Source organism: Micromonospora sp. SD19, assembly GCF_054462275.1.
This window is the reverse complement of record NZ_JBTLMN010000003.1, coordinates 461372-519042: the sequence shown is the minus strand read 5'-3', so window position 1 is coordinate 519042 and position 57671 is coordinate 461372. Positions and strand designations below refer to the sequence as shown.

Here is a 57671-nt window from a genome sequence, read left to right as displayed (position 1 = left end):
CCGTCCGAGCTGCGGGTGAAGTTTCCGTAGAACGCCCAGTTGTTCCAGCCGCCGTCGCCCATGTTGTGGAACGTGCCTGTCTTGAACACGTGAACGTCGTAGCGGCCTCGACTCGCTACCCCGGATGGCCGTCCAACCTCGGTCGAGTCTTTCGCGTCGTAGTCCTGCATGCTGAACGCACTCGCGAACACCTGCGACGTCGGCGGGGACAACCATTCGTGGGATTGCTCGTCGTGCATCACCATGACGTTGTAGTCCGGGAAGCAGGTACGCACATCGTTGAGCAGTGCCCGTACGTGTCCGACCTGTGCGTCGTTGCTCAACCCGTTGTAAAGACTGTAGTACATGTTGCGATCCACCCGGTCGCGGGTCGTCACCTCACACTGCGGACCAGAAGACCATCCCGAGCGCCGCTCGGGAAGCGGCGGCGTCGTGAAGGTCACGGTCCGTCCATCGTCGCTCTTGGTCCAGTATCCCTCGTAGCCCCAGTTCTTGTAGCCGAGGTCACCGGCCTGATAGAAGGTGCCGGATTTGAAGACGTACACCCGATACTTCGTGTCACTCAATTCGATCGTGGTGACGAAGTACGCCTCCGTCATGTGTTGCGTGCTGCCGTTGTGGGGCTGGGCGATCACAACGTTGTAGCCGGGGAAGCAGTACGCCACCCGCCGAACGGCCTCCTTGACCTTGTCCGCCTTCTCGTTCTCCGAGGTGATTATGTAGGAAATCACCGACGCGAGACCCAGGAACATGTTGCCCATCACGAATTTCGGCTCCGCCCACACGATCGCCGGGGCCTGCGCCTTCGGGTCAGCATCAAGGCAGGCCGACGGCAGCGCTCCGGGCGTCAGCGCCGCTGCGTTCGCCTCGGGCACGGCGGCGGCCTTGGTCACGCCAACGTTGGTGGAGCCGGCCACAACCAGCACCAACGCAAGGAAGAACGCCATGAGACGGGTGCCGTGCCGCCTATTTTTGTGCAGCCATGATCGACTATGGGAATGAGACATGGAGGACTTCTCTCTGTCCGATCATGGCGCGCAGGGTGGAATCGGGAAGTCGACTCCGACAGATCATGGCGCCGGACTTCCAGGCCCACCCGCTGCCTGACCTGGGACAAGTAGGGGATCCGACGCTCGCCTCGACGTACACCGTCGATGGTCCGTCGTCAGTTGTCGGTCGTCAGTTCTTTACATCGATGATCTTTGTGTAAAATTCATAGATCTACAAGTCTCGAATCGATTACAGTCATTGGTCTCCCCGGCCCAGCCACCCCACGCAGCGCAAGCCGAGGTGGGCCCACCGACGGGTCCGGCCAGAGCGGACCACGTCCCCGACGGCCTTCACGCAGCGCCGATCCGACCCCGTCGACGCACCGACGCGACTACCCTCGGTCAGGGAAGAGGTGGCGGCGCGGGGAGGTGGGGCCGTTCGCGGACCGCCTCCACCGCGCCAGGCGGGACACACGTCCGCACCAGCGGGGACCAACGGCCCTGCCCCATCCTCTCGGCGGCGACGAAGCTGGACGTGGCCGGGAAAACCCGGGACACCGGATGCGACGTCCCCGATTTCGCGAGAGGCTTACGCAGCATGGACTCCGCTGTTGACCTGCACAGCCCTCTGACCGAAGACGAACTGCGTCGGCTGGACGCCTACTGGCGCGCCGCGAACTACCTCACCGTCGGGCAGATCTACCTGCTGGACAACCCGCTGCTGCGGGAGCCGTTGACAGTCGACGACATCAAGCCGCGACTGCTCGGCCACTGGGGCACCAGCCCCGGCCTCAACCTGATCTACGCCCACCTCAACCGGGTGATCGTTGCCCGCGACCTGAACGCCATGCTGGTCACCGGCCCCGGCCACGGCGGCCCGGCCATCGTGGCCAACACCTGGCTGGAGGGCACCTGGTCGGAGCGCTACCACGACGTGGCGCGCGACGAGGCCGGGATGTCCAAGCTGTTCCGCCAGTTCTCCTTCCCCGGCGGCATCCCCAGCCATGTGGCGGCGGACGTGCCGGGCTCGATCCACGAGGGCGGTGAGCTGGGGTACGCGCTGAGCCACGCCTACGGCGCCGCGTTCGACCACCCGGACCTCGTGGTGGCCTGCGTCATTGGCGACGGTGAGGCGGAGACCGGGCCACTGGCCGGCAGTTGGCTCTCCAACGTGTTCCTCAACCCGGCGCGCGACGGGGCGGTGCTGCCCATCCTGCACCTCAACGGCTACAAGATCGCCAACCCGACCGTGCTGTCCCGGATCCCCGAGGCCGACCTGCTCGACCTGATGCGCGGATCGGGCTACCAGCCGTACGTGGTGGCCGGCGACGACCCGGCGCAGGTGCATGGCACGCTCGCCGCGACGATGGACCGGGCACTGGACGAGATCGCCGAGATCCAGCGGCGGGCCCGCTCCGGCGGCGTCGTCGAACGCCCCCGCTGGCCGATGATCATCCTGCGGACGCCGAAGGGCTGGACCGGTCCCGCCGAGGTCGACGGCATCCAGGTGGAGGGCACCTACCGTGCCCACCAGGTGCCGCTGTCGGGCGTACGCGACAACCCGGCGCACCTGGCCGAGCTGGAGCAGTGGCTGCGCAGCTACCGACCGGAGGAGCTGTTCGACGCCACCGGCGCGCCGGTGGACGAGCTGCGGACGCTGCCGCCGCGCGGTGACCGGCGGATGAGCGCCAACCCGGTCACCAACGGCGGCGTGGTGCTGCGGGACCTGACCCTGCCGGACTTCCGCGACTACGGCGTGGAGGTCCCCGAGCCGGGCACGCCGATGGCCGGCGCGACCGGTGTGCTCGGTCCGTGGATCCGCGACGTGATCAGCGCCAACCCGGAGACGTTCCGACTGTTCGGCCCGGACGAGGTCGCCTCCAATCGGCTGGGTGCCGCCTTCGAGGTGACCGACCGGGCGTGGGTGGCCGCGACGGTGCCCGGCGACGAGCACCTCTCCCCCGACGGGCGGGTCATGGAGGTGCTCTCCGAGCACCTGTGCCAGGGCTGGCTGGAGGGTTACCTGCTGACCGGCCGGCACGGCGTGTTCACCAGCTACGAGGCGTTCATCCACATCGTCGACTCGATGCTCAACCAGCACGCCAAGTGGCTGAAGGTGACCCGGGCCATCCCCTGGCGTCAGCCGATCGCCTCGCTGAACTACCTGCTGTCCAGCCACGTCTGGCGGCAGGACCACAACGGCTTCTCCCACCAGGATCCGGGCTTCATCGACCACGTCGTCAACAAGAAGGCCGAGGTGGTGCGGGTCTACCTCCCGCCGGACGCGAACACGCTGCTCGCCACGATGGACCACTGCCTGCGCAGCCGGCACTACATCAACGTGGTGGTGGCCGGTAAGCAGGCCGCGCCGAACTGGCTGACGATGACGGAGGCGATCCAGCACACGCGGCGTGGCCTGGGCATCTGGGAGTGGGCCAGCAACGACGGCGGCACCGAACCGGACGTGGTGCTCGCCTGCTGCGGAGACGTGCCCACCCTGGAGACGCTGGCCGCCGTCGAGCTGCTGCGCCAGCACCTCCCGGAGTTGAAGGTGCGCCTGGTCAACGTGGTCGACCTGATGCGGCTCCAGCCGGACACCGAGCATCCGCACGGTCTGACCGACAGAGAGTTCGACACCATCTTCACCGAGGACCGGCCCATCATCTTCGCGTACCACGGCTACCCGTGGCTGATCCACCGCCTCACCTACCGGCGGATCAACCACGAGAACCTGCACGTGCGCGGTTACAAGGAGGAGGGCACCACCACCACCCCGTTCGACATGGTGATGCTCAACGACCTGGACCGCTTCCACCTGGTCATCGACGTCATCGACCGGGTGCCCGGGCTGGCCGCCAGCGCCGCGCACCTGCGTCAACGGATGGTCGACGCCCGGCAGGCGGCCCGCGACTACACCCGCCGGTACGGCGAGGACGACCCCGAGGTCGCCGAGTGGCGCTGGATCCGCGAAACCGACCCGACCACCCCCTGAAGCTGGATCCGCGAAACCGACCCGACCACCCCCTGAAGGAGGACGACGTGCGCGACGCGGAGATCCTGGTTGGCTACGACGGCTCCACCGACGCCTCGCTGGCCCTGAACTGGGCCGTGCAGGAGGCGCGGCACAGCGGCCAGCCGGTGCGGCTGGCGTACGTCTTCGAATGGCTGACGGTGGCCAGTTGGGTCGGCCCGGGGGTGGCGCCCGGCGTGTGGCCCGACGACACCGCCCGCCGGCAGGTCGACGAGCTGGTCCGCAAGGCCGCGGCGGACGCCGCCGCGGCCAACCCCGGGCTGAAGATCACCGGTGAGGTGTACGACGGGCCGCCCACCTTGGTGCTCCAGGAGCGCTCGGCCGAGGCCGGGCTGCTGGTGCTCGGCAGCCGGGGCCACGGCGGATTCGGCGGCCTGCTGGTCGGGTCGACGGCGGTGTCCGTCGCCGCGCACGCCCACTGCCCGGTCGTGGTGGTCCGCGACGGGGTCGGCAGCGCCGCCACCGACACGTCGAGCCGCCCGGTGGCGGTCGGCGTGGACGGCTCGGAACCCTCGCTGGTGGCGCTCGGCTTCGCGGCTGAGCGGGCGGTGCAGCGGCAGGTGCCGTTGCGCGTCCTGCACGCCTGGACACCGGGCCCCGGCGGAGCGGCCGGGGTGCCCGACGAGCGGGCCGCCGTGGACGAGGCGCTGGAGCCGTGGCGACGGACCTACCCCGAGCTGCCGATGACCGTCGACCTGGTGTCGACCAGCCCGGCGGCGATGCTGATCGAGGCGAGTCGGGACGCACTGCTGGTGGTGGTCGGTAGCCGGGGCCGGGGCGGGCTGGCCGGCATGCTGCTCGGCTCGGTCAGCCAGCAGCTCATCCAACACGCCCGCTGCCCCGTCGCGGTGGTCCGCGAACGCTGAGCACCGCGGGCGTAACGACCCGGCGGGGACGGGACCTGTGGCCCTGCGGAGACACCACCGGGTGTCGCAGGATGAGGCGGCAACCCCGGCGCGGCGGCGCGCCGTGCGGCACGATGAGCAGAGACGGAAAGGTCGTGACCATGAGTCAGGAAAGCCAGCTGACCACCGCGCTGGCGGAGGCCGCCGCCACCGCCGGCCACGCCCCCTCGGTGCACAACACCCAGCCGTGGCGCTGGCGGGTGCTGCCCGACGCGTTGGAGCTGCGCTCCGTCGCCGACCGGCAGCTCGCCGCCAGCGACCCCGACGGGCGACTGCTCGCCATCAGCTGCGGCACCGCCCTGCACCACGCCCGACTGGCGCTGGCCGCCGAGGGGTGGCGCGCCGTGGTGGAACGGCTGCCCGACCCGGCCGACACCGAGCTGCTGGCCCGGCTGACCGACCTCAGCCACACCACGGCCGACCCGGACGCCATGCGCATGGTGCAGTGCATGCAGGTGCGGCACACCGATCGCCGGCCGGTCAGCGACGAGCCGGTGCCGCCCACGGCGATCCAGGAGATCACCCGGGCGGTCAGCGCGGAAGGCTGCCGGTTGCAGATCCTCGACCGCGACCAGGTGCTGGAGCTGGCCGCCACCGCCGGGCACGCCGACACTGTCGAGGCCGAGGACACGGAGATGCGTACCGAGCTGGCGTACTGGACCAGCCGGGCCGGCTCGGGCACCGGTCTGCCGGCGGAGGTGCTGCCCGAGCAGCCCGCGCAGACCACCGTCCCGGGGCGTGACTTCGGTCGGCCCGGCAGCCTGCCGGTGGGTCCCGGGCACGACCAGATGGCGGTGTACGCGATGCTGCACGGCGACGAGGACGAACGGGACAGCTGGCTGCGCGCCGGCGAGGCGCTCTCCGCCGGTTGGTTGACCGCCACCCGGCTCGGCGTGTCGGTGGTGCCGCTCAGCGCGGTGGTGGAGGTGCCGGGCACCCGGCAGACCCTGCGTCAGCTGCTCTCCGGCATCGGCTTCCCGTACCTGGTGCTGCGGTTGGGCATCGCCGATCCGACCCGGTCCGGCCCGCCGCACACGCCACGGTTGACCACCGCCCAGGTGGTCGACACCTCGGCCGTGCGCTGACGGCCCCTGACGACGGGCGACGCCAGCGCTACCATCCCCCGATGACCAGCAGCACCCCCTCGCCCCGGCAGGAACCGTCCACGACACCGTCGCTCGGGCTGAGCCCGCTGTCGCGGGTCCGTCTCGACGAGCTGCTGCAGGAGATGCTGGTCCGCGTCGGTGAGGTGGTGACCAGCCGGGAGCGGCTGCGGGCCCTGCTGGACGCGGTGGTCGGCATCGGCACCAACCTGGATCTGCGTACCACCCTGCAACGCATCGTGCAGGCGGCCTGCGAGCTGGTCGGCGCCCGGTACGGCGCGCTCGGCGTGGTCGGCCCGGACCGGCTGCTGCACGACTTCATCGTCCACGGCATCACCCCCGAGCAGCATGAGCGGATCGGTGACCTGCCGCACGGGCGGGGCGTGCTCGGTCTGCTCATCGACGACCCCCGCCCGCTGCGGATGCCCGACATCACCCAGCACCCCCGCTCCTACGGCTTCCCGGCCAACCACCCGCCCATGCACAGCTTCCTGGGGGTGCCGGTCCTCATCCGCGACCAGGTCTTCGGCAACCTCTACCTGGCGGAGAAGCAGGGCGGCGCGCAGTTCACCGAGGACGACGAGGAGATCGTCGTCGCGCTCGCCGCCGCCGCCGGCGTGGCCATCGAGAACGCCCGCCTGTACGCCGTGGCGCACCGGCGGCAACGCTGGCTCGCCGCCACCGCCGAGATCACCACGGTGCTGCTCGGCGAGGTACGCCGTACCGACGCGTTGGCGCTGGTCGCCCGCCGGGCCCGCGAGGTCGCCGAGGCCGAGCTGGCGTTGGTGCTGCTCTACGACAGCGACACCGAGCACTTCTCGGTGGAGGTTGTCGACGGCGCCGACGCGCAGGCCCATCCGCTGGTCGGCGCGGTGCTGCCCGCCGCCGACACCAGTTTCGGCGCGGCCGTCGCCGAGGGCCGGCACGACCAGGTCGACGATCTGGCGCACGCCGCGCCGTGGCCGGCGCTGCTGCACACCGGCCCGGCGATGATCTCACCGCTCGCCACCGCCGAAACCCTGCACGGCGTGCTGATCGTGGCGCACCGGCCGGAGCGCGGCGGGGGTGCCAGCGAGGAGGACGTGGCGCTGCTGGGCAGCTTCGCGGGGCAGGCGGCGCTGGCCATGGAACGGGCCCGGGGCCAGGAGGAGCGGGAACTGCTGGTGGTCCTGGAGGACCGGGAGCGCATCGCCCGTGACCTGCACGACGTCGTGATCCAACGGCTCTTCGCCACCGGCCTGCAACTGCAGAGCGCCGCACCGATGGGCCGCCCGGAGGTGGCCAAGCGGATCAACGCCGCCGTCGACGATCTCGACGCCACCATCCGGGACATCCGCCGGACCATCTTCGAGCTGCGTACGCCGATGACCTCGGAGCTGCGCACCGAGATCCGGACGGCGATCGAGGCGGCCGCCGAGTCCCTGGGTTTCAAGCCGCATCTGGAGCTGGCCGGGCCAGTGGACAGCGCCGTGCCCGACGCCATCCGTCCGGACCTGACCGCGGTGCTGCGCGAGGCGCTGTCCAACGTCGTCCGCCACGCCCAGTGCACCCGCGTCGACGTGGCCGTACGCGTCGACGCCGGTCACGTCACTGTGACGGTCAGCGACAACGGGGTGGGCTGTGACCCGGCCGCCGCCCGGGGTGGTCTGGTCAACCTGCGCGAACGTGCCAGCCGTCTCGCCGGCACCTTCACGATCCTCGGCGTCGAACCGCACGGCACCGAGCTGCGCTGGACCGTGCCGCTGCGCGACTGACCTCCGCGACCCCGGTCAGGGTGTCTTGCCGAGGAGGCGGGTGGCCAGAACGGCGGCCTGGGTGCGGCGCTCCAGACCCAACTTGGCCAGCACGCTGGAGACGTAGTTCTTCACGGTCTTCTCCGCGAGGAACATCCGACCGGCGATCTCCCGGTTGGTCAGCCCCTCCGCCACGTACTCCAGGATCCGCCGCTCCTGCTCGGTGAGCGACTTCAGCTCGCGCGGCTGCTCAACGCCGTTGCGGATGCGTTCCAACACCCGGGTGGTGATCGCCGGGTCGAGCAGCGACTGCCCGGCGGCGACCCGGCGGACCGCGTCGACCAGGTCGGTGCCCCGGATCTGCTTGAGCACATACCCGGCGGCACCAGCCATGATCGCCGCGAACAGCGCCTCGTCGTCCTCGTACGAGGTGAGGATCAGGCCCTTGATGGACGAGTCGACGGCCCGGACGTCCCGGCACACGTCGATGCCGTTGCCGTCGGGCAGTCGCGCGTCGAGGATCGCCACGTCGGGTCGCAACGCCGGGATGCGACGGGCCGCCTCCTGCGCCGAGCCGGACTCGCCCACCACCTCGATGTCACCGCTGCTCTGCAGCAGGTCGGCCAGGCCACGACGGACGACCTCATGGTCGTCGAGGAGGAACACACGGATCATCAGTCGTTTCTACCCGCTGCCCGGGGCCCGGCGCACGGGCCGAAGGTCCCGACCAGTGGGCCGCGAGCGGGCGCTCGGTCCCGACCGGTCGGGACGTCCGGCCCTGCTCGGCGACCGCCGAAGAGTGGACCGTGAAGGTACGGCCACCCGGCACCACCCGCCGCCGGCCGCACCGGGAGAGGAGCACCGCCATGGAGATCGGCTACACCGCGACCCAGCTGCGGACCGCCGCCGTGGACGCGGTCCGGGCACCGTCGTTGCACAACACCCAACCGTGGCGGCTACGGCTGCGCGACGGCGGCATCGAGGTGCTGGCCGACCCGGGCCGCCGGCTGCCGGCGACCGACCCGAGCGGGTGGGGCGTCCGGGTCGCCTGCGGCGCGGCGCTGTTCAACCTGCGGATCGCCCTGGCCGTCGCCGGCACCCCGGCCCGGGTGCGGCTGCGCCCCGACCCGGCCCAACCGGACCTGCTGGCCCGGCTGGTGCCGGACGTCCCGCGCCGGCCCACCCCCGCCGAGCAGAGCCTGTACGCGGCCATCCCCCGCCGGTTCAGCAACCGACTGCCGTTCTGGCCCGACCCGGTGCCCGCCGACGCCCGGTGGCGCCTCGGCGAGGCGGCCCGCGCCGAACAGTGCTGGTTGGAACTACTGATCGGGGTGAGCGCGGTCTCCGCGTTCGGCGAGATCGCGCGCGGCGCGCACCGGGTGCTGGAACGCGACCCCGCGTACCGGGCCGAGCGTGAACGGTGGCTGCGTCGCGAGTTCGCCCCGGACGGCGTACCCAGCTCGGCCGGTGGCCCGCAGGGCGAGCCGCAGGATGTCCTGCCGGCCCGCGGCTACGGTGGGCGCGACCGTGCCCCCGGCCGGGACTTCGAACCGGAACCTCTGGTGGGGGTGCTGGGCTCGGCGGGCAACACCGCGGTGGACCAGGTGATCGCCGGGCAGGCCCTGCAACGGCTGCTGCTCACCGCCACGGACGCCGGGCTCAGCGTGTCGATGCTCTCCCAGCCGATCGAGGTGCCGTCGGCGCGGGAGCAACTGCGGCTGTCGCTGGGCCGCTTCGGCACCCCCCAGATGGTGCTGCGGATCGGGTACGGCCAACCGGGCCGACCGACCCCCCGACGTGAGGTCGACGAGGTGCTGGAGCTGCCGGTGGTGCCCGCCTGACCCGCCGGGGCACGCTCAGCCGGCGAGGACGGCGGCCTCCCGGGCCGGGTCCAGCCCGACCGGGCCGCGCTGCGGTCGCCCGGCGCGCGGCGGAACCGCGCCGACCTCACGCAGCCAACGCCAGGTGTCCTCGACGGTCTCGGTCACCGGCCGGCAGGTCAGCCCGGCGGCCAGCGCGCGGGTCACGTCCTGCTCCAGCAACCCCCGGTACGGGTGGCCGCGCGGCATCCAGATCGGCAGGTCGCTCCACGGCTCCACGCCGGCGGCGAGGATGGTCGTCGGTTCGGTCCAGCGCAGCCGGGCGGCGGCACCGGTGGCGGCCACGCACGCGTCGAGCAGCTCCCCCATCGTGGTCTGCGTCGGCCGGCCGACCGCGTTGACAGTGCCGCCCACCCCTCGGGCCCCCGCGTCCAGCATCCACCCCGCCAGGTCGCGAACGTCGACGTACTGCACCGGCAGGTCGGCCGGCCCGGGGGCGAGCACGTCCCCGCCACGCTCGATGCGCCGCAGCCACCAGGGCAGCCGGCCGATGTCCTCCCCCGGGCCCAGGATCAGACCGGCCCGGGCGATCAGCGCACGCGTGCCGAACACCCCCCGCACGGCACCCTCGGCGCCGGCCTTGAGCTGCGGGTAGTCGCCGTCGACGGCGTCCGGGTCGGCGTCCACCACCGGGGAGTCCTCATGCAACCCGGTGGCGGCGTGGTCGGTGTAGACGGACCCGCTGGACACGTACACGTAGTGGCCGACCGAGGCGAGCAGGGCGCGGGCGGCGGCGCCGGCAGCCCGCGGGGCACCGTCCCAGGTGTCCACCGCCACGTCCCACTCGCCGCCGGCCAGGGCCGCCAGGCCGTCGGGCGCGGTGCGGTCACCCCGCAACCGGTGTACGCCGGGCGGCACCACGCCGTGCAACCCCCGGTTGAACACCGTCACCGACCAGCCGCGGCGCACCGCCTCGGTGACAGTCGCCCCGCCCACAAAGCCCGTACCGCCCAGCACCAGCAATCTCATGCGCTCCACAGTGCCGACCCGGGGCGGCGCGGCACACCCCTGTTCACCAGCAGCGGATCTGCCCGTGGCAGAACCAGCGGGGCGCGGTCACTCACCCGCCCTCGCCGGGCGCGGCCAGCGCGGTGCGGCGGCGTAGCAGCGCCGCCCTCGCCCGGCGGGCCGCCCGCAGGTGCGCGCCCGCCAGGACGCCGAGCACCAGCACCATCCCCAGCAGCACCGGCTCGAACTCGTGCCGCACCACGCTGATGACCAGCGCACCGACGCTGAAGGCCAGCCAGGCGCCGACGCCGAGCCAACCGGCGACCACCCGGTCCCGGGCGAACAGGGGGGTCCGTCGGGTCACGGCCCAGCCGCCGAACGCCGCCCAACACAGGCCGATCGCCACCAGCGCGGCGAAGGCCACGCTGGTGCGTGTCGGTAGCTCGGGCTCGGTCGCCCAGAGCAGACCGATCAGGCCGCTCCCGGTGAGACCGGTGAAGCCCACGGCCAGGTATCCGACCCGCCTGCGCAACGACAACGGCGCGTCCAGTCGCGCCAGTACCTCTTCCGGAGTCATGCTTCGTACCCCTTCCGCACCAGCTCACGGCGTAACAACGTGCGGGCCCGGTTGAGCCGCGACTTGACGGTGCCGACGGGGACGGCGCAGATCTGCGCGCAGGCGTCCAGCGGCAGATCCTCCAGGTAGAACAGCAGAAGCACCTCCCGTTCCCGGGCGGGTAGCTCCGCCAGCGCGCCGGCGAGGGTCTCCCGGTTGACGACCCCCTCGGCCTCGTCGTCGCCCGGCAGGTCGTCGATCGGTTCGGGTTCCGGGCGGGCGTACGCGTCCCGCAGCCGGTTCATCACCGCCCGGCGGGCGATGGTGAAGAGCCACGGCGTGAACCGGTCCGGCTGCCGCAGCCTCGGCAGCCCCCTGAGGACCGCCAACCAGATCTCCTGCACCACATCGTCGTCGGACCCACCGAGCATCCGCCCGACGTACCGTTCGACCGCCGGATGCCAGCCCTGCACCAGTTGGGCGAACGCCTCCCGTTCGCCCAACTGGCAGCGGACCACCAGCAACTCATCGCTCATCGATCCTCCTTCGCCTGTTCAGTCGGTGCGGGCGTCCGGCAGGTTCACGACGCGCGCCACAGCGGGGACCGGCGTCGGCGGGTGGCGGGGTGCGGCAGTGGTCGCAGAGCTGGTCCAGGATGCAGGAAAGCCACGCAGGGGCATGGTCAACGGAGCCGCCGATTGCGAAACTGCTTCAATCTGCGTCAGCACGGGCAATCGAGGCCCTTGACGCAATTGGTGACCACGCGTGCCGCCCAGGTGACATCACGTGCCGGACCGGTGGGCCTGACCGCTACCCGAGGCCGGTTCGACGTCGGCACAACCCGGATGGAGGGGAATGTCAGGCACGCCGCTGTCCCTGCCGCAGCCGTCCGCGCGGGCCCCCGAGTTCGGCGGGAACGCGCTCATCGTCTGCGAGAACCTGGTGCGGATCTACCAGACCGGTTCGATCGAGGTGCAGGCACTGCAGGGTCTGGACCTGGCCGTGGAGAGCGGTGAGCTGGTCGCCGTGGTCGGTGCCTCCGGGTCGGGCAAGTCGACGCTGCTCTCCATCCTCGCCGGCATCGACGCGCCCACCGCCGGGCGGGTCCGGGTCGACCGGTGGAACCTGCTGGCGATGTCCCGCGCGGACCGGGTGGACTACCGGCGGCGCACCGTCGGGTTCGTACGGCAGCAGACGGCGAGCAACCTGATCCCCTACCTGACCGCACGCGAGATGGTGGACCTGCCGATGACGGCGGCCCGCACCGCGAAGGAGGAACGTCGGGAGCGCGCGGCCGAACTGCTGGACAGCCTCGGTGTCGCCGACTGCGCCGATCGCCGCCCGGGCCAACTCTCCGGAGGGCAGCAGATGCGGGTCGCGATCGCGGTGGCGCTGGCCAACCAGCCGCGCGTCCTGCTCGCCGACGAGCCGACCGGCGAGCTGGACGCGGCCACGTCCGCGGAGGTCTTCGGCGTGCTGCGCGACGTCAACCGGCGCTACGGCGTCACCGTCGTCGTGGTGACCCACGACCCGGCGGTCAGCGGCCAGGTCGAACGAACGGTCGCGATCCGGGACGGGCGCACCAGCAGCGAGGTGCTGCGCCGCACCACCACCGACGCGGCGGGCGACACCCACATGATCGCCGAGGAGTACGCGGTGATGGACCGGGCCGGGCGGGTCCAGGTGCCCCGCGACTTCCGCCAGGCGCTGGCGCTGACCCGACGGGTCCGGCTGGCCCTGGAACCCGACCACATCACGATCCGCCCCGATTCGGAGACCCGCGCATGAGTGCCGAGCCGCTGCTGCGCGTGCGCGACGTACACCGGAGCTTCCGCACCGGGCCGACCGTCGTGCACGCCCTGCGCGGCGTGTCGTTCGACGTGGCGGCCGGTGCCATGGTGGCGCTCGTCGGCCGGTCCGGTTCGGGCAAGACCACACTGCTCAACGTCATCGGGGGCCTGGACCGCCCGGACGCCGGCACCGTGCACGTCAACGGCACCGACGTCGCCGCGCTCGACGAGGACGGTCTGTCCCGGCTGCGGCGCGAGACGGTGTCGTACGTCTTCCAGAGCTTCGGGTTGATCCCGGTGCTGTCGGCGGCGGAGAACGTCGCCGCCCCGCTGCGGCTGGCCCGCGTCGCCCCGGCCGAGCGCGAGCGGCGAGTCGGGTTGCTGCTGGAGCTGGTCGGCCTGGCCGACCACGCCCGGCAGCGGCCGGCCGAGCTGTCCGGCGGCCAACAGCAGCGGGTGGCGATCGCCCGCGCGCTGGCCGCCTCGCCCCGGCTGCTGCTCGCCGACGAGCCCACCGGGCAACTGGACGCCGAGACGGGCCTGTCGGTGATGGCCCTGCTGCGCGGGATCGTGGAATCCGAAGGCGTCACCGTCCTGGTGTCCACGCACGACGCGGTGATGATGGCCCTGGCCGACCGGGTGATCCGCATCCACGACGGGCACCTCGACGAACAGGCGGCCGGCCAGCCGTACGAGCCCGTGCCGGACGCCAGGTGACGCGTCGATGCTGAGGCTGGTCAGCCGGCGCGCCCGCGCGCAGTGGCCGTTGCTGGCGGCCCTCCTCGGGGTCGTCACCATCGGCGCGACACTGCTGGGCACCTGCACCCTGCTGGTCACCCGCACCGCCGAGCGGGCGCTGGAGATCGCCATGGCCGACGCCGCCCCCGCCGCCGTCGACGTGACCGTCTACACCGGCACCGTCGAGGGCCCGGACGCGCGCTCCGTCGCCGCCGACACCCGCGCCGTGGTGACCTCCGCGCTCGCACCGTTCCCCGTGACGACCACCGCGCGGGCGTCGACGGTGCTACGGGCGCTGCCGCCCGCGCTCGCCCCGGGCACCACAGTGCCGGCCCAGGCGTACCTGTCGGGGCTGGACGACCTGCCGGCCCGAGCCGAGCTGATCACCGGACGCTGGCCGCGGCACCCGGGCGACGCGGTGCTGCTGGAGTCCACCGCCCAACTGCTCGGCCTCACCCCCGGTCGCCAGGTGCGCCTCGGCGCCGAACTGGCCCACGCCCCCGTCCCGGCCGTCGATGTGACAGTCGTCGGCGTGGTTCGCCCGCTGCCGGGGCGCGGCTGGGACCGCGACCCGTTGGCCGCGGCCGGCTCGGCCATCGGCTACCGCGACGGTCGCTTCATGCAGCCGGTCAACGCCTACGGCCCGTTCCTCGTCGACCTCGCCGACCTGGTCAGCACCGGCGCCACAGTGGATCGGATGGAGGTCACCGCCCACCCGGACCTGTCCAACCCCAACCGTCGCGACCTGGAGACCGTGGCCGGGGCCATCCGCAGCGCCGACCGCCGGCTGGCCGGCACCCTCGGTGACCGCGTCCAGCTCGCCCGGGTCTCCTCCGACCTGTCGTCGACAGTGCGGGCAGCCGACGACCAGCAGCACGTCACCGCCGCCGTCGTGCTCGCCATCGCCGTCCTCGGCGGTGTCCTGGCCGCGACGGCACTCGTCCTCGCCGGCCGGCTGGCCGCCGACCTGCGCGCCGACGAGACCGCCCTACGGTCCGCCCTGGGCACCAGCCGCCGCCAACTCGCCGCCACCGCGACACTCGAGGCCGGGCTCGTCGCCGCCGTCGCCGCCGCGCTCGCGACACCGGCCTCGTCGGTGGTGCACGCCGGCCTGACCCACCTGCCGCCACTGGACCGCGCCGGCCTGACCGTCGGGCCGGGCGTCACCGGCGCCCAGGTCCTCGCGGTCGTCGGCGGCGCGCTGGCGCTCGCCGCCGCACTCACCGTCCTGGCGGTCCGGCCCGCCCCGGCGGCCGGCGACCGGCGTACCCGCCGGGAACTGCTGGCCCGCTCCGGCGCCGACCTGGTGCTCGCGGTGTTCGCCGCCGCCGGCTGGTGGCAGCTGTACGCGCAGCCCACCGCCGCCAGCCCCCGCGCCGACGCGGTCCGGGTGCTCGCGCCGGCGCTGTTGCTCACCGCCGGCGCCGCACTGGCGCTCCGGGTGGTGCTACCCGCCCTGCGCGGCGCCGACCGGCTGGCGTACCGCGCCCGCGGGCTGGCGCTTCCGCTGGCGCTCTCCGAGGCCGCCCGCCGGCCGCAGGCGGTCGCCGCCGGGCTGCTCGTCGGGCTGGCCTGCGCGGCCGGAACGTTCGGCGTCGCCTTCGACAGCACGTGGCACCAGTCGCAGCGCGACCAGGGGGCGCTGTCCGTCGGCACCGACCTGGCACTGACCCTCAGCACGGCACCGGTGCCCGGAGACGGCGCGGTCGTCAGCGCGGCCACCGCCGGGGCGGTGAGCCCGGTCCTGCACCGTGGCACCGCCGTCGGTCAGTGGCTCGGCACCGCCGGCGATCCGGCACGCCTGGTCGCCGTGGACACCACCCGCGCCGACGCGCTGCTGCGCGGGCGACTGGACGGCGACCGCGGCTGGGCGGAGCTGGGTGCCACGCTGGCCCCACCCACCCGCGTCACCGGCCTCGCCGTCGCGGCCAACGCCCCGCTCGTCCTGAGCGGAACCGCTGCCGGCGACACCCCGCTCGCCGTGACGCCCCGGCTGCTGCTGCAGGACGCCACCGGCCTCCGCACGTCCTGCACCGGTCCCGCCCTCCCGCTCGACGGCCGGGAGTTGCGGCTGCCCAGCTGCGCGACCGCTGCCGGGCTGCGCCTCGTCGCGGTCGCCCTGCCGGTCGTCGCCGACCCGGCCGGCGGCACCGTCGCCGTGGCCGTCACGCTCACCGTGCCGCCCGCCGGGTCGACCGAGACACCCACTGACGGATCGGACTGGACCGCGACGTCCGCGCCGCCGGTGCCGAACAAGGTGACCGACCCGAGCGTCACGCTGTCCGCCACACCGGCCGGAACCGCGCTGCGGATGGCCGCGACCGTCGAGCTCGACGGCGCCCCGGACGCCGCCCGGACCCTCGTCGCCACCGCCTTCCCGGACCCCGGCCCGGTGCCCGTCGCCGTCTCCGCCCGCTTCGCCAGCGAGGTGGGTGCGCACCCGGGCAGCACGCTCAGCGTCACCGTCGGCATCACGCCCGTTCCGGTCATCGTCACCGAGGTCGTGCCGACGGTGCCGTCCGCCCCGGGCGCCGTCGCCGTCCTGGCCGACCTGGACATGCTGTCGCGCGCCCGCGCCGTCACCGGCGACCTGACGTTCCCGGTCGACGCCTGGTGGGTCGGTCACCCCACCGGCCCCGGTGCCGTCGAGCGGGCCACCGCCCTGCACCTGGGCACCGTCGCGACCCGTGAGTCGGAGACCGCCCGCCTCATCGGCGGTCCGCTGCGCGCCGGGGTGCCGGGCGCGCTCCGGCTCATCGTCCCGGCCGCGGCCCTGCTGCTGCTCGCCGGCGTCGTCCTGCACGTCACCTGCGACCTGCAGGTCCGCGCCGTCGAGGTGGCGCGGCTGCGCGGCCTGGGAATGTCCCGGCGCGGCATCCGGGCCGTGCTGCTCGGCCAGCACGCCGGCGTGCTGCTGCCCCTGCTCGCGGCGGGCGCGGCCGTCGGCGCGCTCGCCACCGGGGTCGTCGCTCCCCTGCTCGTACGCTCCGACACCGGCGCCGCGCCCATCCCGGCCGCCCAGCCACACTGGCCGTGGCCAGCCGAGGCCGCACTGCTCGCCGTACTGCTGGCCGGCTGCCTGCTGGCGGTCGCCGTCGTGGTCACCGTCCAGGTCCGCCGGGCCGACGCCGCGCACCTGCGGGTGGCACCGTGAACCGGTGGCTGACCCGCCGGTGGCCGGCGCCGCACTGGCCGAGCATCCGTGGCCGGGCCCGTGCCGACGCCGGTCCGCTGCTGCTCACCGCCGCCGTCATCGCGGCCGTCGCACTGCTCGCCGGGGCCGTGCCGGCGCTGCTGCGCGCCGCCGCCGACGACGCCGTCCAGGACGCGGTCCGCCGCGCCGGCAACGACGCGAACGTCCTCGTACACGCCGACTGGGAACGCGACGACGGCCCGAACGGCGGGCGGATCCGGACCGCCGGTCTCGCCGACGACGTCGAGGACTTCCGCGCCCGGGCGACATACGCGCTCGGGGCCGACCTGGACGCCGCGCTGCTCCCGCCCGTCGCCGTCGTCAGCGGCCCGATCCTCAGCATCACCGAGGGCAGCGTGCCGCGTACCTTCCAGTTCACCTACCTGGCCGACGACCGCGACGGCCCGGCGGTGACCTGGATCGCCGGTAGTGCGCCCGGTTCGCCCTTCCCCGACGAGCCCGTCGAAGCCCCCTACGACGGGCCGCCCTGGCCGGTGCAGGTCGGCCTCGCCGAGACGGCCGCCGCCGCACTCAACCTCGGCCCCGGCGATCGGCTCCCGGTCAAGGACGGCCAGGGACGCGACAGGGACGTGCGGATCAGCGGGATCTACCGACCCGTGGACAGCACCGACAGCACCTGGCGACTCGCCCCGGCGCTCCTGGGCCCCCTGCCCGGCGCTGACGGTGTGGGGATCACCCGGTTCGCCGGCCTGCTGTCACGCGAGTCGCTACCGGACGCCCGGCTCGCCGTCGACGAGGACCAACTGCGGCGCACCGTCCACTTCGCCCCCGAACCCGGCGCGCTCACCTGGGACACCACGGCGACGCTCGCCAACCAGGTGGTCGCGCTCAAGGCGGCCTCCGGCTCATCAGGCGCCCGCGACGGGTCCCTGCGCTGGGAATCGCAGCTCGACACCACACTGCGCGACGCCCGTACGCGCGGCAACGCCGCTTCCGCGCAGGCCGCCGTCCTGCTCACCGGGATCCTGACCGTCACGGTGCTGGTCCTGCTGCTCGCCGCCGCGCTACTGGTCCACCGCCGCACCCCGGCGTTGGGCGCCGCCCGGCAGCGCGGGGCGGCGTTACCCGACCTGGCCGCGGAGCTGACCATCGAGTCCACAGTGGTGTCGGTGTCGGCCGCCGCCGTCGGGCTCGCGCTCGCCCGCGCGGTCACTCCGGGCGTCTCCTGGACCTGGGCCGTTCCCGTGGTCCTGGCCGGCGCGGTCGCCGGGCCGGCGTTCGGCACCCTCGCCGCCGCCCGCGCCAGCCGCGACCGACGCCAGCCCGCCAACCCGGCCGCTCGGCGCTGGATCCGGGTCACCGGTCAGCTGCGCCGCGCCGCCGTGGAGGCGGCTGTCCTGATCGCCGCGGTCGCCGGGTTCGTCACACTGCACCAGCGTGGGCTCCTGCCCGACGCCGCCGACGGCGACACCGGTGAGCTGACCGGCGACCTGGTCCTGCCGGTCAGCGCCCTCGCTCTGGGCGGGCTCGTCGGCGCGCTGGTCCTGCTCCGGCTGCTGCCCCTCGGGGTGCGGTTCGCGCTCCGCCAGGCGCTGCGCTCGCGTCGCCCGCTGGCCGTGTTCAGTGCCGCCCGGGCGGCCACCACGGCCGGGCGCGCGTTGCCGCTGCTGGTTCTGGTCAGCGCCACGGCGCTCGCGTCGTTCGCGCTCATCCTCGGCAGCACCGTCGCCCGGGGTCTGGCCGACGGCGCGTGGAGCACCGTCGGCGCCGACGCCCGCCTCGACCTCGGCACCGACGCGCAGGCGGCGACGCCCGCACTGGCCGATCGCGTCGCCGCCGCACCCGGGGTGCAGCAGGTCGTCGTCGCGCAGGTGACCGAATCGGCGCGCGTCTTCGCCGAATCGACGCTGTTCACGCCCCGCCTGGTCGTCGTGGACGCCGCCGCGTTCCAGCGCCTGCTGGCCACCACCCCGTTGCCCGACGCGCCGGCGCTGGCCCGGCTCTCCGCACCGGCTCCCGCCCCCGGGGACGTACCGGCGTTGGTCCTGTCGAACGACAGCGAACTGCGGACCGGCGCCCGGCTGCAGCTACCCCGCGACGACGCTCCGGCGATCCGTCTCGCCGCGGTCGGTACCGCGCCCGCCGTCGGCGGCGCCGGCGACGTCGTCGTCGTGGACGCCACGGCCCTCGCCGCCGCCGGCCTGCCCGCCGTGGCGAACACCGTCTGGGTGACCGGTCCCGGCGCGGCGCGGGCCGTGTCGAACAGCGGCGTCGCCGCCGACGTCGTGCTGCGCGCGGACGTCCTGCGCGCGCAGCGGGTGGCTCCGCTGACCGCGGGGCTGCTGCGGCTGGCGTGGACGGCCGCCGCGGTGCTGGTGACGCTGGGGCTGCTCGGCCTCCTGCTGGCTGCCGCCGCCGGTACGTCGGAGCGCTGGCACACACTGGTCCGGCTGCGCACCCTCGGCCTGCGGCCCCGCGACGCCCGCTGGGTCGCCGCCGGAGAGCTGCTGCCGCCGGTCGTGGTCACCGCCGGGTACGGCCCACTACTCGGGGCACTGCTGGCCCGCCTGACGCTCGGCCCGCTCGACCTGCGGGTGCTCACCGGCCAGCCCGGCGACCCGGCGACGGTCCTGCCGTGGTGGCTGCTCGGCCTGGTGGGCGTGGTGCTGCTGGCGGTGGCCGCCACTGTCGTCCCGGTCGAGTCGGCGCTGCGGCGACGCGACCGGCTCAGTGAGGTGCTCCGCGCCGGCGAGTGAACAGACGCCCCCGGTGGTGCGGGCCGGAACGCCGAGGCCCGTCACCGGATGTCCGGTAACGGGCCAGTCGATGTGCCGGTGGAGATGGTGGGCGATACTGGGTTTGAACCAGTGACCTCTTCCGTGTCAAGGAAGCGCGCTCCCACTGCGCCAATCGCCCGTGGTGGCCCCCCGTGGGGGGCGGATCGCGAGCGGACGACGGGATTCGAACCCGCGACCCTCACCTTGGCAAGGTGATGCGCTACCAGCTGCGCTACGTCCGCACGTCCCCGACTCGCGTCGGCGACAGGTGAACTCTACCCGATGCCAAGATCGCTTGGCACGGCACCCTGGCCGGTCGGCGGTTGCGCTGGTCGCCACCGGGGTACTGAAGGGCTCGACAGCGCACCACACCCCCTTAAGGAGGCTGTCGTGGGTATCGGCACCAGCATCTTCCTGATCGCGCTCGGCGCGATCCTCACCTTCGCACTGGACGCGAGCGTCGGCGGCATCAACCTCGACGTGGTCGGCTGGATCCTGATGGGCGCCGGACTGCTCGGCCTGATCATGACCACGCTGATCTGGGGTCGCCGCCGTCAGGTGGTCACCACCACCGAACAGCCGGTGGAGTACCGCCAGGTCGAGGAGCGGCGGGACATCGCGCCGCCGCTGTGACCCGGCCCCCCGGCGCCGCTGACGGCGCCGCCCGGATCACCGTGACGCCGAGCCGGTCGCCCCGCTGAGGGACGGCCGGCTCGTCGCACGACGACCTTGGATACGCCGGACAGCGCGCGGCGCAGCCACACCGCTCAGCGCATCAACGCGTTGAGGGTGCCGTAGTCGAGGGCGTCCGCCAGCGCGCCGTACGTGCCCGCGCCGAGCGCCTCATCCGCCGCGCGGCGGGCGACCGTGTACGCGGCCTCCGCGACCGAGGAGCCGAGGCTCACCCGGGCCACCCCCAGCCGGGCCAACTCCGGCACTGTCGGCGCACCGGGCCCGGCCAGCACGTTCAGCGGCGCCGGCACCGGTCGCACCAGCTCTCGGATGGTCGCCAGGTCGACCACCCCCGGCACGAAGATGCCGTCCGCGCCGGCCGCAGGTAGGCATACGCTCGGGTCAGCGTCTCGTCGACGCCCCCGGCGCCGCTGAGGAACGTGTCGATCCGGGCGTTGACGAAGAGCGGCCGGCCTGGTGGTGACCCACCGAAGGGGCCGGTCGTTGCTCAGCGCCCGCACCGACCTCGCCGAGGTCCGGGTTACCGGGCGGCCCGCTGGTGGGCGGTCAGTCCAGGCAGGTGAGCGCGACCTCGGCGTACCGCGTCAGCGCCGCCCGGTCCGGGGTGATGGCGCCCATCACGCGCAGACCCTGGAGGCTGGTCACCAGGAAGCCGGCCAGGTCGGTGGCGCTGCGGTCGGTGGTGATCTGACCTCGCAACTGGGCCTCGGCGAGCAGGTCGTAGAGCGCCAACTCCAGGGACTGGGTGGTCGAGCGGAGCCGCTCGGCGACCCGCACGTCCTGGTGCGCGCGTTCCATCGAGGCGCCGACGATGAGGCAGGAGAGGTGCCGGCCGTCGCCGGTGATGTCGTCCACCGCGCCGATGAAGACCTCCCGGATGACCGCTCGCGCGTCGTTGCCGGAGCGCAGCAGATCGACCATCGGGGCGGCGTAGCGCTGCCGGTACAGGTCGAGCACCGCCAGGTAGAGGCCGTCCTTACTGCCGAACGCGGCGTAGATCGAGCCGCTGCCCAGGCCGGTCGCCTCGGAGAGGTCACGCATGGAGGTGCCCTCGTAACCCTTTCTCCGGAACACGTCCATGGCAGCGTTGACCGCGGCGTCGAGGTCGAACTCCCGGGTACGTGCCATGACCGAACCCTACCCACTATCTGGAACGATCGACAAAGTACCGCCGGTCACAGCCGCCGGGCCGGCCGTTTCCCCTGCTCGGGGCAGGTGCCGGCCACCGCGTTACGATCCAGATCATGGAGCCTCTCGACACGGTGCTGGCCGCGCACCGGGCGTACCTGCTCGGGTGGAACATCGGCGTCACCGGAGGCCCGGACCTCCCGACCTACCGCAGTGACGTGCCGCACGCGCCGCTCAACGGCGTGCTGCGGGTGGCCGGGCGCACCCCGCACGACGCGCTCACCGAGGCCCGGCAACGCCTGCACGGCGTACCCCGGATCTGGTGGGTCGGCCCGGACAGCGACGCCGGCAGCGCGGACGCCCTGATCTCCCTCGGCGCGGTGGAGGTCGCCCGTATGCCGATCATGACGGTGGAGATCGGGGAGGCGGCCGATGTGCCGACGCCCGCCGGCGTGCACATCGCCGAGACCGCCGACCTCGCCGCGTTCGTCCCGGCCTATGCCCGGGTGTCCGGAATTCCGGCGGACGGTGTGGCGGCGACGATCGAACGGGAGAAGGCGTTCACCGGCGACGGCACGCTGCTCCGGCTGGCCGGCCACCGCGATGACGGTCGGGTCGTCGCGACGGCCGTCGCCTGGATCAGCCACGGCCTGGTCACGCTCTACTTCGTCGGCACCCAGCCGGAGCAGCGCCGCCGGGGCATCGGTGCGGCCATGACCAGGGCCGCCCTGGATCTGGCCGCCGAGCGGGGCGTCCGCACCGCCGCCCTCACCTCGTCGGCGGTCGGTGAGTCGGTCTACCGCAGCCTCGGTTTCCGGCCGGTGGGCGAGTTCCGCCTGCTGACCTTCTGACGACGAGCGGGCGCCGGCCGGCGCAAACCATTGACTACGCGGTTCAGACAGCGTTGTCTTTTACTGTCGCCTGGGGAGGTACGACAGTGATCGACGATGTGTCCCTCGTGTTCTGCGTGACCGCTGACGTGTCGGTGCGCGAACGGATGGTTCGGCGCCTCAACGGCCTGGGCACCCTGGTGATCTGCGCCGACCTCGCGGAGTTGCAGGCGATGATCGGCGGACCGGTGATCAGCGGTCCGGCCCGGGTCGCCACCTCCACCGCCGCGCCCACGCCCGCCCTCGTCGCAGCCGGCGCACCTGTCGGCGCGGCCGGTCAGATCAGCCTCGGCGACCTCACCATCGACCCGCTTGAGCACCGGGTGACGTGGCGCGGAGAACCGCTGGCCCTGACCCGACTCGAACGCAACCTGCTCACCCAGCTCGCCACCGCCCCGGTCGGCGTCTGGACGTACGAGCGGCTCTTCGAATCGGTCTGGGGCTGCGCGTTCCTCGGCGACACGTCGACCCTGCACTCGGCGGTGAAGCGGCTACGTCGCAAACTGCGCGCCGCCGACGACGCCCTGCGCGTGCACACCGTGCGGGGGATCGGCTACCGGCTCAGCGTCGACTGACGACCGACGGACCACAAGCGAAACGGCTCGTCACCGGGTCTTCCGGTGACGAGCCGTTCTCCTCTGGTCATGTCCATCCATCAAGTGCTCGCCGAGGTCTTTCGTGATCGTCCCTCGTAGGTCGGTCGCGGACCCTCAACCGAGGTGGGTCGAGGGTCCGCGACCGATTCGGCTCACGAGCGGGCCGTGTGCATTTCAGGGCGAGCGTCGGTGGCCCCGGGAGTCGTTCGGCTCAGCAGGTCCGTGATCCAGGTGCGGACACGGGCCGTGCGAATCCGAGCGTTGGCCCGGGTTGGGGGCGGGTGGACGAATCAGGACGTGGGCGGGTTGATCCGCAAACCGATGCCAGGTCGGAGCACCGGTTGGCGGTAGACGTACTGGAGTGCGCGGGTGCCTTCGGCGTTCTCGATGCCGATGACAGCGCCGCCGCCCCTTTCCTGGAACGTGCCGTCGAGATCGGCATAGACGAACGAATATCCGCCGGTCTCGTGGATTATCAGTTGGAAGGAGACCCGGGTCAGATCGTCGACGTGGGACAGGACGTTGTGCCATTCGATGACGTACTGGCGGTTTGACCCGGTGCCGCGGATCTCCGCACGCACGGCAGCGTCGTCGTCCACTATCCAGTCGTGCCAGAACGGATAGATGGCCGCGTCGGGCCCGTAGTAGCCGTCCGGCTCCGCAAGACGGTCGGGGTACGAGTGGGACTCGCCCGGATCGACGAAGCTCAGATAGCCGTTGATGTCCAGCCAGCCATTGGCGTACCCCTGTCCGTACAGGGTGGTCGGGAATGGCAGGGTGATCGGGATATAGACGTCGTCGCCCGTCAGCGGTAGCGCCGGTCCGGTGACCGGGGTGAGCACCATCGGCTGCTCGGCGATGGTGTATCCGGCACCGGCCGGGGTCGTCGTGGTCGGGAAGTCCACCGTTCTTTGGGTGTTCGAGCCGACGTCGACAGACTCGACGGAGGAGCCCTTGCAGGCACCCGCGTGCAGCGTGGCGGTGATCGCGTGCGTGCCAGCTGGCACGTCCTCGATCTGGTATGTGCCGTTGGGTGCCGTCGTCGCGGCCAGGCCCGCCGTGGTGACGGTCGCGCCCGGTACCGCGGCGCCCTGGCAGCTGACGATGCCGGAGACGACACCGGTGCCCGGAGGGCTGGGCCGGAACACCACACCCTGACCGGATGTGAGCAGGGTGTCGTGGTGCAGGTACTGGAAGCCGATGGTGCCGGCACCGTTCTGGATCCCGACGGTGGCGCTGCCTCCCCGCTCGATGATGTTGGCTGGATCGATATCGGCGTAGGCGAAGGTCATGGTGCCGTCTTCGTCGAAGATCACTTCGAAGGACGCGCGCACCGTCGGGTCGCTGGAGTGGTGCACATTGCGCCACTCCACCACCCACTGCCGGTTCGGAGCCGTGCCCCGTGCGGCGGTGGCGATGGCGGCCGACTCGTCGACCACCCAGTCGTCCCACAGGACCGCTACCACGGGTTCCGGCTCATCATTGGGCCCCGGGGTCGGTATCGGTTGGCTTTGACGGAGGTCGCCGGGGTGCCGGAAGACGACGGCACCGCTCCAGGTGAGCCACACCGAGTTGTACGACTCACCGTAGATCTTGACGGGGAACGGCGCGTTCACCTGCCAGTGGTCCTCATCCTCCTCGGGAGCTACCTCGATCTGGGTGCCGGGGATGAAGGTCTGTGGTCTGGTCTCGCAGGTGTAGCCGAACTCGTCCCCGTCGACCATCACCGAGAGGTCAACATCCGAGGTGCCACCGGCATGGTTGACCACCTGCCTGGCGGACTGGCCGACGCAGCGGTTGTCGCTGGTCGAGGAGATCAGGACGTACTCGCCGACCGGCACGTTGGTGAACTGGTAGCCGCCGTCCGCGCCGGTGGTGACGGTCGTTCCGGTCGTGCTCATGGTCACGGTCGCCCCGGCGACAGGCGTGGAGGTCACCGCTGTGGTCAACGTGCCGGTGATCGTCCCCGACGCCGCAGGCGTGTACGTGATCGACGAGTGGGACGTCAGCGACGGTTCATGGGCGGAGAAGACCGCCGCGACGGTGCCGGAACCGTTCTCAAGGCCGATCACGGCCGCATCGCCACGTTGTCTCGGCGATGTCATCTCGCCGTAGTGGAAGACGATCCGCCCGTCCTCGTGGAGCACCAACTCGAACGTCGTCCGGTCAGATCCGTCGTAGAAGGCCATGTTGCGCCACTCCACGGCGAACGACCTGTTCGGCGCGACACCAGTGAGTTGGCTACGGATACTGGAGGACTCGTCGGCTACCAGGTCCTCCCAGAACGGGGCCACCACGGCGTTCGGCGCGTCGCCGTCTGGCAGGAACCCGTACCAGCCGAACGGATCGTCCTGTGGTTGGAAGCTCAGCAGTCCGTTGGTGTACACGGCAGCCGTGGAGTAGGTCCCGCCGTGGTATCGCATCGGGAACGGCAGGGTGACGGAGGTGGACTCGTCGTCGCCGGTCAGTGGGATGACCGTTGACGCCGCGACGTAGCCGGAGGCGCCGACCGTGCAGGCGTAGCCGAGGCCGCCGTAGTCCGGGCCGAGTTGCAGATTGCGGACGAGGTTGGCGTTCAACTCCACCTGGACCCGGGCCCTGCTCCCGCATCTGGTGTCCGGCACCGTGGAGACGGCGTAGCTGTCAGCGACCAGGTCGTCGAACGCCCACGCCCCACCCGCGCCGGTGACGGTCGACATACCGGACGGGTCCAGGGTCACCCTCGCCCCGACCACCGCGGCGCCGGCCGCGTTGACCAGCGTGCCGGACAGGTCGTGCAACGCCAGCGGACTGGCGGTCTCCGGGCGGCCGAACACGATCGCCCGGCCGCTGGCCAGGACCGCCTCGGCTGTGGAGTAGCGCAGCCCGTCCGCACCGGCCGGGGCCTCGATCCCGACCGCCGCCTGCGCTCCCTGCTCGACCGCGCCGTCAAGACTGTCGTAGTTGGTGGTCACCGTGCCGTCCGGCGCCAGGATCACCTCGAACGACACCCGCTGCGCGGTCGACGCTTTCCGGTGCACGTTGCGCCATTCGACCACGAACCGTTCGTTCGCTCCGGTACCCGTGGTCGCGGTCCGCACACTCGCCGAGGCGTCCACCACCAGGTCGTCCCAGAACGGTGCCACCACCGCGTTCGGCTCGGCAGGCGCCGGCAACGACCCACCTGTGTACGGATGCGAACCACCGGGGTCCGTGAAGGACAACAGCCCGTTCGTATCCAGCCACGCCGACCGGTACGCCTGACCGTAGAACGGGAAAGCGAACGGCAACCCGACCGCGGTCACCGCGTTGTCCCCCGACAACCCGACCACTGTGTCATTCGCCGCTGTGAAACTGTTCGCCTGCTCCGCGCAGGTGTACCCCGAATCGTCTGAGTACGGGAACAGGTACAGGTCCAGCCACACACCCTGTCCATCGACCAGCAACTGCTGGCTGCCCGACAACCCGCACCGGCCACCCTTGACACCCGACACCGTGTACGTGCCGGGGGCGAAGCCGGAGAACGAGTATCCGCCGTCGCTGCCGGTGACCACCTGGAGGCCACCGGGTTCCAGCCTGACCGTGGCTCCGACGACCGGCATGAACGTCATGACGTCGATCGCCACGCCGGACAGGATCGTGGCGGGCTTCACGACGAAGCTTCCCTGCGTCCTGCCACTGACCCGGTTGCCGTCATCGACCGCGACCACGTACAACGGGCGTTCACCAGTGATCGCGCCTACCGGCACCGACACGGTCGCCGTTCCGCCGGGCGCCGACGCGATCACCTCGTTGGCCAGCGACGTGTTGTCGGCACTCCACCGGAATTTCGTCACGTTGGTGTCACCACCGGCGCTGAACGTCACTGACATCTGCGCTCCAGCGGTGGCATTCGTGCCGTTCGGGAACGTCAGCACCGGTTGCAACGGCACCGCCAGCTCCGCGATCCTCGCCGCCGTCTCGACGAAGTTGTACATCCGCACGTCATCGATGTCACCGGGCCAGTTGTGCCCCAACATCCCCGCATACATCATCGCCCCGATGCGTAAGGGCCCCGTGGCATTGAAACCTGCGGTGACCGTCCCCGTGCCCGGCTGCAGCACACCATCGACGTAGAGACGGAAGGTCTTCGTACCTCCGTCGTACACACCGGCCAGGTGGGTCCATTTACCGATGACCGGAGCAGCGGTCGATGTGATGTTCTGCCCGCCCGACTGGTCCGCATCGGCCTCGTTCATCTGGAAGCCCCACCGGTTGGCCCCCATGATGTACCCCAACCAGAACGGCGCGGTCCGTGCGCCATCAGCAGCGACCGCCGCCTTGTGCCAGTTCGGAATAGCAGGCAGTCGCACCCGGGCGGTCACCGTGAAGCTGCTGTCCGTACGAACCGGGGTGATCACCCCGGTATCCGGGTGCGGATACTGCACCGGCCCCCCGGTCGAGGCATTGCCCTGGGCGCCATCCAGCACCAGCGCCTTGCCGACACCGGCCCGCCCGGTCACGCGGTCCGCCCCGGACCCGGACAGCGACACGGTGTTACCGTGCCCGGTCACGTCGGTGGCCGTACCAGTCGCCTCGTCGAACTCCCACTGCGCCGCAGGACCACTGCCCGCGCGCACCGAGAACGTGTACGCGGCCGGCGTCGCCGAGAATCGGCCAGCGTGATCCTTCGCCCACACCCACAACACGTTCACACCATCGTGACGCGGGAAAAGCGTCACCGACGCCCCGTAGTCCGTGGTTCGCGCCGGCACCGTTGCGGCTGCGGTCAACACACCCGAATCAAGTGTGTACGCGTACTCCTTCACCTCATAGGCACGCGTCGACGGCGGCGCGATGTTGAACGTCCCGGCGAACGAGACCCCACCCCGGGGCGCACCATCCGCCGGATACTGGGACGACGTCACCGGCCCCGGTGTCGGCGGCGGCGTGGCGTCGACAGTGAACTCGCACGTCCCCGACCAGTCCCCATAATGCGACCCGTCATACGTACGCGACTGCCACACGTACGTCCCACCATCGGTCAGCTTCCCTGCCGGAATCGCCTTCGACACCGACGACGGGTTACCCGACGCCTGCGACACCTTGTCCGTGTCATTACGCGCCCCGCCCAACGGCCACCAGTGGAACCAGGTCGTCAACGACTGCTGCGACGAATCCGGATCCGAATGCCTGACTGCCAGGATCGGCGTCTGTGTCAACACATACGGCCGATTCGCACCGGTGCCACACGCCTTACCGTCCGACAACCGATCGGAGGGCGCGCCCGGCTTGGTGTTGTACGTGATCGCCAGCTTCGGCGACGAGTGGTTGAACCGCTTCCACTGGTTCAACGTCCCCTCGCTCACCGCACGCAACCCCATGGTCAAACGCGACGAGTTGGCACCCGCCGCATGTGCCACCATCGCGGTGGCGTTGAACTCGACAGTGCCCGGCCCGGCGCAGCCGTGGACCGCGCCGTTCTTCCGGTTCGCTGCGGTCTGCGCGGTGTAGTTGCCGTCCCAGACCGGCTGCTTGTCCCACGTCGTACCCGACGAGATCGGCCCCGTCATCCACAACTTGGCGTTGGATGCCGGGCTACACGTCCAGGAGTGCCGCTGCTCGATCCGGAACTTCGCGTCGAGAATGTACTTCCCGCGCACCGCGCTGGTGTCCATCTGGAAAATCGATCGGATGATGTGGTCGGCGCAGCCGGAGCAGTCCTCGGTCCGGCCCGCGCCCGCGGAACCGTTCGTCCCGCCGTTGGTCAGGGCGGTCGAGTTCTTCCAGAACGAACTGGTCGGATGCTTGCTCCACACCGACGTCCACTCGCCGCCGGCGATGCCGCCCGTCCAGGACGGGTCGATGAAGATTGGATACTTGGTGCCCGGATCGGTGAGCAGCTTCCGGTCCGGCACCACCGTCAACTCACCGCCGGTCACCTTCACCGGCATCACCGCCTGCCGCGCCCCCTGCGGCGCGGTTCCGGCCGGTGACGAGGGGGTCTTCGGCGCGGTGCCTGGCGCTGAGGACGGCTTGCCTGCCCCATCAGGGCCGACCCGTGCCGCGTCCGACTTCTTCGTCGGCGTCTGATCCGGTCCCGGTGACGTGGCCGCCTCCGGCAGCGGCGTGGAATCCCACATCAACGGAGCCGGCGCCTCGAAGACCTTCTTACCGCTGCCATCCCGGGCGGCGAGCCCGCCACCCTCAGCCGCGGTGACCGTCACACCCTTCGTCGACAGACCGAAGCGCACCGCCGCCAACTTCGGATGCGCCGCCGCCGCCGGCGTACGCACCACCAACACCTCGGAGAAACCCGACACCAAGGCCGTCACCCGCAGGTCCACATCCGGCAGCACGTTTCGATACACCGCCGAATCGCCCTCCACCACCGGCGCCGGCAATTTCCCCGGCCAGGACATACCCAACTCACGCTCACCATCGCGAACCCGAGCCAGCACCCCGTCACCACCCGGCGAGAACACCACCGGCAACACCGTCGCCCGCGGCACCACACCCTCCGCGGTCACCTTCAACGCCGTGTCCACGGGCACCCACGACGAACCCTTCCGCACCCGAACCGGCTCGATTCCCTCCTCCAACGTCCGCGACCCGTCAACGTTCAAGAACGTCTGCGAGTACTCCGTACGCTCAGCGAGAATCTCCACTCGACGACCACAGGTATCGACCATCTTCCTGGCCGCTGACGCATCAGTGGAAACATCCACACAGGACGCGCGAGCTGGTGGGGCGGGTCGCGCCGACGCCGGGGACACCGGCAGCGCAACCGACGTGGCCACCACCACAAACGCGAGCAGCGCACATCCAGCGGCCCGAGGAGCCGTACGACGGGCACGCAGGAACCAGCGACCGCGACCGAACATTGAAGCCCCCGTGTGTCAGACCGCTACGGCTTGATCATTTTAAGTAGCGCCGTTATCGCCGTCAATACCGAAGGTTGTCAATTATTCACAGTTAGTGCTGGCCTCTTCCATTGGCCACCGGGTCCCATCTCAGTCGCCTCGAGAGGCATGGGCCCAAGCGCCTAATATGAGAGCTTTTAACGCATTAGCAAACTGCCTGCCGCACACCCAGCAAGCGGGAGCACTTCCGACCGTGAAAGAGGGCCGGACAACAACATGCGCCCAGCGGTGCCCACCTACTTTTTGAAGGGCCAGGGCTCCGCGTCGCTCCCACGTCAGGAGCATCACAAACGAAACGGCTCGTCACCGGGTCTTCCGGTGACGAGCCGTTCTCCTCTGGTGGGCGATACTGGGTTTGAACCAGTGACCTCTTCCGTGTCAAGGAAGCGCGCTCCCACTGCGCCAATCGCCCGTGCTTGTTGCCGAGGTGGGGACGGGATTTGAACCCGCGTACACGGCTTTGCAGGCCGTTGCCTCGCCTCTCGGCCACCCCACCGAGGTTGCCCCCGTCATACGTGGCGGCAGCTCCGAGCGGACGACGGGATTCGAACCCGCGACCCTCACCTTGGCAAGGTGATGCGCTACCAGCTGCGCTACGTCCGCACGCCCCCGGACGTTCCCGGGTGACGGATGAGAACTTTAGCCGAGTAGGTGTTTGACTGCCAACTCGGGGTCGCCTCGGCGCGTCCCGGGTGGTCGGGGCTGGAGCCGAGTCACCCCCGACCAGCTTCCTAGGTGGCTGGCCTGGTGTCTGAATCCAGCACCGACCGTCACACTCCGACATTCCTCGGCAATGATCGTCACCATCGCGTCGCATACCTGACCATCGACGTCTCGACGGCCCGGCACTGGGCAGCGGACCTCGGTGAACACTCTCCGTGGAACGACCGACGACACCCAAAAGAAGTGTCCGGCTTCCGACTGCCACGGTGTGGATCGGCGCGTGGTGGTAACTGTTCGTGTTCAGTCGGATGGGCTACGGTAACGGTCGTGACGAGACGTGCGGCCGAGATCCGCCTGGATGCCCTGCTGCGCACCGCCTGCGACGTGATCGTGGAGCGCGGTCTGGCCAACACCCGGACAGCGGACGTGGCGAATGCCGCGGGCGTGAGTCAGGCGTTGGTTTTCTACCACTTCGCCACCAAGGAGCGGCTGCTCGCGCAGGCCTTCGCGTACGCGGTCGAACAGGACCTGGCCCGGCTGGACGCGGTGACCCGCTCCTCCGCCCCGCCACTGACCAAGCTCCGCCGGATCCTCAAGCTCTACACCCCGGCCGGGAGGGCGACCTCCTGGTCCATGTGGATCGACGGCTGGTCGGAATCCCTGCGTACCCCGGAGTTGGAGAAGGTCTCCCGCCGCCTCGACCTGCGCTGGCGACAGGACCTGGCCGCGGTGATCACCGCCGGGGTGGCCGACGGCACCTTCCAGTGCGCCGACGCCGACGGGGCCGCGTGGCGGATCAGCGCGGTGATGGACGGCCTCGCCGTCCAACTCGCCGTGCACGACCGGGTGATCTCCCGCCGCCAGTTCGGCGAGTGGGTCCGGCTGGTCACCGCCCGAGAGCTCGGCCTGGACCCGGCCGACCTCGACTGAGCACCGGTCCCCGCACCGAGCCGGGCAAAACGGACTCAGTCCGCCCCGTCGACCGGAACAATCGGCGGCATGGACCTCTTGGAGGCGTACCGCCGGAGCCTGGCCGAATTCATCGACCGGGTGGACCAGATCCAGCCCGGCCAGTGGTCCGACCCGACACCGTGTTCGGACTGGGACGTCCGCACGCTGGTCAATCACGTGGTGACCGAGGACCGGTGGAGCGTTCCACTGCTCGCCGGGCGGACCATCGAGGAGGTCGGCGACCGCCTCGACGGTGACCAACTCGGCGCCGACCCGATCGCCACCGCGCGGGAGGCCGCCGCGCAGGCCGAGATCGCCGCCACCCACCCCGGCACGATCGACCGCACCGTGCACCTCTCCAGCGGCGACACACCGGCCGCCGAATACCTCCAGCAACTCCTCGCCGAGCACCTCGTGCACGGCTGGGACGTGGCGGTGGCGATCGGCGCGCAGCCGCAGCTCGACCCGGACGTGGTGCACGCCGCCGCCCGGTGGTTCGCCGGCCAGATCGACGCCTACCAGCGCAACAACCTGGTGCACACCGGCGTACGGGTGCCCGACGACGCCGACGAGCAGGACCACCTGCTGGCCGCGTTCGGCCGCGACCCCGACTGGGCGCCGAGCGCCTGAGCGAATCTCGATCTGTTGGTGTGACAGCGGCTGCGGACCTTGCCGTGACCTCGGGAGACTGATATCCACAGATGCGCATGCGTCACCGCGCATCTGTGGTCGGCGGCTCGCCGGCCATCCCGCTCCCACGAGGAGGTCCCGTGCCACAACCGGAGTGGTCACCCCCGATGAGCCGGCGTCGACGCCGGCTCATCGCCATCCTGGCGACGACGGCGACGGTCGCCGCGCTGCTCCCCACCGGCGTGAGCACCGCGGCCCCCACCGGCGGCGCGACATCCGCCGAGCGCCGGTCCGGGCCGTTCGCCGAGGGGCACACCCCCGCCGACGCCGACAACCGCGCCGGTACGGCGGCACCTGACGCCCGCCAACGCGGCCTGGCCCGCGTCGTCGACCCCGACGTCCGGTGGAACCGGCTCGGCACCCCACAGGCGCTCGGCCCCGGCCGCACCCCGCTGGCCAGCGGGCTGCCCGCCGACCCGGAGGCCGCCGCCCGCGCGTACCTGGCCGCCAACCAGGACCTGTTCGGCATGGACGCCGCCACGGTGGCCAGCATGGAACGGGTGCTGGTCCGACCGATCGGCAGCGGCACCGTCGTCACCCTCCGGCAACGCTTCGGCGACCTGCCCGCAGGGCCGGACGGCCTGGTCACCCTCGCGGTCGCCGACGGCGCGGTGCTCTCGGTCAGCTCCTCGCTGGCCCGCGACACCGGCACGCCGGCCCCGGCAACCCGCACACCCGAGCAGGCGTACGCCGCCGCGCTCGCCGACGCCAAGCTGACCGCCGACGCGGTGGCCAGCCACACCATCCGCCAGGTGGCAGTGCCCACCCCGCTGGACGGGCCACGGGCCGCCTACGAGGTGACCATGATCGGGGCGGACACCGAGCATCCGGCCGCGTTCACCAGCTACGTGGACGGCAGCACCGGGCAGGTGCTGGTTCGCGAGGACCTGGTCGACTACGACTCCGACAACCCGAGCTGGGCGGTCTTCCCGGCCACCCCGCCCCGTGACCTGGGCCCCGGGCAGGATCCCCGGGTGCGCTGGTGCGGCGACCCGACCCCCGGCTGCCAGGCCGCCTGGCGCGACCCGGCCACCGGCCAACCGTGGGACGTCGACGCGGCCACCGGCACGCCGACCTTCACCTCGCGCGGCAACTCGGCCAACACGGTGCTGTCCTGGGGCGCCAACACCCCGGTCGTGCCGGCCCCCACCAGCCCGGAACGCCGCTACGAGTACCCCTTCACCGACCAGTGGCACCAGGCGAAGTGCAACCCGGAGGTGTTCACCTCCGCCCAGCGCAACGACGCGGACGCGTCGATCGCCAACCTCTTCGCCATGCACAACCGGATGCACGACTGGTCGTACCAGCTGGGCTTCACCGAGTCGGCGTGGAACCTCCAGGCGGTCAACCTCACCCCGTCCGGGCTGGGCGGTGACGCCGAGCAGGGCCGTGCCCAGCAGGGCGCGTTGAGCGGCAACCGGAACAACGCCAACCAGGGCACCCCGCGCGACGGGCTGCCGCCGACCACCAACATGTACCTCTGGCAGCCGCAGGCCGGCGGGCCGTACCCGCCGTGCGTGGACGGCGACTACGACATGACGGTGATCGGCCACGAGTACACCCACGCGATCACCAACCGGATGATCGCCGGCCCGGACAGCGGGATCAGCGGCCACCAGGGCGGGTCGATGGGTGAGTCGTGGGGCGACCTGCTCGCCGCCGAGTACCTCTTCCAGCACGGGCTGCGCGCACCCGGCGAGACGCCCTTCATCACCGGTGGCTACGTCACCGGCAACCTGGTCAGCGGCATCCGCAACTACGACCTGAGCCGCAGCCCGCTCAACTACTCCGACATCGGTTACAACACCGCCGGCCCGGCCGTGCACGCCGACGGGGAGATCTGGGGCGCCACCAACTTCCGGGTCCGCTCCGCCCTGGTCAAACGGTACGGCCTCGGCACCCCGCAACGGCAGCTCGACTGCGCACTGGGGAAGGTCGCGGCGGATCAGTGCCCGGGCAACCGACGCTGGTCGCAGCTGGTCTTCGACTCGTTCCTGTTGCAGGCCGCCAGCCAGGTCAGCATGCTCGACATGCGGGACAACATGCTCACCGCCGACCTGCTCCGCTTCGGCGGCGCGAACCAGGACCTGATCTGGGCCGAGTTCGCCCGCTCCGGGATGGGCCGCGACGCCGCCACCAACGGTGCCGGCGACACCGACCCGACGCCGAGTTTCGCCTCGCCGCGCGGCGGCAACGCGACGCTCACCCTGCGCCCACGGGGAGACAGCGCCGACGCGCCGATCCGGGTGTACGTGGGGGCGTACGAGGCGCGGGCCGTACCGGTGGCCGACACCGACCCGGCGACGCCGATCCCGGACACCGTGGAGATGGTGGCCGGCACCTACGACCTGCTCGCCGTGGCCCCCGGCTTCGGGCACCAGCGGCTCAGCGTGGTCGCCAAGGCCGGCCAGGACGGGTACGTCGACCTGCGGATGAGCCGCAACCTCGCCTCCGCCGCGTCCGGCGCCACCATCAGCGGTGACGGGGTCAACCTGGACCGGGTCGTCGACGACACCGAGGCGACGAACTGGGCGTCCCTGGACGGGGTCGCCAACCGGCAGCTCACCGTGGCGCTGCCCGGCGGCACCCCGCAGACGGTCAAGCGGGTGAACGTCAGCGCGATGCTGCGCCCGGCGATCACCGGCGACGCCGACACCGGCGCGCAGAACGCGCTCACCGCGCTGCGTTCGTTCGCGGTGTCCGCCTGCAACGCGACGACCACCGACTGCGCGGATCCGGCGCGCTGGCAGCGCATCTACACCAGTGCGGCGGACGCGTTCCCCGGTGGGGCGTACCGGGCGTACAGCCGGGACATCAACCTCCGGACGTTCGCGGTACCCACCACCCTCGCCACCCACCTGCGACTCGAGGTGCTGGCGAGCCAGTGCACCGGTGGCCCGCACTACGCGGGTGAGCAGGACGACGACCCGGCCACGACGACGGACTGCGCGACCGCCAGCCCGGCCCGGAGCCAGGTCAGGATCGCCGAGTTCCAGGCGTTCTCGAAGTGACGTTCCAGGCGTTCTGGAAGTGACCCAGTGGGGCCGGCGGTACTCCGCCGGCCCCACTGCCTCCGATCAGCGGTGCGCCCGGCGCCAAGGGCCAGACACCGCCGGACGGCTCCCCACGCCGGCCGCGATCAGCGGTGCGCCCGGCGCCAAGGGCCAGACACCGCCGGACGGCTCCCCACGCCGGCCGCGATCAGCGGTGCGCCCGGCGCCAAGGGCCAGACACCGCCGGACGGCTCCCCACGCCGGCCGCGATCAGCGGTGCGCCCGGCGCCAGGGGTCGGCGACGGCCGGGCGCTCCCAGCGCCGGTCCACCGGGGGGTCGTCGGCGTCGCCGGTCTCCCCGGCGGCGGCCCGGGTCAGCTGCCGCAACCGCAGCAGCAGCCCCACCCCGAGGAAGAGCAGCAGCCCGCCGAGCAGGAACGCGACCTGTACCACGCCGAACGCGCTGGACTGCGACACCGGGCGGTCGGCCGACGGTGGTACGGCGTCGGCCGGGTAGTCGGCGGCCGGCTCCTCCGTTGCCGCGCTCTCGTCGTCGGTCGGCGCGCTCGCGGATTCGGTGGGCTCCGGCGGGCTCTTCGTCGGCTTCGGCTTGCTGGTCGGGACGCCACCCACCCCCACCACCGAACGGGTGGCGGTCTGCCGGGCCAGCAGGCGCAGGTTGGCGTCGTACGCCTCGGCGGCGAGGGTGACCCGCCCCTGGGTGACGTCCTCGTCAAACGCCATCCGGTAGCGGGCGGTGACCGTGCGCCCCGGGCAGAGCGTGCCCGGGTCGAGCTGCCGGTCGGTCAACCGGGCCACGTCACCCTCGGTACGGATCTCCAGCGGAAAGTCGCCGGTCTCCTCCACCCGGTCCATCTTCACCTGGTCGAGTCGGAGGCCCTGCACGGTGAGCACCATCGACCAGCGCACCTTGGCGCACCCGCCGCGCCGGTCCGTCTGGGAGACCACCGCGGAGATCGTCCGCACCTGCTCACCGGCGGTGAACCGGCCCGGCAGGCCGCTCATCTCGGTGGTGAAGGCCGCCTGTGCCGGGGCGGCCGCCGCCAGCTCCACCCCGCTCAGACAGGCCAGCACCACCCCTGCCCGCAGCGCGTACCGCCACACCGTCACCACCGCCGTCCTCCGTTCGGTCGCCTCCACCTGGCAACGCTAGAAGCGGGACGACGGCCGGACCAGACGGGTGTGTTCGCACCGGACGGCAAGGACGGGGTGGGTTTTCACCGACAGTGGTGAACCGGTCACCACTCCCCCGCGACACGCCGGCAGTCGGGCCGCTGGGAGAATCACGCGGTGTCCGAGCTCTCCAGCACCTTCGTCCGGCTGCACGCGCGGCTGGCCCCGGTCCCCTTCGTGCCCGAGGTGCTGTTGCACCAGGCGGATGAGCCGATCGGGCTGTGGGAGCTGACCGAGGGCGAGTTCTCCAGTGACCGGCCGCCGCCGTTCTGGGCGTTCGCGTGGGCCGGCGGGCAGGCCCTCGCCCGCTACCTGACCGACCATCCGGAGCTGGTCGCCGGCCGCCGGGTGCTCGACCTCGCCTCCGGCTCCGGCCTGGTGGCCATCGCCGCCGCCCGCGCGGGCGCGGCGTCGGTGCGCGCGGTGGAGGTGGACGAGCTGGCGGTGGCGGCGGTCGCCCTCAACGCCGAGGCCAACGGGGTACGCGTCGACGCCGAGTTCGGCGACATCCTCGACGGCGACGCCGGGGACGCCGAGGTGGTGCTCGCCGGTGACGTCTTCTACAGCGAGGCGATGGCCCGTCGGGTGCTGCGGTTCCTGCTGCGCGCCGCGCGGGCCGGCGCGCCGGCGCTGGTCGGTGACCCCGGCCGGGCGTTCCTGCCCCGGGACCGGTTCGACGAGCTGGCCGCGTACGACGTGCCGGTGCCGGAGGCGTTGGAGAGCGTGCGGGTGAAGCGCACCACCGTCTGGCGGCTGCGGACCGGGCTGCCGGGGGCCTCCGGCTAGCGTGTCCGGGTGCTGTTCCGCAGCTGGGCGCAGGTGGCCGACGCCGCATGGCCGGACGTGGCCCGGGTGCCGGACCACGTCGGCGGCACCCACCTGGTCGTGACCCGGCACGCGCTGGTCCGCCAGGTCCTCGCCGACCCGGTCACCTACCGGCCGGACAACGCCCTGGACGCGGTGACGCCGATGCCGGTGACCGCGCTGCGGGTGCTCGCCGGGCACCGGTTCCGGCTGCCGCCGACCCTGGCGAACAACTCGGGCGTCAGCCACCCGCAGATCCGGGCGATCGTCGCGGCGGCGTTGCATCCCACCCGGGTCGCCGCGCAGCGGCAGTGGCTGACCACGCTGGTCCGGGACCGGGTCGCCCGGATCGGCGCCGCGCTCGACGCCGGCGCGCCGGTCGACCTGTACGCGGACCTGGCCGCCGACCTGCCGCTGCTGGTGCTGGCCCGGCTGGTCGAGTTGCCGGACGCGCCGGTGGCGGCGGTCAAGGAGTTCGCCCGCGCCGCGCTGGAGTTGTTCTGGGCACCGCTGGACGCCGACCGGCAGGTGGCGCTCGCCGAAGAGGTGGGCCGGTTCCACCACGTACTGCGGGACTTCGCGGCCGTCGGTGGCGGTTTGGCCGCCGAGCTGCGCGCGGCCGGGCACCCGCCGGACGTGGTGGTCGGCGCGCTGTTCTTCCTGTTGGTCGCCGGGCAGGAGACCACCTCGCAGTTCCTCACCCTGCTGCTGCACCGGCTGGCCGGCGAGCCGGCGGTACGGGCCGGGCTGCGCACCGGTGCGGTGGCGGTGGCCGACGTGGTGGAGGAGGGCCTGCGGCTGGAACCACCGATCGTCACCTGGCGACGGGTGGCCGCTACGGAGAGCACGCTGGGCGCGACGGTGGTGCCGGCGGGCAGCAGCCTGGTGTTGTGGCTGGGCCGCGCCGGTCGGGACCCGGCGGTGGTGGAGTCGCCCGACGAGTTCCGTCCGGGCCAGCGGGGGTCACGCCGGCACCTGGCGTTCGGGGCGGGCGCGCACCGCTGCGTCGGGGACGTGCTGGCGCGGATGGAGGCGGCGGTGGTGGTGGCCGAGGCGGCGCCGCTGCTGGACGGGGTGACGGTGCTGCGTCCGCCCTGGTGCCCGGACAATCTCACCTTCCGGATGCCGGACGCGTTCGTGGTCCGCCGCCGCGGCACTGTCACCGGGCTGACCGGATCCTGACACCAGCTCGGTATGTTTCCGGGCGTGTCAGCCACCCCCACCCGTCGGATCCCTGCTGTCGTAACGCTTCTGGCCCTGCTGGCGTTGACCGGCTGCGCGGTCGGCCCCGGCCACCCGGCCCACGCCCGGCAGGTCACCGCCGCCGAGGCGACAGCGTCCGCGTCCGCCGCGACCCCGTCGGTGTCGCCGTCGGTGACGGCGAAACCCGCGTTCAAGAGCCTGGCCTGGTACGTGTCCCAGGTGCCGACCTTTCCCGAGGCGCCGCTGCCGCAGCCGGTGCCGCTGCCGGCGACCGGTTCGGCCCCGTTCTGGCACCGTCTGCCGACCGACCAGAAGGTCGCCTTCATCACCATCGACGACGGTGGGTTGGCCCGCCCGCCCGAGGTGATCGACTTCATCTGGGAGGCGCGCATCCCGGTCACCATGTTCCTCAACTCACCGGCGGCGGCCGAGCACACCGACTACTTCCGGCAGATCGAGGCGGTGGGCGGGGTGGTGGAGAACCACACCATCGCGCACAACTCGCTGGCCGGCCGGTCGTACGACTACCAGCGGCAGGAGATCTGCGGTGCCGCCGACCGGCTGGAGGGGCTGTTCGGCAAGCGGCCCACCCTGTTCCGGCCACCGTTCGGCGAGCATGACAGCACCACGCTGAAGGCCGCGCACGACTGCGGCGCGAAGGCCGTCTTCCACTGGACCGAGACCGTCCACGAGGGAAAGGTGCGCTACCAGACCCCGGAGAAGGTGGTCCAACCCGGCGACGTGCTGCTGATGCACTTCCGGCCGGCGCTGATGGACGACCTGCTCGCGGCGTTGAAGGCGATCCACCGGGCCGGGCTCACCCCGGCGCTGTTGGAGCAGTACGTACGGTGATCAGCCCGCCGACGACCTGACGAAAGTCGGGGGTGGGTGGTGCCGTTCGGGCGCGGTGCGGCGGCAGCCCGCTCGCCTAGCGTCAGCGCATGATCACATTACGTGGGTTGACGAAACGGTTCGGGTCGACGGTCGCTGTCGACGCGCTGACCGTCGACATCGCACCCGGCCGGGTCACCGGCTTCCTCGGCCCCAACGGCGCCGGCAAGTCCACCACCATGCGGATGGTCCTCGGGCTGGACCGTCCCACCGCCGGGCAGGCCCTGGTCGGCGGGCGCGCGTACCGCGAGTTGCGCCGGCCGCTGCACGAGGTGGGCGCGCTGCTCGACGCCCGGGCCATCCACCCGGCCCGGTCCGGCCGGGCGCACCTGCGGGCCATGGCGCACAGCAACGGCATCCCGATCCGCCGGGTCGACGAGGTGTTGGACACCGTCGGGCTGGACGGACGGGCCGCCGGCAAGCCGGGTCGGACGCTCTCCCTCGGCATGGGCCAACGGCTCGGCATCGCCGGCGCGCTGCTCGGCGACCCGCCGGTGCTGATGTTCGACGAGCCGGTGAACGGCCTCGACCCGGACGGGGTGCGCTGGGTGCGGCACCTGATGCGGTCACTCGCCGACGAGGGGCGCACCGTCTTCGTCTCCAGCCACCTGATGAGCGAGATGCAGCTCACCGCCGACCAACTCGTGGTGATCGGCCGGGGACGGCTGCTCGCCGACGCGCCGATCGGCGACGTGATCGCCCGCGGCACCGTTGCGGTCCGGGTGCGCAGCCCGCACCCGGACGGGCTGGCCGCCCTCGCCGCGCGCCTCACCGCCGCCGGAGCGAACGTCGAGGCGGCCGACCGCAACGAGCTGACCGTCACCGGCGTCACCGCGGACCAGGTCGGGGACCTGGCCCACGAGCTGGGGGTACGCCTGCACGAGCTGAGCGCGCAGGCCGCGTCGCTGGAGCAGGCGTTCATGGAGCTGACCGCCGACAGCGTCGAGTACGCCGGAGGTGCGGCGCGATGAGCACCCTCAGCCGGCACGGCGTCGTGGCCGCCGAGTGGACCAAGCTCTCCTCCGTCCGAAGCACCTGGTGGACCGCGCTGGCCGGGCTGCTGGTGATGGCGGCCAGCGCCGGTCAACTGGCCATCTACGCGGCGAACGACAACACCAACGACGACCCGACCGACGACCGGGGGATCGTCACCGTCGGCAGCGTGCTGATCGACTCGGTCGAGCTGACCCAGTACGTGGTGCTGGCGCTGGGTCTGCTCGCGATCACCGCGGAGTTCACCAGTGGCACCATCCGGACGACGTTGCAGTGCACCCCGTCCCGCGGTCGGGTACTGCTGGCCAAGGCCGCTGTCGCCGGCGCCGTCACCTTCGCGCTCGGGCTGCTGCTCGGCGGCGTCGGCGCGCTGGTCGCCCGGCCGGTGCTCGGCGAGTGGGGCAGCGCCCCGGCCGCCGACACGATCGGCGACATCGTGGCGGTGGCGGCCTACCTGGCGCTCATCGGCGTCCTCGCCCTGGGCCTCGGCGCGGCGCTGCGCAGCGCGGTGCTCACCCTCACCGTGCTCCTCGCCACCCTGATGATCGTGCCGCTGTCGCTGCAGGAGCCGGACATCGACGTGCTGAACCGGATCGCCGACGGGTTCCCCGGCGTGGCCGGCGGGCACTTCCTGGCCGGCGACACCGAGCCGTACCCACCGGTGGTCGGGCTGCTCGTGCTCGCCGGGTGGGCCGGCGCCGCGCTGCTGCTGGGCCGGGCCGCGCTGCGCCGCCGCGACGCCTGAGACCCGCGCGCTGAGCGGGGGCCGACCGGCCCCCGCTCAGCCGTCGACCAACCCCGCCTCGTACGCGAGGATCGCCGCCTGCACCCGGTTGCGCACGTCCAGTCGGGTGAAGATGCTGGTCAGGTAGCTCTTCACGGTGCCCTCCACGAGGTGCAGCCGGCGCGCGATCTCGGCGTTGGACAGGCCCGCCCCGACCAGGGCCAGCACCTCCCGTTCCCGCTCGGTCAGCCCGGCCGTACGGTCCCGGGCCGCCGGCCGGCGGGCCAACCGCCCGGCCCCCAGCTCGATCACCCGGCGGGCCACGGCCGGCGACAGGTACGCCCCGCCGTCGGCGACGGCGTGCACACCGGCGATCAGCTCACGCGGGTCGCCGGCCTTGAGCAGGAACCCGCTGGCACCGTGCCCGAGCGCCCGTGCCACGTGGTCGTCCTCGCCGAACGTGGTCAGCATGATCGTCGACGTGTCCGGCACGACCCGGCGGATCTCGGCGGCGGCGGCCAACCCGTCCAGTCGCGGCATCCGGATGTCCAGCAGCGCGACCCGGGGCCGGTGTGCCCGGACCAGCTCCACCGCCGCGTGCCCGTCGCCGGCCTCGGCGACCACCTCGATGCCGGGGTCACTCGCGAGGATGGCCCGGACACCGGCCCGGATCATCGCCTCGTCGTCGGCGAGCACGACCCGGATCGGCGGCGCCCCCGTCGTGTCGGTGTCCACTACGCGATCCACTCCTTGCTGACCAGCCGGTCATCGGTGAAGCAGAGTCGCCAGGTGGGCTCCGCGAGGGGGAAGTTGCCGTCGGTGTAGTACTCGCAGCCGGCCCGGTCGGCGGCGGCGGGGCGTTCCAACTGCCGCCGGGGCAGCCCGACCAGCTCCGACCGGGGCGCGCCGACGCGCAGCTGGTCGAAGGTGGCCCGGTCCAGCACCGTGCCGGCGGTCGCCACCGGGTAGTAGACGAGCGAGAGCACCAGGGCGAACCCGACCGGTGCGACGAGGGCCACCAGCAGACTGCGCCGGACCCGCCGCCGGGCGTCGTGTAGCCGCCGCTCGGCGTCCACCGGCCCCTCCGCCGGACCCTGTCGCTCGTCGGAGGACGCCGTCGGCCCGACCTCCACGGCCGACCCGATCGCCTCCGGCGTCGGCGCGGTGGCCGGCAGCACCGCCCGTACCGCGAAACCACCCTCGGCCCGGTGGCCGGCCGCAAGCGTTCCGCCGGCGAGACGGACCCGCTCGGCGAGGGCGAGCAGCCCACTGCCCTGCGACGGCGGGGCGGGCAGCGGGCCGGCCGCCGGGGCGTCGTTGACCACTGTCACCTCGACCCGGTCACCGTCGCGGGTGAGGCGTACGTCGACCGGCGCGCCGGGCGCGTACCGGGCCGCGTTGGTCAGCGCCTCACGGACGATCCGGTGCGCCGCGTGACCGGTCATCGCCGGCAGCTGCGCCACCGCCGGGGCGGCGTCCAGCCGTACCGCCATGCCGGCCTCCCGGGCACCCTCGACCAGGTCGGCGACGGTCTCCCCACTCGGACGCAGCGACGCGCCACCCTCCTCGCGGAGCACGCCGATGATCTCGTGCAGTCGCTCGGTGGCCGCGGAGACGCTGGCCCGCAACTCGCTCGCCGCGGTCCGGTGCTTGTCGTCCAGGTCGGCGGCGACCTCCAGGGCGGCGGCGCGCAACGCGATCAGGCTGAGGTCGTGACCGAGCGAGTCGTGCATCTCCCCGGCGATCCGAGCCCGTTCCCGCAGCCGGATCCGCTCGGCGGCACCGCGCTGCTCGCGGGTCAGCGCGTCGACGTGCCGGCGACCCGCCTCCGCGAGCTCCTGCTGCTGGCGGCGATACCGGCCCACCAGCCAGGGGAACACGGCGGCGAAGAGCAGCACCGAGGCGAGCAGGAACCAGGTGGCGGCGCCGGCACCGAGCAGTCCCAGGTTGAGCACCGTGCCACCGGCCGTGATCAGTACGAAGACCATGATCGACGGACCGGCGGTGGCGCTGCGCCGCCCAGCGAGATAGCTGAAGACCGGAATGGCGAACAGGAAGTTGCCGTCGACCAACGACCCGAGCACCACCAGCACCAGGGAGACCAACGGCTGACGTCGACTCGCCACCACCGCCGCGGTGAGCACCAGCAGGTTGCCGACCAGCAGCGGCAACGCGTACCGCGAATAGGGCGGGCTGATCCCGGCGTAGCCGACCGGGGCGGCCACCACCGCCCAGAGCAGCACGTCCAGCAGCAGGCGACGCCGCCGGTGCGGCCAACCCGGCGGCGCGGAGTGGAGGATCCGCACGGCGGCCAGGCTACCCACGCGCACCAGGCCCGGACACCGACGAAAGTCAGGTGTTCGGCAGCTCTCCCCGGCCGCGACCTGCCAGTCGTCGACCCACCTTTGGATGAGCGAGCTAATCTAAACGGTGCGGGTTCGCCCGACGGACAGCACGGAAGGAGACGCTCGATGGGTAGATCGTCACGTGCCGACGCGGCGAAGCATCGCGAAGAGGTGGTGGCCGCGACGTCCCGGCTGCTGCGGGAGCGCGGCGCGGCCGGGGTGAGCGTGCAGGACCTCATGGCGGCGGCAGGGCTCACCCACGGCGGCTTCTACAAGCACTTCAGCTCCAAGGAAGAGCTGGTGGGCATCGCCACCGGGACCGCGCACCACGAGATCCAGAGCTTGCTGGACAAGCTCCTCGGCGAGTTCCCGGACCGGACGGAGGCCCGCGCCGAACTCCTCGCCCAGTACCTCGCCGCCACCCACCGCGACTCGCCGGGCGACGGGTGCTCCATCACGGCGCTGGCCTCGGACGCCGCCCGAGGGCCGGCCGAAGGCCCGCTGCGGAAGGCGTACGTGGCCGGGCTGGAGTCCATTCTCGGCCAGGTTGCCGAGTACCAGGACGCGGAGGGCGAGGAGGCCCGCCGCCGGGCGATCGTCGATCTGACGTCGATGGTCGGGGCACTCACCCTGGCCCGGGCGACGAGTGGGACACCACTGTCGGACGAGATCCTCGACGTCGTCCGCGACGCCCTCACGCGGTAGCTCAACCCCGCTCGATCCAGAGCCCGGCCGGCGACCACCGCCCCGAGGCTCGGTTGCCGCGCGCCCCCGCCGCTTCGCACACCCCCTGCGTGCCACCCCTCGATGGCCGCCTGCGCTGGTCACCTGCCGCATCGCCCGCACAGCTGAGATTTAGATTACGTAGCCAATCTTACTGGCGGTGATAGATTATGTCCGTCATCTAAAGAACCGGTCGGGGTCCGCCGGATGGCGAGCGCCCCGGAAAGCGCCGAACCCGGCGACCACCGACCTCAGCTGGATCAGATCCGAACGGGAGAAGGACCATGTCAATGCTCACCGCGCCCAACCAGACCGTGCAGGCCGACAGCGGGACGACCTACACATACCGGCGATTCGGCAGGGCAGGCGGCACGCCGGTGGTCTTCCTGCAGTGCTTCCGGGGCAACATCGACATCTGGGACCCGGCACTGGTGGACGACATCGCCGCCGAGCGCGAGGTCATCCTCTTCGACGCCAGCGGGGTCGGCGGATCGACCGGGCAGGTGCCCACGACCGTACGGGAGTTCGCCCGGGACGCCATCGCGTTCATCGACGCGCTCGCGTTGACCACCGTGGACCTGTTCGGCTTCTCACTGGGCGGATTCGTCGCACAGAGCGTCGTCCTGCAGCGCCCCTACCTGGTACGTCGGCTCATCCTCGCCGGCACCGGGCCGCAGGGTGGACGTGGCTTCCACGCCTGGTCCGAAGAGACCCGCGGACACGCCTACCGGGAGGCACAGGACGCCGAGGACCTGCTCTACCTCTTCTTCGCCCCGACCGAGGAGAGCCGGGCCAAGGGCATGGAGTACGTCGGGCGCATCTTCACCCGCCAGGAGGACCGCGACGCCCCCACGACACTCGCCGTACGGGACGCGCAGGCCGAGGCCATCGCCGACTGGGGCATCCCCAGCGCCGCCCTGCTCGACCGGCTGGCCGCGATCCAGCAGCCCACCCTGGTGGCGAACGGCAACCACGACATCCTGGTGCCCACCGCCAACTCGTACCTGCTCGCCGGGCACCTGCCGAACGCCGAGCTGATCATCTACCCGGACGCCAACCACGGGTTCCTCTTCCAGTACCCGCACGAGTTCGCCGGCGAGGTCAACCGGTTCCTGTCCGCCGCGTGACCACTGCCGCCGCGCTCCGACGTCCGGAGCCCTCTGCGCTCTGACGTCCGGCATCCCCGGTTGCGGGCCGACCACGGCCGGCAACCGGGGCGGAGCCCCGGCCCGCCCGGACACCGACGGTCAGGTGTTCAGCTGCTCTCCTCGGCCCAGACCCGCCAGTCGTCGAGCACGCCGTGCAGGGCCGGGGTGAGCCAACCCGGCGCGGACCGCCGGAACACACCCGGATCCATCGCCCCCGCGCCGTCGGGCAGCGCGCCGAGCAGGTTCGGCACCATGTCGGTGAGATTCGTCCAGTGCACCAGCTCCGGCCTGGTCGGCCAGGCACCGATCACCACGCCGGCCGGCACCGCCCGACGGTCCAGCGCCTCCAGCGTCAACGCGGTGTGGTTGAGCGTGCCCAACCCGGCGCGGGCGACCACCACCGCCGGCGCGCCGAGCGACACCGCCAGGTCCGCCATCGTCCACGGCTCACCCGACGGCCGCAGCCCCATCGGCACCAGCAACCCACCCGCGCCCTCGACCAACACCAGGTCGTGCTTGTCCGCCTCCGCACGCACCGCGTCCACCGCCGTGTACAACTCCAGCGGCGGCAGGTCGGCAACCCGCGCGGCAGCCAACGGTGCCAGCGGATCCGGATAACTCGCCAACGTCCGACCGGTCAACGGCGCAGCCAACCGGTTGACCGAGTCCACGTCACCGGGCTCACCACCGGCCGTACCGGTCTGACCCGGTTTGATCACCGCCACCCGCAACCCGGCCGCCTGCGCGGCGGCCGCGATCGCCGCGGTCACCACCGTCTTGCCGACCTCGGTGTCCGTCCCGGTCACCAGAACCGGCCCCGCCCACCCGCTCACGGCGACACCTCAGTTCGCGACTGCGGGGCTCGCAAACCCGGCTCACTCCTCGCGCTCACCGGACCACCCCTGTTCGCGACTGCGGGGCTCGCAAACCCGGCTCACTCCTCGCGCTCACCGGACCACCCCTGTTCGCGACTGCGGGGCTCGCAAACCCGGCTCACTCCTCGCGCTCACCGGACCACCCCTGTTCGCGACTGCGGGGCTCGCAAACCCGGCTCACTCCTCGCGCTCACCGGACCACCCCTGTTCGCGACTGCGGGGCTCGCAAACCCGGCTCACTCCTCGCGCTCACGGTGCACTGTCCACAATGACGTCCAGCGCCCGCTCGAACGCCGCGCGCGGCACCCCCGCGCTGACCGTGAGGCGTAGGCGGGAACGGCTGTCCGGGGTGGACGGCGGCCGGAAACAACCCACCGCGACGCCCCGGTCCCGGCAGTCAGCGGCCCAGTCGGTCGCCGCCTCCGGCCCGGGGGCGGTCACCGAGATCACCGCCGCGTCCGGGGCGGAGACGGTCAGCCCGGCCGCCCGCAGGCGACCGACCGCGAGCGCCACCCGGTCGGACAACTCGGCGCGCAGGTCGTCACTGGCCTGGGCGAGCCGCAACGCGGCGTGCACACCGGCGGCGACCGCCGGCGGCAGTGCCGTGTCGAAGATGAACGTGCGCCCGGTCTCGATCAGGTGCCGGACGAACTCGGCCGGGCCGGCGACGACACCACCCGCGCCACCGAGCGCCTTGGACAGGGTGGCGGTGACCACCACGTCCGGCTCGCCGGCCAGCCCGCTGGCCGCGACCGCGCCCGCTCCGGCCGGGCCGGTGAGGCCGAGCGCGTGCGCGTCGTCGACCAGCAGCAACGCGCCGTGCCGGCGGGCCACGGAGTGCAGCCGAGCCAGTGGGGCGAGGTCCCCGTCGACCGAGAAGATCGACTCGGTCACCACCACCGCCGGACGACCGGGAGCGGACGCGAGCGCGGCGGCGACCGCGTCCACGTCAGCGTGCGGGGTGACCACCGTCTCGGCGCCGGAGAGCCGGCAACCGTCGATCAGCGACGCGTGGTTGTGCGCGTCGGAGACGAGCAGCGTCCGAGGTTGGACGAGCGCCCGCAGCGCACCGAGGTTGGCCAGGTAGCCGGAGGAGAAGACCAGGGCGCTGTCGGTGCCCAGCCAGCGGGCCAGGTCCTCCTCCAGCGCCCGGTGCGCGTCGGTGGAGCCCCGCACCAGGCGCGACCCGGTCGCCCCCAGCCCGTACGCCGAGAGTGCCGCCGTGGCCGCGGCGGTGACCTCCGGGTGGGTGGCCAGGCCGAGATAGTCGTTGCCGGCCAGATCGGTCATCTGGTCGTCGGCCGGACGCGGGCGCAGCCGCCGGGTGAGCCCGGCCTTCGCCCGCAGCTCGGCGCGGCGGTCGAGCGCCGCGAGCCAGTCCGCCACCGTCACCCTCCCCCGCTTGCCTGCCGGTCAGCCCGACACCCGCCGGGCGAAATTACCACCCGCCGCCACCGGCCCGGCGATTCCACTCGGTGTGCGGTGCCGACCGGGCTGCCAGGTCATTCCGGCTGATCGGAGAGCCGAGGCCTGCGACGGGCCCCGGCAGCGACCGAGGGCTTTGGCACAGGCCTAGTAGGGTACGAGCCATGCCAGAGATCCTCGACCAGGCCCGGACCCAGGTCCTGGGTGACGGTGTCGGCCTCGATCAGGCCGGCGTCCTCGCCGTGTTGAACCTGCCCGACGAGCACCTGCCCGCCGCCCTCCAGCTCGCCCACGAGGTGCGGATGCGCTGGTGCGGCCCGGAGGTCGAGGTCGAGGGAATCGTTTCGCTCAAGACCGGCGGCTGCCCGGAAGACTGCCACTTCTGCTCGCAGTCGGGCCTGTTCACCTCACCGGTGCGCTCGGTCTGGCTGGACATTCCGTCGCTGGTCGAGGCGGCGAAGCAGACCGCCGCGACCGGGGCTACCGAGTTCTGCATCGTCGCCGCTGTCCGCGGTCCGGACGCCCGGCTCATGAAGCAGATGCGCGAGGGTGTCGCCGCCATCAAGGCGGCGGTCGACATCCAGGTCGCCGCGTCGCTGGGCATGCTCACCAAGGAGCAGGTCGACGACCTGGTCGACATGGGTGTGCACCGGTACAACCACAACCTGGAGACCTGCCGGTCGTACTTCCCCAACGTGGTCACCACCCACTCGTGGGAGGAGCGCTGGGAGACGCTGCGGATGGTTCGCGACTCCGGCATGGAGGTGTGCTGCGGCGGCATCCTCGGCCTCGGCGAGACCGTCGAGCAGCGGGCTGAGTTCGCCGCGCAGCTCGCCGAGTTGGACCCGCACGAGGTGCCGCTCAACTTCCTCAACCCGCGCCCCGGCACCCCGCTGGGTGACCGCCCGGTGGTGGAGGGCAAGGACGCGCTGCGGGCCATCGCCGCGTTCCGGTTGGCCATGCCGCGCACCATCCTGCGGTACGCCGGTGGTCGTGAGATCACCCTCGGCGACCTCGGCACCCGCGACGGTCTGCTCGGCGGCATCAACGCGGTGATCGTCGGCAACTACCTGACCACGCTGGGTCGACCGGCCACTGCCGACCTGGAGCTGCTCAACGAGCTGAAGATGCCGGTCAAGGCTCTCTCCGCCACGCTGTGACGACCATGACGACCACCGAGCTGTGGTGCGACCGGTGCGGTGAGGCGGCGACGGCCACCGCCCACCCGGGCTGCGCGTCGGCCCGCCAGTTGGAGCCGCCCCGGTTCTGCCAGCACTGCCGACGTCGGATGAAGGTGCAGGTGCTGCCGGTGGGCTGGTCGGCGGTCTGCGTCGAGCACGGCGAGATCCGGGGCTGAGCCGGTGCTGCGCGGGCGGGCGGTGACCCTACGACCGGCGACGGCCGCGGACGTGCCGGCCCTCACGGCGATCCGGGCCGACCCGGAGGTACGCCGGTGGTGGCGGGGCGGCGACGACCTGGCCGATTCGGTGCGCGCCGACCTCGCCGACGACGACCTGCACGTGTATGCGATCGAGCACGACGGCCGGGTGATCGGCGCGATCCAGTGGTACGCCGAGTCGGACCCGGACTACCGGCACGCCAGTCTGGACGTCTTCCTCGACCCGGCGGTACGCGGTGCCGGCCTCGGCGGTGACGCCATCCGCACCCTGGCCCGGCACCTGATCGACGAGTACGGCCACCACCGCTTCACCATCGATCCGGCGGCGGCGAACAGCGCCGCCATCCGGGCGTACGCGAAGGTCGGTTTTCGGCCGGTGGGGGTGCTGCGCCGTTACGAGCGCGGCGCGGACGGCCGCTGGCACGACGGCCTGTTGATGGACCTGCTCGCCGACGATCTCGTGGAGTGAGTGGAAGTCTCAACCGTCCCAGCACAGCTGCCCGTCGGGGAGTCTGCGGGCGCCCTCGGCGGGCTGGTGAGGGCTGAGCCGCCCGTCCGGCAGCAGATGCGCCACCGGCGTTCCGTGACCGAGAACCGCGACGTCGGCGATCAGCCGGCGGTGGCAGCGCCACCACAGGCTCTCGCTGCACATCACCGCGGTGCTCCGCTGGGCCGCGTCCGCCAGCACCCCGGTCAGCGCCGCGTCGAACTCCGGCGTGCGGGTGTGCGCGGCGTACGCCCGGAACGCCGCGACCTTCCACCAACTGTCCGGCTCGGGCTCCCCGGCGGGGATGTGTCGGCGTCCACCGAGGCGCGGCTCCCAGCGGTAGTCGATCCCGTACTCGGGCAGCCACCGCTCAAGCTCCTCCCGCCGTACGTCCGGATTGGTGCGGCTGGCGGGGTACCGCCGCACGTCCACCACCAGGGCCACCCCGGCCCCGGTCAGCAACTCCCCCAGCCGCACCCGGTCGGCTGCGCCGTGCCCGACGGTCAACAACTGCGCCACCACGCCAAGATGCCCTGAATCGCGGCGCGTTATCCCCGACCCCTCGGACGAGATCACCGGGTCGGTGCGGGCGGGCAACCGGCTGGTCCCGCCAGCGGTCGGTTTTCGGCGACAAAAGGGGATCGTGGGCGGTTGCCGTTCCGCGGCGAGAACGGCAACCACCCACGATCTCGCGATGCGGGTCAGGCGATGGTGCAGGTGGTGTTGTTGACGGTGAAGGCGGTCGGCTTCGGGTTGCTGCCGTTGTGGTTGCCGTTGAAGCCGAAGCTCACCGACGCGCCCGGCGCGATCGTGCCGTTGTAGGACAGGTTCGTGGCGGTGACCGCCGTGCCGGTCTGGCTGACCGTCGCCGACCAGCCCTGGCTGACGGTCTGCCCGCCGGCGAAGCTGAACCGCAGGGTCCAGCCGTTGATCGCGGTGGTGCCGGTGTTGGTGATCGACACGTTGGCGGTGAAGCCGGTGCTCCAGTCGGTGGTGGCGTACCCCACCGAGCAGGTGCCACCGACCGGCGGGGCCGCGGTGGTCACCGCTACCGGCGCGGACGCCGCGGAGGTGTTGCCCGCCGCGTCGACTGCCACCACGTAGAACTGGTAGGCGGTCGAGGCGGTCAGCCCGGTCACCGCGGCAGTGGTGCCGGTGGGTGAGCCGACGAGCGCGTCGGTGGTGCCGGCCTCGCGGTAGACCCGGTACCCGGTGACGCCCACGTTGTCGGTGGACGCCGCCCAGCTCAGTGTGAGTCCGGTCGCGGTGACCGTCGAGGCGACGGGGGTGCCGGGCGCGGTCGGTGCGGTGGTGTCCGGTGCCGGTCCGGCCGGCGTGGTGACGCTGACGGCAGCCGACGACGCCGACCGGTTGCCGGCGCCGTCGAGGGCCCGCACGGTGAACTGGTACGTCCGCTCCGGCAGCAGCCCGGTCACCGCGAGCGTGTTGGTGGTGGCGGTCCGCAGCACCAGCGCGTCGCTGCCGGTCTGCGACTGGGTGATCTCGTAGCCGGCCAGGCCGCTGCCGCCCGTGTCGGTGGACGCCGCCCAGGTCAGCGTGAGTCCGCTCGACGTGACGGCGGACGCGGCGGGTGTGCCGGGGACGGTCGGCGCGGTGGTGTCCGGGACGACCGGGCCGGGCTCCTCGCCCCAGACGCGGGTGGTGCCGGAGTAGAGCGGCACCTTCCGGTTCGGCCCGGCGGTGGCCTGGTACGACGGGTCGTTGGTCGGGTCCCAGGTGCCGCCCTCCGGCACGCCCACCTTGAACTGGACCTCCATCCGGTGCTGCGACTGACCCGCCGGGGCGATGGTGTACCCGGTGCAGTCCACCTCGACGTACCAGATGTCCCCGCTGAACTGCTTGGCGGTGGTCGGGGACGGGCACCCCTGGGTGTAACCGGCGGTCACCTGCACCGGGCCGGTGCCGTCGGGCCGGAAGTAGTACCGGAACTTCCCGTCGGTCAGCGCGCGGGCCGGGAACGCGGACTTGTTGTAGACCATCACCTTGAGCCCGGTGGCCCGCGGTTCGGCCTGCGCCACAGTGGTCTCCACCGTCAGCTCGTCGATGTCCGGCGTCTCGGCGACCGGGAAGTTCGCCAGCGGGGTGCCGCCGTACTCGGAGGTCAGCCGGACCAGCGCGGAGGTGAAGCCGGCGTTGTAGTCGGTGGCCACCTCGTTCATCACGTAGTCCGACCGGCTGTCGCTGTACGCGTCGTTGGCCGAGGACGGGCCGCCGACCAGCGCGCCGTAGAGGGTGTGCCGGGTCTCGACGGGCACGGTCTGGCTGTCCCACCAGGAGCCGTGCGCGGTGCGGTGGTGCGGGTTCTTCGGTGAGTTGGCGCCGAACCCGATGACGTAGCTGGAGTTGCGCGGGTTGTCGCCGAGCGCGTAGTTGATCTGCCGGACGGCGAAGTCGTGGTAGCGCGCCTTACGGGTGGTGTCGGTGGTCTTGTCGCTGTAGACCAGCGCGGCGAACGAGGTGTTCGCGGCGTAGCGCAGCGCGCCCCAGGAGTCGAGCACCGCCATCCCGCCCGGCGAGTACGGCACCCGCTGCCCGTTCACCCCGACGGTCCAGTAGTCCAGCCACCGGTTGGCGTCGTCGACGTACTTCTGCTTGCCGGTCAGGTTGGCCAGCAGCACGTACGCCCCGAACTGCTTGTTGTCCCAGGCGATGGTCCACTTGTAGGAGCGGGTGGTGGTCTGGTTCTCGGTGCCGAGCTTGTCGTACTCGCTCTCGGCCTTGGTCAGGTAGCTGGCCTCGCCGGTGGCCCGGTGCAGCCAGATCGCGGCCCAGACCAGCTCGTCCTGCCAGCCGCTCCAGGACCGGTAGAAGCTCGTGGCGTCGGTGATGCACTCGTGGTAGGCCTTGCGCACCGTGTCGGCGAAGGTGTAGAGCTGCCGGGCGTGCCCGAGCAGCTTGTCCGCGTAGGCGGCGTCGGTGGGCCGGAACACCATCGAGGAGGCGGCCATCGCCGCCGCCGTCTCCCCCGCCAGGTCCGCGCCGCCACAGCTCGCATCGATCTTGTACGCGGGCCGCGCCATCGGCATCACCTCGGCCGGGCCCCACCACTTGTGGTCGTCGTCGCCCTTGCCGACCTGCCCGTAGAGGACGTTGGCCGACGGGTGCGCCTTGATGAAGTAGTCGTTGACGAAGCGCAGGTTGTTGAGCAGGTGCGGCAGTTGGCCGGAGGTGGTGTAGCCGCTGCGGTACTCCACCGCGCCCCAGGCGAGCATGGTGGCGCTGAACGCCATCGGGAAGCCGAACTTCACGTGGTCGCCGGCGTCGTACCAGCCGCCGGTGAGGTCGACACCCGCGCTGGCACCGTCGGTGAGCGCGCTGTCGCCGCGCCAGGAGACCCGGTTCCAGTCGGGCAGCCGGCCGGACTGCTGCGCCTCGTAGAAGAGCAGCGACTTCTGCAACGCCTCGGCGTAGTTGTAGGTCGCCGCTGGCGCGGCCGAGGCGGGCGCGGACGGCGGCGCGGTCACCGCGAGGGACGCGCCGGTGAGCAGCGCGACGCCGATGGCCAGCAGTCGCCGTGGCCAGGGCTGGTCGGCGGCCGGTGACCGGCCGGGCTGGCCGCTGAACGGCCGGGTCAGGTGGCGCATGGCGGGCTCCTGTCGGAGGCGCCGCCGGCGGTCGCACCGACGCGGGACGGCGTACGGGCGGCACGGCCACCGGCGACAGCGGGGGTGGCGGTGTGACCATGGGCCGTGGAAGCGCTCCCATGGATAGTCGACAATGTAATGTGCACGTCGTCGAATGGGAAGCCCGCGTTGCGCGCCAGCGCCGCAGCCCTCGCGAGCGTTACGGCGACACGCGCACGCCAGCCCGGAAGGTCGACCCGGAAGGCACTTCCCGTCCAAGACGTCGTCCCAGCTCAGACCGGTTGGCCGATGCCGTCGGCAGGCCCCCCGCATGGGATCATGGGCGGCCCCCTCGACCAATCCCGAAGGATTCCTCATGCCACTGCGTCGGCGCCTGACGCGCGCGGCCGTCCGCACGGCCACCGTCACGGCCGTTCTCGCCATCGCCTCCCCGGCCTGGGCATCGAGCATCGTCCCCCTCAACCCCGCCCACGCGGGCGCCACGGCGGGGACGTTCCAGCAGGAGTGCCAGGATCCCAAGTTCGGCACGCGACCCACCAACCAGGACGGCTGGCACTTCGTGCTGCCCACCAGGCGCGCCGGCGACTTCCAGAGCCTGACCTTGACCTTCAAGGACACCTCGGGCGTCTCGGTGACGGTGACGGTGCCGAACGCCACGGATCCGTACACCGACTTCCTGTCCGCCAACGGCGGCGGCGACAAGCAGGTGAAGCACGCCTACCTCTTCACCCCGGCGGGATGGACGTTGACCGGCGGCAGCGCCCAGGTCAGCGGCGAGGGCGACAAGTTCAACCTCAGCCACACGTGCGCCGGCGCCGGCACCACCGCGTCGCCGACCCCGACCACGCCGACCACGCCGATCACGGAGACGCCGACGCCGGCGCCGACCACCGACTCGCCGACGCCGACCACCCCGACGCCGACCACCCCGACGCCGACCACCCCGACGCCGACGCCGACGGGCTCGCTCTCGCCGTCGGAGTCGGTGGCGCCCGGCGGATCAGCCTCGACCCCGGGAGGCGCTGGCGGCGGCGACAACGGGGGCAGCCTCCCGCTCACCGGCGTGGCCGTCACCAGCATCGCCCTCGGCGGTGTCGCCCTGATCGGTGGCGGCGCCCTGCTGATGATGCGTCGCCGACGCGACCGGATCACCTTCACCAGCTGACCGACGAACACCCACGACCGGTTCCGGACATCGCTCCGGGGCCGGTCGTGGGCGTTTCGCATGCCTCGCTCCTCCACATCGGAGGTCCCCCGGCCCGCCTTTCGTACTGACGGGTAACCAAGCCAACAACGTCACAACATTCATGTATTTCGATGAAGTGTCCGCCGTACCCGCTGGTCACGGCCATTCGTCGCGAGTCGAACACCGGACGACTTCGGCCGGCCGGCGCCCAGCCAGACAAACGTACGGTTGCTGACCGACTACCGCGCGCGGGACAGTACCGACCATCAGCGGTGCCGTCGACGCCGCCGCTCCCCGGTCAACCCTGAGGAGAAGCGATGGCACTACGACTCGCCGACGGCACCGCCTGGACCGACATCCTGGCCCGCGCGGTGGCCGCCACCCCGGAGGCGTTCGGTCCCCAGGTCGACGGCGTCACCACACTGCACAACCTGGTCGAAGGCGAATGGCGGGCAGTCGGCCAGCCCGCCGCGGTCCGTACCCCGGTGGACAACACCGTCCTGGTCAACCTGCCCCGCCTCGACGCCGACACCGCCCGCGCCGCCGTCGCACACGCGGCCACCGCGCACCGGGCCTGGGCGCAGACCCCGCTGGCCGACCGCAAGGCCCGGGTCGCCGACGCCCTCGACTCGCTCACCGCCCACCGCGACCTGCTCGCCCTGCTGCTGGTCTGGGAGATCGGCAAGCCGTGGCGGTTGGCCTGCGCCGACGTGGACCGGGCGCTCGACGGCGTCCGCTGGTACGCGGGCGAGATCGACCGGATGCTCGCCGACGGCCGCGAGCCGCTACCCGGCCCGGTCAGCAACATCGCCTCGTGGAACTACCCGATGAGCGTCCTGGTGCACGCCGAGCTGGTGCAGCTCCTGGCCGGCAACGCGGTCATCGCCAAGACCCCGTCCCAGGGCGGCGCGGTCTGCCTGACCGTCGCGCACGCGCTGATGCGCCGCGCCGGGCTGCCCGCCACCCTCGTCTCCGGCAGCGGCGCCGAGCTGTCCGAGGTGCTGGTCCGGGCACCCGAGATCGGTGCGGTGGCGTTCGTCGGTGGCCGGTCCAACGGCGGCAAGGTGGCCGCCGCGCTGCTCGACAGCGACAAGCGGCACTTCATCGAGCAGGAGGGCCTCAACGCCTGGGGCATCTGGAACTTCTCCCAGTGGGACCTGCTGGCCACCCACCTGAAGAAGGGCTTCGAGTACGGCAAGCAGCGCTGCACCGCGTACCCCCGGTTCGTGGTGCAACGCGACCTGGTCGACGAGTTCCTCGACATGTACCTGCCGGTCGTCCGCTCGGTCCGCTTCGGTCACCCGCTCGCCGTCGGCGACGACTGGGCCGCCGGTGACCCGCTGCCCGAGCTGGACTTCGGTCCGCTGATCAGCGCCGCCAAGGCCGAGGAGCTGCACCGCAAGGTCGACGAGGCGATGCGGGGCGGCGCGATTCCCCTGCACCGGGGCAAGCTCACCGGCGCGCCGTTCCTCCCCGGGCAGGACACGTCCGCGTACGTGGCGCCGTCGGTGCTGCTCGCTCCGCCCGGCCGGTCCCGGCTGATGCACGCCGAACCGTTCGGGCCGGTCGACACCATCGTCGTGGTGGACACCACCGACGAGCTGCTGGCCGCCATGAACGCCTCCAACGGCGCGCTCGTCGCCTCGCTGGCCTGTGACGACACCGACGAGGCCGGCAAGCTCGCCGTGGACCTCCAGGCGTTCAAGGTGGGCATCAACAAGCCACGCTCACGCGGCGACCGGGACGAACCGTTCGGCGGCCGGGGCGCCTCCTGGAAGGGCGCGTTCGTCGGCGGCGACCTGCTGGTGCAGGCCGTCACCGTCGGCGGCGACAGCCGGCTCTACGGCAACTTCCCCGACTACAGCAGCTACCCCGCCACCTGATCGAGGTGCGCGGCGAGGGCCTCCGTCGACAGGCAGGGGGCTCTCGCCGCGACGTGCCGTTGGCGTACCGTCCAGTGATGGCCATGATCGCGCAGCTCTCGCTGGGAGTGTCCGACGCGGACCGGGCGGGGGCATTCTGGGCCGCCGCCCTCGGCTACCGTCGACGCCCGCCCCGCCATCCCGGCGACGAGTGGATCGTGCTGGAGCCGCCGCCCGGAATGCCCGGCGCTGCCATCGCGATGGACCTCAGCGAGAGCCCGGCCGAGGAGTTCCCCCGCGTCCACCTCGACCTGGACGCCGGTGAGCGCACCCTCGACGAGGAGGTCGACAGGTTGCTGGCCCTCGGCGCCCAGCGTGTCGACTGGCGGCACTACCCGACCGATCCACTCCCGACCGAGCCCCCGTACGTGGTGCTCGCCGACCCGGAGGGCAACCGGTTCTGCGTGTCGGGTCGGCGCGAACCGCCCGAGGGCCCCCGCTAGCCGCCCGGTACGGTCACCGCGGCCGGGGCGGCGAGCGGCACGGTGCAGCTGAGCACTGTGCCGTCGCGTTCGGTCGCGGCGGGCCGGTCCAGCCGGCGCAGGGTACGCAGCATCGGTGCGTTCTCGGCCTGCACGTGCAGCACGAGCGCCGCGTAGCCGGCCGCGTCGGCGTGCCGCACCAGCCGGCGCAGCAACGCCGTGCCGAGGCCCCGCCGCTGCCAGTCGTCGCGCACCAGCAGCGCCACCTCGGCCTCGTCGCCCTCGCCGAGCAGGTTCGCCATGGCGACCACCGACTCCGCCGCGCCGTCGGCGGCCACCGTCGTGGCCAGCAGGGTCAACCCCCGCTCCGGCTCCAGCACCCGGCGCAGCCGGGCCGGCTGGGGCAGCGACGCTCCGCCCAGGTAACGCCGCTGCCGGCTTCGCGGGGAACAACCCTCGTGCAACTCCAGAACGCCCGACAGGTCGTCCGCGCACGCCGGCCGGACGGACACCTCGGCGCCGTCGGGCAGCACCAGGGTGACCTGTTCGGCGGCCCGCCGCGCCACCGTGGCGGCCAGCTCGACAAGGGCCTGCGCCCGCGCGTACTCCGCCGGGGTGAACGCGGGCGCCGCCCGGCCCAGCGTGAACGCGCCGCCCGCCGGATCGGCCAACGACATGCTGGTACCGGCGATGCCCCGCTCGACGCCGGTCGACGCCGGTCGCCAGCTCACGGAGTCGGCGCCGAGCAGCGTCCGCAGGGCCTCACCTGTCGAATCCGGGTCCCGCACCAGCCTGTTGGCGAGACCGAGCATCCGGGTGGGCTGGTCGACCAGGCCACGCGCCTCGCTGCGCGCCACCCAGCAGTCCCGCCCACGACCACGCTCGACGGCCGCGACCAGGTCGGCCTCGTCGAGCGTGTCCGGTGCGTCGACCAGGAAGTCGTCCACCGCGCCCTGCTCGGTGGGCTGCACCTGCACGGTGAGGATGTTGACCCCGCGCAGCGCGAGGCTGGCCGTGAGCACCGACAGGTAACCCGGCCGGTCGTCCACCGTCGCTCGGATCCGCCACAACGTCATGGTTGGCTCCCTTCACCGGGTACCACCCTCGTCTCCCGCTGTTGCCTCCCGATTGCCCGGCGGTGACGGGTAGCGCTCAGGCCGATGTCCCCGCCCGGGTGTTCCGCTACGCGGTGCGGCCGCGGTAGCCGATGGGGCCCTCCCCGACCCGCTGGTAGGT

45 protein-coding genes and 5 tRNA genes (2 of these 50 running past the window's edge) are annotated in these 57671 nt (G+C 72.2%); 28 read left to right on the top strand and 22 right to left on the bottom strand.

The features are described 5' to 3' along the window. Nucleotides 1-947: the start of an SGNH/GDSL hydrolase family protein gene (locus ACX27O_RS14795; protein ID WP_458939568.1), read on the bottom strand. Its footprint begins 2059 nt before the window's first position; only the first 947 of its 3006 coding nucleotides appear in the window; its start codon is at nucleotides 945-947; its stop codon lies beyond the left edge, outside the window. Nucleotides 948-1587: 640 nt separating this feature from the next. Here ACX27O_RS14795 and ACX27O_RS14790 point away from each other — a divergent pair. From ACX27O_RS14790 to ACX27O_RS14775, 4 genes are all read left to right on the top strand, one after another. Then, nucleotides 1588-3981 (top strand): phosphoketolase family protein, encoded by a 2394-nt coding sequence (locus tag ACX27O_RS14790; protein ID WP_458939567.1) that lies wholly within the window; start codon nucleotides 1588-1590, stop codon nucleotides 3979-3981. Nucleotides 3982-4028: 47 nt separating this feature from the next. Further along, nucleotides 4029-4886, top strand: a complete 858-nt coding sequence (locus tag ACX27O_RS14785) for a universal stress protein (protein WP_210857733.1) — start codon at nucleotides 4029-4031, stop codon at nucleotides 4884-4886. Nucleotides 4887-5026: 140 nt separating this feature from the next. Next, the gene (locus ACX27O_RS14780; protein ID WP_458939566.1) at nucleotides 5027-6010 is read left to right on the top strand and encodes an Acg family FMN-binding oxidoreductase; all 984 of its coding nucleotides are present in this window, start codon (nucleotides 5027-5029) and stop codon (nucleotides 6008-6010) included. 41 nt (nucleotides 6011-6051) lie between these two features. Next, nucleotides 6052-7782, top strand: coding sequence for a sensor histidine kinase (locus ACX27O_RS14775; RefSeq protein WP_458939565.1), 1731 nt, complete (start codon nucleotides 6052-6054; stop codon nucleotides 7780-7782). Between the two features lie 15 nt (nucleotides 7783-7797). Here the strand turns inward: ACX27O_RS14775 and ACX27O_RS14770 are convergent, their stop codons facing one another. After that, the gene (locus tag ACX27O_RS14770) at nucleotides 7798-8436 is read right to left on the bottom strand and encodes a response regulator (RefSeq protein ID WP_030336079.1); all 639 of its coding nucleotides are present in this window, start codon (nucleotides 8434-8436) and stop codon (nucleotides 7798-7800) included. 191 nt (nucleotides 8437-8627) lie between these two features. On the opposite strand from ACX27O_RS14770, the gene ACX27O_RS14765 reads away from it, so the two are divergent. Beyond that, nucleotides 8628-9602, top strand: coding sequence for an Acg family FMN-binding oxidoreductase (locus ACX27O_RS14765; RefSeq protein WP_030336081.1), 975 nt, complete (start codon nucleotides 8628-8630; stop codon nucleotides 9600-9602). 15 nt (nucleotides 9603-9617) lie between these two features. Here the strand turns inward: ACX27O_RS14765 and ACX27O_RS14760 are convergent, their stop codons facing one another. From ACX27O_RS14760 to ACX27O_RS14750, 3 genes are all read right to left on the bottom strand, one after another. Further along, nucleotides 9618-10610 carry an NAD-dependent epimerase/dehydratase family protein gene (locus tag ACX27O_RS14760; protein ID WP_210861049.1) on the bottom strand — a complete coding sequence of 331 codons (993 nt, stop codon included), beginning with the start codon at nucleotides 10608-10610 and terminating at the stop codon, nucleotides 9618-9620. 91 nt (nucleotides 10611-10701) lie between these two features. Then, nucleotides 10702-11166 (bottom strand): hypothetical protein, encoded by a 465-nt coding sequence (locus ACX27O_RS14755; RefSeq protein ID WP_210861050.1) that lies wholly within the window; start codon nucleotides 11164-11166, stop codon nucleotides 10702-10704. After that, nucleotides 11163-11681, bottom strand: coding sequence for an RNA polymerase sigma factor (locus tag ACX27O_RS14750; RefSeq protein WP_030336086.1), 519 nt, complete (start codon nucleotides 11679-11681; stop codon nucleotides 11163-11165). The genes ACX27O_RS14755 and ACX27O_RS14750 overlap by 4 nt, the downstream gene beginning before the upstream one ends. A 319-nt stretch (nucleotides 11682-12000) precedes the next feature. Between ACX27O_RS14750 and ACX27O_RS14745 the strand changes: the two genes are divergently transcribed. The 4 genes from ACX27O_RS14745 to ACX27O_RS14730 are packed head-to-tail and all read left to right on the top strand — an operon-like array spanning nucleotide 12001 to nucleotide 19583. After that, complete coding sequence (locus ACX27O_RS14745) at nucleotides 12001-12933, top strand: ABC transporter ATP-binding protein (protein WP_030336088.1); 933 nt, start codon at nucleotides 12001-12003, stop codon at nucleotides 12931-12933. Further along, nucleotides 12930-13652, top strand: a complete 723-nt coding sequence (locus ACX27O_RS14740; RefSeq protein WP_030336090.1) for an ABC transporter ATP-binding protein — start codon at nucleotides 12930-12932, stop codon at nucleotides 13650-13652. The genes ACX27O_RS14745 and ACX27O_RS14740 overlap by 4 nt, the downstream gene beginning before the upstream one ends. Nucleotides 13653-13659: 7 nt before the next feature. After that, nucleotides 13660-16827 (top strand): FtsX-like permease family protein, encoded by a 3168-nt coding sequence (locus tag ACX27O_RS14735; protein WP_458939564.1) that lies wholly within the window; start codon nucleotides 13660-13662, stop codon nucleotides 16825-16827. Beyond that, nucleotides 16824-19583, top strand: a complete 2760-nt coding sequence (locus ACX27O_RS14730; RefSeq protein ID WP_458939563.1) for an FtsX-like permease family protein — start codon at nucleotides 16824-16826, stop codon at nucleotides 19581-19583. Before ACX27O_RS14735 ends, ACX27O_RS14730 begins: the two co-directional genes overlap by 4 nt. An 85-nt stretch (nucleotides 19584-19668) precedes the next feature. On the opposite strand, the gene ACX27O_RS14725 is transcribed toward ACX27O_RS14730, so the two are convergent. Next, nucleotides 19669-19743, bottom strand: a tRNA-Val gene (locus ACX27O_RS14725). A 30-nt stretch (nucleotides 19744-19773) separates the two neighbouring features. Then, nucleotides 19774-19846 (bottom strand) — tRNA-Gly (locus tag ACX27O_RS14720). A 148-nt stretch (nucleotides 19847-19994) separates the two neighbouring features. Here ACX27O_RS14720 and ACX27O_RS14715 point away from each other — a divergent pair. Continuing rightward, the gene (locus ACX27O_RS14715) at nucleotides 19995-20237 is read left to right on the top strand and encodes a DUF6458 family protein (RefSeq protein WP_030336096.1); all 243 of its coding nucleotides are present in this window, start codon (nucleotides 19995-19997) and stop codon (nucleotides 20235-20237) included. Between the two features lie 134 nt (nucleotides 20238-20371). On the opposite strand, the gene ACX27O_RS14710 is transcribed toward ACX27O_RS14715, so the two are convergent. Together ACX27O_RS14710 and ACX27O_RS14705 are read right to left on the bottom strand one after the other, a co-directional pair. After that, nucleotides 20372-20635: an isocitrate lyase/phosphoenolpyruvate mutase family protein gene (locus tag ACX27O_RS14710; RefSeq protein WP_458939562.1), complete on the bottom strand. Its 264-nt coding sequence runs from the start codon at nucleotides 20633-20635 to the stop codon at nucleotides 20372-20374. Between the two features lie 208 nt (nucleotides 20636-20843). Continuing rightward, nucleotides 20844-21425 carry a TetR/AcrR family transcriptional regulator gene (locus ACX27O_RS14705; RefSeq protein WP_210863095.1) on the bottom strand — a complete coding sequence of 194 codons (582 nt, stop codon included), beginning with the start codon at nucleotides 21423-21425 and terminating at the stop codon, nucleotides 20844-20846. Between the two features lie 116 nt (nucleotides 21426-21541). On the opposite strand from ACX27O_RS14705, the gene ACX27O_RS14700 reads away from it, so the two are divergent. Together ACX27O_RS14700 and ACX27O_RS14695 are read left to right on the top strand one after the other, a co-directional pair. Continuing rightward, a complete protein-coding gene (locus tag ACX27O_RS14700) occupies nucleotides 21542-22276 on the top strand; it encodes a GNAT family N-acetyltransferase (RefSeq protein WP_210863097.1) in 735 nt (244 codons plus the stop codon). 146 nt (nucleotides 22277-22422) lie between these two features. Continuing rightward, the gene (locus tag ACX27O_RS14695; protein ID WP_210863099.1) at nucleotides 22423-22890 is read left to right on the top strand and encodes a winged helix-turn-helix domain-containing protein; all 468 of its coding nucleotides are present in this window, start codon (nucleotides 22423-22425) and stop codon (nucleotides 22888-22890) included. 311 nt (nucleotides 22891-23201) lie between these two features. Here ACX27O_RS14695 and ACX27O_RS14690 read toward each other — a convergent pair whose 3' ends face one another. The 4 genes from ACX27O_RS14690 to ACX27O_RS14675 all read right to left on the bottom strand — a co-directional run bounded on the left by ACX27O_RS14690 (nucleotide 23202) and on the right by ACX27O_RS14675 (nucleotide 30395). Beyond that, the gene (locus ACX27O_RS14690) at nucleotides 23202-29423 is read right to left on the bottom strand and encodes a carboxypeptidase regulatory-like domain-containing protein (protein WP_458939561.1); all 6222 of its coding nucleotides are present in this window, start codon (nucleotides 29421-29423) and stop codon (nucleotides 23202-23204) included. Between the two features lie 706 nt (nucleotides 29424-30129). After that, nucleotides 30130-30204, bottom strand: a tRNA-Val gene (locus ACX27O_RS14685). Nucleotides 30205-30217: 13 nt separating this feature from the next. After that, nucleotides 30218-30288: transfer RNA gene (locus ACX27O_RS14680), tRNA-Cys, on the bottom strand. 34 nt (nucleotides 30289-30322) lie between these two features. Beyond that, nucleotides 30323-30395: transfer RNA gene (locus ACX27O_RS14675), tRNA-Gly, on the bottom strand. Between the two features lie 387 nt (nucleotides 30396-30782). Between ACX27O_RS14675 and ACX27O_RS14670 the strand changes: the two genes are divergently transcribed. From ACX27O_RS14670 to ACX27O_RS14660, 3 genes are all read left to right on the top strand, one after another. After that, nucleotides 30783-31385: a TetR/AcrR family transcriptional regulator gene (locus tag ACX27O_RS14670; protein WP_030336107.1), complete on the top strand. Its 603-nt coding sequence runs from the start codon at nucleotides 30783-30785 to the stop codon at nucleotides 31383-31385. Between the two features lie 69 nt (nucleotides 31386-31454). Further along, nucleotides 31455-32036: a TIGR03086 family metal-binding protein gene (locus ACX27O_RS14665; RefSeq protein ID WP_030336109.1), complete on the top strand. Its 582-nt coding sequence runs from the start codon at nucleotides 31455-31457 to the stop codon at nucleotides 32034-32036. A 140-nt stretch (nucleotides 32037-32176) separates the two neighbouring features. Then, a complete protein-coding gene (locus ACX27O_RS14660) occupies nucleotides 32177-35107 on the top strand; it encodes a M36 family metallopeptidase (RefSeq protein ID WP_458939560.1) in 2931 nt (976 codons plus the stop codon). A 252-nt stretch (nucleotides 35108-35359) separates the two neighbouring features. Here the strand turns inward: ACX27O_RS14660 and ACX27O_RS14655 are convergent, their stop codons facing one another. Further along, on the bottom strand, nucleotides 35360-36250 hold the full coding sequence (locus tag ACX27O_RS14655) for a hypothetical protein (protein WP_245233729.1): 891 nt from the start codon (nucleotides 36248-36250) through the stop codon (nucleotides 35360-35362). A gap of 150 nt (nucleotides 36251-36400) precedes the next feature. Here ACX27O_RS14655 and ACX27O_RS14650 point away from each other — a divergent pair, with 150 nt between their 5' ends. The 5 genes from ACX27O_RS14650 to ACX27O_RS14630 all read left to right on the top strand — a co-directional run bounded on the left by ACX27O_RS14650 (nucleotide 36401) and on the right by ACX27O_RS14630 (nucleotide 40919). After that, a complete protein-coding gene (locus ACX27O_RS14650) occupies nucleotides 36401-37069 on the top strand; it encodes a class I SAM-dependent methyltransferase (RefSeq protein WP_030336114.1) in 669 nt (222 codons plus the stop codon). A 9-nt stretch (nucleotides 37070-37078) separates the two neighbouring features. Next, nucleotides 37079-38269 carry a cytochrome P450 gene (locus ACX27O_RS14645; protein ID WP_030336116.1) on the top strand — a complete coding sequence of 397 codons (1191 nt, stop codon included), beginning with the start codon at nucleotides 37079-37081 and terminating at the stop codon, nucleotides 38267-38269. 24 nt (nucleotides 38270-38293) lie between these two features. Further along, nucleotides 38294-39142, top strand: coding sequence for a polysaccharide deacetylase family protein (locus tag ACX27O_RS14640; RefSeq protein WP_309140788.1), 849 nt, complete (start codon nucleotides 38294-38296; stop codon nucleotides 39140-39142). Nucleotides 39143-39231: 89 nt separating this feature from the next. After that, complete coding sequence (locus ACX27O_RS14635; protein WP_458939559.1) at nucleotides 39232-40152, top strand: ABC transporter ATP-binding protein; 921 nt, start codon at nucleotides 39232-39234, stop codon at nucleotides 40150-40152. After that, nucleotides 40149-40919, top strand: a complete 771-nt coding sequence (locus tag ACX27O_RS14630) for an ABC transporter permease (protein WP_458939558.1) — start codon at nucleotides 40149-40151, stop codon at nucleotides 40917-40919. The genes ACX27O_RS14635 and ACX27O_RS14630 overlap by 4 nt, the downstream gene beginning before the upstream one ends. A 36-nt stretch (nucleotides 40920-40955) precedes the next feature. Here ACX27O_RS14630 and ACX27O_RS14625 read toward each other — a convergent pair whose 3' ends face one another. Further along, entirely contained in the window at nucleotides 40956-41573 is a 618-nt protein-coding gene (locus tag ACX27O_RS14625; RefSeq protein WP_030336123.1) for a response regulator, read from the bottom strand. Nucleotides 41574-41632: 59 nt separating this feature from the next. Beyond that, nucleotides 41633-43204 carry a sensor histidine kinase gene (locus ACX27O_RS14620; protein WP_280940614.1) on the bottom strand — a complete coding sequence of 524 codons (1572 nt, stop codon included), beginning with the start codon at nucleotides 43202-43204 and terminating at the stop codon, nucleotides 41633-41635. A gap of 165 nt (nucleotides 43205-43369) precedes the next feature. Here ACX27O_RS14620 and ACX27O_RS14615 point away from each other — a divergent pair, with 165 nt between their 5' ends. Both ACX27O_RS14615 and ACX27O_RS14610 read left to right on the top strand, forming a co-directional pair. Then, nucleotides 43370-43948, top strand: a complete 579-nt coding sequence (locus ACX27O_RS14615; protein ID WP_210860894.1) for a TetR/AcrR family transcriptional regulator — start codon at nucleotides 43370-43372, stop codon at nucleotides 43946-43948. A 302-nt stretch (nucleotides 43949-44250) separates the two neighbouring features. Next, complete coding sequence (locus ACX27O_RS14610; RefSeq protein WP_030336127.1) at nucleotides 44251-45093, top strand: alpha/beta fold hydrolase; 843 nt, start codon at nucleotides 44251-44253, stop codon at nucleotides 45091-45093. Nucleotides 45094-45221: 128 nt separating this feature from the next. Here the strand turns inward: ACX27O_RS14610 and bioD are convergent, their stop codons facing one another. Both bioD and ACX27O_RS14600 read right to left on the bottom strand, forming a co-directional pair. Beyond that, nucleotides 45222-45947, bottom strand: a complete 726-nt coding sequence (gene bioD / locus ACX27O_RS14605; protein WP_030336129.1) for a dethiobiotin synthase — start codon at nucleotides 45945-45947, stop codon at nucleotides 45222-45224. A gap of 291 nt (nucleotides 45948-46238) precedes the next feature. Continuing rightward, nucleotides 46239-47375 carry an 8-amino-7-oxononanoate synthase gene (locus ACX27O_RS14600; protein ID WP_358126865.1) on the bottom strand — a complete coding sequence of 379 codons (1137 nt, stop codon included), beginning with the start codon at nucleotides 47373-47375 and terminating at the stop codon, nucleotides 46239-46241. Between the two features lie 203 nt (nucleotides 47376-47578). Here ACX27O_RS14600 and bioB point away from each other — a divergent pair, with 203 nt between their 5' ends. From bioB to ACX27O_RS14585, 3 genes are read left to right on the top strand one after another with little or no spacing between them, the layout of a single operon-like run. Beyond that, on the top strand, nucleotides 47579-48574 hold the full coding sequence (gene bioB / locus ACX27O_RS14595) for a biotin synthase BioB (protein WP_030336132.1): 996 nt from the start codon (nucleotides 47579-47581) through the stop codon (nucleotides 48572-48574). Between the two features lie 5 nt (nucleotides 48575-48579). Beyond that, nucleotides 48580-48771, top strand: a complete 192-nt coding sequence (bsaP, locus tag ACX27O_RS14590; protein ID WP_030336135.1) for a biotin synthase auxiliary protein BsaP — start codon at nucleotides 48580-48582, stop codon at nucleotides 48769-48771. A gap of 4 nt (nucleotides 48772-48775) precedes the next feature. Next, on the top strand, nucleotides 48776-49282 hold the full coding sequence (locus tag ACX27O_RS14585) for a GNAT family N-acetyltransferase (protein ID WP_030336137.1): 507 nt from the start codon (nucleotides 48776-48778) through the stop codon (nucleotides 49280-49282). Nucleotides 49283-49291: 9 nt separating this feature from the next. Here ACX27O_RS14585 and ACX27O_RS14580 read toward each other — a convergent pair whose 3' ends face one another. Beyond that, nucleotides 49292-49819: a DUF488 domain-containing protein gene (locus ACX27O_RS14580; RefSeq protein ID WP_030336138.1), complete on the bottom strand. Its 528-nt coding sequence runs from the start codon at nucleotides 49817-49819 to the stop codon at nucleotides 49292-49294. Nucleotides 49820-50001: 182 nt separating this feature from the next. Then, on the bottom strand, nucleotides 50002-52905 hold the full coding sequence (locus ACX27O_RS14575) for a glycoside hydrolase family 9 protein (protein WP_458939557.1): 2904 nt from the start codon (nucleotides 52903-52905) through the stop codon (nucleotides 50002-50004). 355 nt (nucleotides 52906-53260) lie between these two features. On the opposite strand from ACX27O_RS14575, the gene ACX27O_RS14570 reads away from it, so the two are divergent. The 3 genes from ACX27O_RS14570 to ACX27O_RS14560 all read left to right on the top strand — a co-directional run bounded on the left by ACX27O_RS14570 (nucleotide 53261) and on the right by ACX27O_RS14560 (nucleotide 56456). Further along, nucleotides 53261-54070, top strand: a complete 810-nt coding sequence (locus ACX27O_RS14570) for an LPXTG cell wall anchor domain-containing protein (RefSeq protein ID WP_458939556.1) — start codon at nucleotides 53261-53263, stop codon at nucleotides 54068-54070. A gap of 338 nt (nucleotides 54071-54408) precedes the next feature. Further along, nucleotides 54409-55974, top strand: a complete 1566-nt coding sequence (locus ACX27O_RS14565; protein WP_030336144.1) for an aldehyde dehydrogenase family protein — start codon at nucleotides 54409-54411, stop codon at nucleotides 55972-55974. 77 nt (nucleotides 55975-56051) lie between these two features. Further along, on the top strand, nucleotides 56052-56456 hold the full coding sequence (locus ACX27O_RS14560; RefSeq protein ID WP_358126880.1) for a VOC family protein: 405 nt from the start codon (nucleotides 56052-56054) through the stop codon (nucleotides 56454-56456). Here the strand turns inward: ACX27O_RS14560 and ACX27O_RS14555 are convergent. Both ACX27O_RS14555 and ACX27O_RS14550 read right to left on the bottom strand, forming a co-directional pair. Beyond that, on the bottom strand, nucleotides 56453-57511 hold the full coding sequence (locus ACX27O_RS14555) for a GNAT family N-acetyltransferase (RefSeq protein ID WP_458939555.1): 1059 nt from the start codon (nucleotides 57509-57511) through the stop codon (nucleotides 56453-56455). The two genes, ACX27O_RS14560 and ACX27O_RS14555, sit on opposite strands and share 4 nt — an antisense overlap. Before the next feature lie 106 nt (nucleotides 57512-57617). After that, nucleotides 57618-57671: the 3' end of a DM9 repeat-containing protein gene (locus ACX27O_RS14550; RefSeq protein WP_458939554.1), read on the bottom strand. It continues 1344 nt past the right edge of the window; 54 of the gene's 1398 nt are visible here — the last part of the coding sequence; the start codon falls outside the window, past its right edge — the gene reads right to left on this strand; it ends in the stop codon at nucleotides 57618-57620.

What these genes read in the sequence shown, in the direction of transcription:
- ACX27O_RS14735 (WP_458939564.1), top strand. Translation starts at nt 13,660, where the DNA reads ATGCTGAGGCTGGTCAGCCGGCGCGCCCGCGCGCAGTGGCCGTTGCTG.
- ACX27O_RS14700 (WP_210863097.1), top strand. Translation starts at nt 21,542, where the DNA reads ATGGAGCCTCTCGACACGGTGCTGGCCGCGCACCGGGCGTACCTGCTC.
- ACX27O_RS14760 (WP_210861049.1), bottom strand. Translation starts at nt 10,610, where the DNA reads ATGAGATTGCTGGTGCTGGGCGGTACGGGCTTTGTGGGCGGGGCGACT.
- ACX27O_RS14695 (WP_210863099.1), top strand. Translation starts at nt 22,423, where the DNA reads ATGGTTCGGCGCCTCAACGGCCTGGGCACCCTGGTGATCTGCGCCGAC.
- ACX27O_RS14635 (WP_458939559.1), top strand. Translation starts at nt 39,232, where the DNA reads ATGATCACATTACGTGGGTTGACGAAACGGTTCGGGTCGACGGTCGCT.
- ACX27O_RS14570 (WP_458939556.1), top strand. Translation starts at nt 53,261, where the DNA reads ATGCCACTGCGTCGGCGCCTGACGCGCGCGGCCGTCCGCACGGCCACC.
- ACX27O_RS14555 (WP_458939555.1), bottom strand. Translation starts at nt 57,511, where the DNA reads ATGACGTTGTGGCGGATCCGAGCGACGGTGGACGACCGGCCGGGTTAC.
- ACX27O_RS14790 (WP_458939567.1), top strand. Translation starts at nt 1,588, where the DNA reads ATGGACTCCGCTGTTGACCTGCACAGCCCTCTGACCGAAGACGAACTG.
- ACX27O_RS14615 (WP_210860894.1), top strand. Translation starts at nt 43,370, where the DNA reads ATGGGTAGATCGTCACGTGCCGACGCGGCGAAGCATCGCGAAGAGGTG.
- ACX27O_RS14560 (WP_358126880.1), top strand. Translation starts at nt 56,052, where the DNA reads ATGGCCATGATCGCGCAGCTCTCGCTGGGAGTGTCCGACGCGGACCGG.
- ACX27O_RS14565 (WP_030336144.1), top strand. Translation starts at nt 54,409, where the DNA reads ATGGCACTACGACTCGCCGACGGCACCGCCTGGACCGACATCCTGGCC.
- ACX27O_RS14575 (WP_458939557.1), bottom strand. Translation starts at nt 52,905, where the DNA reads ATGCGCCACCTGACCCGGCCGTTCAGCGGCCAGCCCGGCCGGTCACCG.
- ACX27O_RS14780 (WP_458939566.1), top strand. Translation starts at nt 5,027, where the DNA reads ATGAGTCAGGAAAGCCAGCTGACCACCGCGCTGGCGGAGGCCGCCGCC.
- bsaP (WP_030336135.1), top strand. Translation starts at nt 48,580, where the DNA reads ATGACGACCACCGAGCTGTGGTGCGACCGGTGCGGTGAGGCGGCGACG.
- ACX27O_RS14625 (WP_030336123.1), bottom strand. Translation starts at nt 41,573, where the DNA reads ATGATCCGGGCCGGTGTCCGGGCCATCCTCGCGAGTGACCCCGGCATC.
- ACX27O_RS14745 (WP_030336088.1), top strand. Translation starts at nt 12,001, where the DNA reads ATGTCAGGCACGCCGCTGTCCCTGCCGCAGCCGTCCGCGCGGGCCCCC.
- ACX27O_RS14750 (WP_030336086.1), bottom strand. Translation starts at nt 11,681, where the DNA reads ATGAGCGATGAGTTGCTGGTGGTCCGCTGCCAGTTGGGCGAACGGGAG.
- ACX27O_RS14610 (WP_030336127.1), top strand. Translation starts at nt 44,251, where the DNA reads ATGTCAATGCTCACCGCGCCCAACCAGACCGTGCAGGCCGACAGCGGG.
- bioB (WP_030336132.1), top strand. Translation starts at nt 47,579, where the DNA reads ATGCCAGAGATCCTCGACCAGGCCCGGACCCAGGTCCTGGGTGACGGT.
- ACX27O_RS14755 (WP_210861050.1), bottom strand. Translation starts at nt 11,166, where the DNA reads ATGACTCCGGAAGAGGTACTGGCGCGACTGGACGCGCCGTTGTCGTTG.
- ACX27O_RS14775 (WP_458939565.1), top strand. Translation starts at nt 6,052, where the DNA reads ATGACCAGCAGCACCCCCTCGCCCCGGCAGGAACCGTCCACGACACCG.
- ACX27O_RS14770 (WP_030336079.1), bottom strand. Translation starts at nt 8,436, where the DNA reads ATGATCCGTGTGTTCCTCCTCGACGACCATGAGGTCGTCCGTCGTGGC.
- ACX27O_RS14630 (WP_458939558.1), top strand. Translation starts at nt 40,149, where the DNA reads ATGAGCACCCTCAGCCGGCACGGCGTCGTGGCCGCCGAGTGGACCAAG.
- ACX27O_RS14740 (WP_030336090.1), top strand. Translation starts at nt 12,930, where the DNA reads ATGAGTGCCGAGCCGCTGCTGCGCGTGCGCGACGTACACCGGAGCTTC.
- ACX27O_RS14705 (WP_210863095.1), bottom strand. Translation starts at nt 21,425, where the DNA reads ATGGCACGTACCCGGGAGTTCGACCTCGACGCCGCGGTCAACGCTGCC.
- ACX27O_RS14665 (WP_030336109.1), top strand. Translation starts at nt 31,455, where the DNA reads ATGGACCTCTTGGAGGCGTACCGCCGGAGCCTGGCCGAATTCATCGAC.
- ACX27O_RS14765 (WP_030336081.1), top strand. Translation starts at nt 8,628, where the DNA reads ATGGAGATCGGCTACACCGCGACCCAGCTGCGGACCGCCGCCGTGGAC.